Source organism: Brevundimonas aurifodinae, from assembly GCF_040195595.1.
Classification (GTDB): domain Bacteria; phylum Pseudomonadota; class Alphaproteobacteria; order Caulobacterales; family Caulobacteraceae; genus Brevundimonas; species Brevundimonas aurifodinae.
Genome location: NZ_JBEGDD010000004.1, coordinates 165354 through 220934 on the forward strand (window position 1 = coordinate 165354; position 55581 = coordinate 220934).

58 protein-coding genes (2 of these 58 running past the window's edge) are annotated in these 55581 nt (G+C 68.8%); 39 read left to right on the top strand and 19 right to left on the bottom strand.

What is annotated here, in order from left to right; translation table 11 throughout:
* The 6 genes in view from ABN401_RS06500 to ABN401_RS06525 are tightly spaced (at most 8 nt apart) and all read left to right on the top strand, a layout consistent with a single transcriptional unit that may run on beyond the window.
* Positions 1-105 carry the end of a TRAP transporter small permease gene (locus ABN401_RS06500; RefSeq protein WP_349684017.1) on the top strand. The gene continues 396 nt to the left of window position 1, outside the view, so only the last 105 of its 501 coding nucleotides appear in the window; its start codon lies beyond the left edge, outside the window; it ends in the stop codon at positions 103-105.
* Positions 96-1376, top strand: a complete 1281-nt coding sequence (locus tag ABN401_RS06505) for a TRAP transporter large permease (RefSeq protein WP_349684018.1) — start codon at positions 96-98, stop codon at positions 1374-1376. Before ABN401_RS06500 ends, ABN401_RS06505 begins: the two co-directional genes overlap by 10 nt.
* On the top strand, positions 1376-2848 hold the full coding sequence (locus ABN401_RS06510; protein WP_349684019.1) for a mannitol dehydrogenase family protein: 1473 nt from the start codon (positions 1376-1378) through the stop codon (positions 2846-2848). The genes ABN401_RS06505 and ABN401_RS06510 overlap by 1 nt, the downstream gene beginning before the upstream one ends.
* Positions 2845-4335, top strand: coding sequence for a UxaA family hydrolase (locus tag ABN401_RS06515; protein ID WP_349684020.1), 1491 nt, complete (start codon positions 2845-2847; stop codon positions 4333-4335). The genes ABN401_RS06510 and ABN401_RS06515 overlap by 4 nt, the downstream gene beginning before the upstream one ends.
* Before the next feature lie 8 nt (positions 4336-4343).
* Positions 4344-5591, top strand: a complete 1248-nt coding sequence (locus ABN401_RS06520; protein WP_349684021.1) for a hypothetical protein — start codon at positions 4344-4346, stop codon at positions 5589-5591.
* A complete protein-coding gene (locus tag ABN401_RS06525) occupies positions 5588-7444 on the top strand; it encodes a glycoside hydrolase family 2 protein (RefSeq protein ID WP_349684022.1) in 1857 nt (618 codons plus the stop codon). The genes ABN401_RS06520 and ABN401_RS06525 overlap by 4 nt, the downstream gene beginning before the upstream one ends.
* A gap of 19 nt (positions 7445-7463) precedes the next feature.
* On the opposite strand, the gene ABN401_RS06530 is transcribed toward ABN401_RS06525, so the two are convergent.
* From ABN401_RS06530 to ABN401_RS06540, 3 genes are all read right to left on the bottom strand, one after another.
* Positions 7464-8024, bottom strand: coding sequence for an HNH endonuclease (locus ABN401_RS06530; RefSeq protein ID WP_349684023.1), 561 nt, complete (start codon positions 8022-8024; stop codon positions 7464-7466).
* A gap of 448 nt (positions 8025-8472) precedes the next feature.
* Positions 8473-9138, bottom strand: a complete 666-nt coding sequence (locus tag ABN401_RS06535) for a trimeric intracellular cation channel family protein (RefSeq protein ID WP_349684024.1) — start codon at positions 9136-9138, stop codon at positions 8473-8475.
* Complete coding sequence (locus ABN401_RS06540) at positions 9135-9674, bottom strand: DNA-3-methyladenine glycosylase family protein (RefSeq protein ID WP_349684025.1); 540 nt, start codon at positions 9672-9674, stop codon at positions 9135-9137. Before ABN401_RS06540 ends, ABN401_RS06535 begins: the two co-directional genes overlap by 4 nt.
* 392 nt (positions 9675-10066) lie before the next feature.
* Here ABN401_RS06540 and gluQRS point away from each other — a divergent pair, with 392 nt between their 5' ends.
* Entirely contained in the window at positions 10067-10912 is an 846-nt protein-coding gene (gene gluQRS, locus ABN401_RS06545; protein WP_349684026.1) for a tRNA glutamyl-Q(34) synthetase GluQRS, read from the top strand.
* Between the two features lie 145 nt (positions 10913-11057).
* Entirely contained in the window at positions 11058-11960 is a 903-nt protein-coding gene (locus ABN401_RS06550) for a DMT family transporter (protein ID WP_349684027.1), read from the top strand.
* Between the two features lie 28 nt (positions 11961-11988).
* Here ABN401_RS06550 and ABN401_RS06555 read toward each other — a convergent pair whose 3' ends face one another.
* Both ABN401_RS06555 and ABN401_RS06560 read right to left on the bottom strand, forming a co-directional pair.
* Complete coding sequence (locus tag ABN401_RS06555) at positions 11989-12192, bottom strand: cold-shock protein (protein ID WP_077356590.1); 204 nt, start codon at positions 12190-12192, stop codon at positions 11989-11991.
* A gap of 203 nt (positions 12193-12395) precedes the next feature.
* Positions 12396-13157, bottom strand: coding sequence for an extensin-like domain-containing protein (locus tag ABN401_RS06560; RefSeq protein ID WP_349684028.1), 762 nt, complete (start codon positions 13155-13157; stop codon positions 12396-12398).
* Positions 13158-13340: 183 nt separating this feature from the next.
* Here ABN401_RS06560 and ppk2 point away from each other — a divergent pair, with 183 nt between their 5' ends.
* The 3 genes from ppk2 to ABN401_RS06575 are packed head-to-tail and all read left to right on the top strand — an operon-like array spanning position 13341 to position 14660.
* Positions 13341-14087, top strand: coding sequence for a polyphosphate kinase 2 (gene ppk2 / locus ABN401_RS06565; RefSeq protein WP_349684029.1), 747 nt, complete (start codon positions 13341-13343; stop codon positions 14085-14087).
* A gap of 28 nt (positions 14088-14115) precedes the next feature.
* Positions 14116-14385 carry a BrnT family toxin gene (locus ABN401_RS06570; protein WP_349684030.1) on the top strand — a complete coding sequence of 90 codons (270 nt, stop codon included), beginning with the start codon at positions 14116-14118 and terminating at the stop codon, positions 14383-14385.
* Positions 14382-14660, top strand: a complete 279-nt coding sequence (locus tag ABN401_RS06575; protein ID WP_349684031.1) for a BrnA antitoxin family protein — start codon at positions 14382-14384, stop codon at positions 14658-14660. The genes ABN401_RS06570 and ABN401_RS06575 overlap by 4 nt, the downstream gene beginning before the upstream one ends.
* Positions 14661-14678: 18 nt before the next feature.
* On the opposite strand, the gene ABN401_RS06580 is transcribed toward ABN401_RS06575, so the two are convergent.
* On the bottom strand, positions 14679-16772 hold the full coding sequence (locus tag ABN401_RS06580; RefSeq protein WP_349684032.1) for a S46 family peptidase: 2094 nt from the start codon (positions 16770-16772) through the stop codon (positions 14679-14681).
* Positions 16773-16936: 164 nt separating this feature from the next.
* Here ABN401_RS06580 and ABN401_RS06585 point away from each other — a divergent pair, with 164 nt between their 5' ends.
* The 6 genes from ABN401_RS06585 (at position 16937) to ABN401_RS06610 (ending at position 21870) form a co-directional block, all read left to right on the top strand.
* On the top strand, positions 16937-18109 hold the full coding sequence (locus tag ABN401_RS06585) for an ABC transporter permease (protein WP_349684033.1): 1173 nt from the start codon (positions 16937-16939) through the stop codon (positions 18107-18109).
* Entirely contained in the window at positions 18109-18861 is a 753-nt protein-coding gene (locus ABN401_RS06590) for an ABC transporter ATP-binding protein (RefSeq protein ID WP_349684114.1), read from the top strand. Before ABN401_RS06585 ends, ABN401_RS06590 begins: the two co-directional genes overlap by 1 nt.
* Positions 18862-18885: 24 nt before the next feature.
* Positions 18886-19902, top strand: coding sequence for an HlyD family secretion protein (locus ABN401_RS06595; RefSeq protein ID WP_349684034.1), 1017 nt, complete (start codon positions 18886-18888; stop codon positions 19900-19902).
* A gap of 122 nt (positions 19903-20024) precedes the next feature.
* Positions 20025-21428 (top strand): adenosylhomocysteinase, encoded by a 1404-nt coding sequence (gene ahcY / locus ABN401_RS06600; RefSeq protein ID WP_349684035.1) that lies wholly within the window; start codon positions 20025-20027, stop codon positions 21426-21428.
* A 35-nt stretch (positions 21429-21463) separates the two neighbouring features.
* Positions 21464-21664: a type II toxin-antitoxin system HicB family antitoxin gene (locus ABN401_RS06605; protein ID WP_349684036.1), complete on the top strand. Its 201-nt coding sequence runs from the start codon at positions 21464-21466 to the stop codon at positions 21662-21664.
* Entirely contained in the window at positions 21661-21870 is a 210-nt protein-coding gene (locus tag ABN401_RS06610; protein ID WP_349684037.1) for a type II toxin-antitoxin system HicA family toxin, read from the top strand. The genes ABN401_RS06605 and ABN401_RS06610 overlap by 4 nt, the downstream gene beginning before the upstream one ends.
* 3 nt (positions 21871-21873) lie before the next feature.
* On the opposite strand, the gene ABN401_RS06615 is transcribed toward ABN401_RS06610, so the two are convergent.
* Positions 21874-22998 (bottom strand): hypothetical protein, encoded by a 1125-nt coding sequence (locus ABN401_RS06615; RefSeq protein WP_349684038.1) that lies wholly within the window; start codon positions 22996-22998, stop codon positions 21874-21876.
* A gap of 131 nt (positions 22999-23129) precedes the next feature.
* On the opposite strand from ABN401_RS06615, the gene ABN401_RS06620 reads away from it, so the two are divergent.
* The 3 genes from ABN401_RS06620 (at position 23130) to ABN401_RS06630 (ending at position 25490) form a co-directional block, all read left to right on the top strand.
* Complete coding sequence (locus tag ABN401_RS06620) at positions 23130-23336, top strand: twin transmembrane helix small protein (protein WP_349684039.1); 207 nt, start codon at positions 23130-23132, stop codon at positions 23334-23336.
* A gap of 4 nt (positions 23337-23340) precedes the next feature.
* Complete coding sequence (locus ABN401_RS06625) at positions 23341-23913, top strand: cob(I)yrinic acid a,c-diamide adenosyltransferase (protein WP_349684040.1); 573 nt, start codon at positions 23341-23343, stop codon at positions 23911-23913.
* A 74-nt stretch (positions 23914-23987) separates the two neighbouring features.
* A complete protein-coding gene (locus ABN401_RS06630) occupies positions 23988-25490 on the top strand; it encodes a CoA-acylating methylmalonate-semialdehyde dehydrogenase (RefSeq protein WP_349683539.1) in 1503 nt (500 codons plus the stop codon).
* Here ABN401_RS06630 and ABN401_RS06635 read toward each other — a convergent pair.
* On the bottom strand, positions 25487-26359 hold the full coding sequence (locus ABN401_RS06635) for a hypothetical protein (RefSeq protein ID WP_349684041.1): 873 nt from the start codon (positions 26357-26359) through the stop codon (positions 25487-25489). The two genes, ABN401_RS06630 and ABN401_RS06635, sit on opposite strands and share 4 nt — an antisense overlap.
* 55 nt (positions 26360-26414) lie before the next feature.
* On the opposite strand from ABN401_RS06635, the gene ABN401_RS06640 reads away from it, so the two are divergent.
* Complete coding sequence (locus ABN401_RS06640; RefSeq protein ID WP_349684042.1) at positions 26415-26768, top strand: DUF1491 family protein; 354 nt, start codon at positions 26415-26417, stop codon at positions 26766-26768.
* Positions 26769-26854: 86 nt separating this feature from the next.
* On the top strand, positions 26855-27235 hold the full coding sequence (locus ABN401_RS06645; RefSeq protein ID WP_349684043.1) for a hypothetical protein: 381 nt from the start codon (positions 26855-26857) through the stop codon (positions 27233-27235).
* 23 nt (positions 27236-27258) lie between these two features.
* Here ABN401_RS06645 and ABN401_RS06650 read toward each other — a convergent pair whose 3' ends face one another.
* A complete protein-coding gene (locus tag ABN401_RS06650; protein ID WP_349684044.1) occupies positions 27259-27432 on the bottom strand; it encodes a hypothetical protein in 174 nt (57 codons plus the stop codon).
* Positions 27433-27625: 193 nt separating this feature from the next.
* Between ABN401_RS06650 and ABN401_RS06655 the strand changes: the two genes are divergently transcribed.
* On the top strand, positions 27626-29308 hold the full coding sequence (locus tag ABN401_RS06655) for a peptide chain release factor 3 (protein ID WP_349684045.1): 1683 nt from the start codon (positions 27626-27628) through the stop codon (positions 29306-29308).
* 77 nt (positions 29309-29385) lie between these two features.
* Positions 29386-30066, top strand: a complete 681-nt coding sequence (locus ABN401_RS06660; protein ID WP_349684046.1) for a hypothetical protein — start codon at positions 29386-29388, stop codon at positions 30064-30066.
* A gap of 184 nt (positions 30067-30250) precedes the next feature.
* On the opposite strand, the gene ABN401_RS06665 is transcribed toward ABN401_RS06660, so the two are convergent.
* The gene (locus tag ABN401_RS06665; RefSeq protein ID WP_349684047.1) at positions 30251-31351 is read right to left on the bottom strand and encodes an alkene reductase; all 1101 of its coding nucleotides are present in this window, start codon (positions 31349-31351) and stop codon (positions 30251-30253) included.
* A gap of 152 nt (positions 31352-31503) precedes the next feature.
* Between ABN401_RS06665 and ABN401_RS06670 the strand changes: the two genes are divergently transcribed.
* The gene (locus ABN401_RS06670) at positions 31504-32766 is read left to right on the top strand and encodes a hypothetical protein (RefSeq protein WP_349684048.1); all 1263 of its coding nucleotides are present in this window, start codon (positions 31504-31506) and stop codon (positions 32764-32766) included.
* A gap of 316 nt (positions 32767-33082) precedes the next feature.
* Positions 33083-36424: a beta strand repeat-containing protein gene (locus tag ABN401_RS06675; RefSeq protein ID WP_349684049.1), complete on the top strand. Its 3342-nt coding sequence runs from the start codon at positions 33083-33085 to the stop codon at positions 36422-36424.
* 61 nt (positions 36425-36485) lie between these two features.
* Here the strand turns inward: ABN401_RS06675 and cysQ are convergent, their stop codons facing one another.
* Positions 36486-37280 (bottom strand): 3'(2'),5'-bisphosphate nucleotidase CysQ, encoded by a 795-nt coding sequence (cysQ, locus tag ABN401_RS06680; protein ID WP_349684050.1) that lies wholly within the window; start codon positions 37278-37280, stop codon positions 36486-36488.
* Positions 37281-37343: 63 nt separating this feature from the next.
* On the opposite strand from cysQ, the gene chpT reads away from it, so the two are divergent.
* The 3 genes from chpT (at position 37344) to ABN401_RS06695 (ending at position 39338) form a co-directional block, all read left to right on the top strand.
* Positions 37344-38012 carry a histidine phosphotransferase ChpT gene (gene chpT, locus ABN401_RS06685; protein WP_349684051.1) on the top strand — a complete coding sequence of 223 codons (669 nt, stop codon included), beginning with the start codon at positions 37344-37346 and terminating at the stop codon, positions 38010-38012.
* Positions 38013-38103: 91 nt separating this feature from the next.
* Positions 38104-38475, top strand: coding sequence for a response regulator (locus ABN401_RS06690; RefSeq protein WP_349684052.1), 372 nt, complete (start codon positions 38104-38106; stop codon positions 38473-38475).
* A 47-nt stretch (positions 38476-38522) separates the two neighbouring features.
* On the top strand, positions 38523-39338 hold the full coding sequence (locus ABN401_RS06695) for a CheR family methyltransferase (RefSeq protein ID WP_349684053.1): 816 nt from the start codon (positions 38523-38525) through the stop codon (positions 39336-39338).
* 4 nt (positions 39339-39342) lie between these two features.
* Here ABN401_RS06695 and ABN401_RS06700 read toward each other — a convergent pair whose 3' ends face one another.
* Positions 39343-39726 carry a GIY-YIG nuclease family protein gene (locus tag ABN401_RS06700; RefSeq protein WP_349684054.1) on the bottom strand — a complete coding sequence of 128 codons (384 nt, stop codon included), beginning with the start codon at positions 39724-39726 and terminating at the stop codon, positions 39343-39345.
* A 70-nt stretch (positions 39727-39796) separates the two neighbouring features.
* Between ABN401_RS06700 and ABN401_RS06705 the strand changes: the two genes are divergently transcribed.
* The 5 genes from ABN401_RS06705 (at position 39797) to recA (ending at position 45457) form a co-directional block, all read left to right on the top strand.
* On the top strand, positions 39797-41683 hold the full coding sequence (locus ABN401_RS06705) for a M20/M25/M40 family metallo-hydrolase (protein ID WP_349684055.1): 1887 nt from the start codon (positions 39797-39799) through the stop codon (positions 41681-41683).
* A gap of 60 nt (positions 41684-41743) precedes the next feature.
* Positions 41744-42436 carry a methyltransferase domain-containing protein gene (locus ABN401_RS06710; protein WP_349684056.1) on the top strand — a complete coding sequence of 231 codons (693 nt, stop codon included), beginning with the start codon at positions 41744-41746 and terminating at the stop codon, positions 42434-42436.
* Positions 42437-42514: 78 nt separating this feature from the next.
* Positions 42515-43291 (top strand): DUF1223 domain-containing protein, encoded by a 777-nt coding sequence (locus ABN401_RS06715; protein WP_349684057.1) that lies wholly within the window; start codon positions 42515-42517, stop codon positions 43289-43291.
* Positions 43292-43379: 88 nt separating this feature from the next.
* Positions 43380-44186 (top strand): DUF4344 domain-containing metallopeptidase, encoded by an 807-nt coding sequence (locus ABN401_RS06720; RefSeq protein WP_349684058.1) that lies wholly within the window; start codon positions 43380-43382, stop codon positions 44184-44186.
* Between the two features lie 188 nt (positions 44187-44374).
* Positions 44375-45457 carry a recombinase RecA gene (gene recA, locus ABN401_RS06725; RefSeq protein WP_349684059.1) on the top strand — a complete coding sequence of 361 codons (1083 nt, stop codon included), beginning with the start codon at positions 44375-44377 and terminating at the stop codon, positions 45455-45457.
* A 164-nt stretch (positions 45458-45621) separates the two neighbouring features.
* Here the strand turns inward: recA and ABN401_RS06730 are convergent, their stop codons facing one another.
* The gene (locus tag ABN401_RS06730; RefSeq protein WP_349684060.1) at positions 45622-45975 is read right to left on the bottom strand and encodes a thiol-disulfide oxidoreductase DCC family protein; all 354 of its coding nucleotides are present in this window, start codon (positions 45973-45975) and stop codon (positions 45622-45624) included.
* 154 nt (positions 45976-46129) lie between these two features.
* On the opposite strand from ABN401_RS06730, the gene alaS reads away from it, so the two are divergent.
* Together alaS and ABN401_RS06740 are read left to right on the top strand one after the other, a co-directional pair.
* A complete protein-coding gene (gene alaS / locus ABN401_RS06735; RefSeq protein ID WP_349684061.1) occupies positions 46130-48775 on the top strand; it encodes an alanine--tRNA ligase in 2646 nt (881 codons plus the stop codon).
* A 232-nt stretch (positions 48776-49007) separates the two neighbouring features.
* Positions 49008-50786 carry a DUF885 domain-containing protein gene (locus ABN401_RS06740; RefSeq protein ID WP_349684062.1) on the top strand — a complete coding sequence of 593 codons (1779 nt, stop codon included), beginning with the start codon at positions 49008-49010 and terminating at the stop codon, positions 50784-50786.
* A 129-nt stretch (positions 50787-50915) separates the two neighbouring features.
* Here the strand turns inward: ABN401_RS06740 and ABN401_RS06745 are convergent, their stop codons facing one another.
* From ABN401_RS06745 to ABN401_RS06765, 5 genes are all read right to left on the bottom strand, one after another.
* Positions 50916-51470, bottom strand: a complete 555-nt coding sequence (locus tag ABN401_RS06745; RefSeq protein WP_349684063.1) for a DUF2939 domain-containing protein — start codon at positions 51468-51470, stop codon at positions 50916-50918.
* Positions 51467-52054, bottom strand: coding sequence for a DUF2939 domain-containing protein (locus tag ABN401_RS06750; protein ID WP_349684064.1), 588 nt, complete (start codon positions 52052-52054; stop codon positions 51467-51469). Before ABN401_RS06750 ends, ABN401_RS06745 begins: the two co-directional genes overlap by 4 nt.
* A gap of 82 nt (positions 52055-52136) precedes the next feature.
* Positions 52137-52529: a type II toxin-antitoxin system VapC family toxin gene (locus ABN401_RS06755; RefSeq protein ID WP_349684065.1), complete on the bottom strand. Its 393-nt coding sequence runs from the start codon at positions 52527-52529 to the stop codon at positions 52137-52139.
* Positions 52526-52786 (bottom strand): type II toxin-antitoxin system Phd/YefM family antitoxin, encoded by a 261-nt coding sequence (locus ABN401_RS06760; RefSeq protein WP_349684066.1) that lies wholly within the window; start codon positions 52784-52786, stop codon positions 52526-52528. The genes ABN401_RS06755 and ABN401_RS06760 overlap by 4 nt, the downstream gene beginning before the upstream one ends.
* Before the next feature lie 67 nt (positions 52787-52853).
* Entirely contained in the window at positions 52854-54074 is a 1221-nt protein-coding gene (locus ABN401_RS06765) for an NADP-dependent isocitrate dehydrogenase (protein WP_349684067.1), read from the bottom strand.
* A 189-nt stretch (positions 54075-54263) separates the two neighbouring features.
* On the opposite strand from ABN401_RS06765, the gene ABN401_RS06770 reads away from it, so the two are divergent.
* The 3 genes from ABN401_RS06770 to ABN401_RS06780 are packed head-to-tail and all read left to right on the top strand — an operon-like array spanning position 54264 to position 55509.
* On the top strand, positions 54264-54398 hold the full coding sequence (locus ABN401_RS06770) for a hypothetical protein (RefSeq protein ID WP_349684068.1): 135 nt from the start codon (positions 54264-54266) through the stop codon (positions 54396-54398).
* Positions 54395-54607: a hypervirulence associated TUDOR domain-containing protein gene (locus ABN401_RS06775; RefSeq protein WP_349684069.1), complete on the top strand. Its 213-nt coding sequence runs from the start codon at positions 54395-54397 to the stop codon at positions 54605-54607. Before ABN401_RS06770 ends, ABN401_RS06775 begins: the two co-directional genes overlap by 4 nt.
* Positions 54604-55509: an NAD(P)/FAD-dependent oxidoreductase gene (locus ABN401_RS06780; protein ID WP_349684070.1), complete on the top strand. Its 906-nt coding sequence runs from the start codon at positions 54604-54606 to the stop codon at positions 55507-55509. Before ABN401_RS06775 ends, ABN401_RS06780 begins: the two co-directional genes overlap by 4 nt.
* Before the next feature lie 10 nt (positions 55510-55519).
* On the opposite strand, the gene ABN401_RS06785 is transcribed toward ABN401_RS06780, so the two are convergent.
* Positions 55520-55581, bottom strand: partial view of a M61 family metallopeptidase gene (locus tag ABN401_RS06785; protein ID WP_349684071.1) — the end only. It continues 1783 nt past the right edge of the window; the window shows 62 of its 1845 coding nt (coding positions 1784-1845); the start codon falls outside the window, past its right edge; the stop codon is at positions 55520-55522.

Here is a 55581-nt window from a genome sequence, read left to right on the forward strand (position 1 = left end):
GCCTATCTGCCCCTGCCCATCGCCGGCTGGCTGAGTGTCCTGTTCGCGGTCGAACACCTGATCACCGAGGCCCGGGGCCGGAAAGTGGAGCCGTTGTGGAGCTGATCCTTCTGCTGGGGCTTCTGGCCCTGTTGCTGATCCTCGGCGTGCCGGTGGCGTTCGCGCTGGGGCTCGCGTCGCTGGCGACCTTCATCTTCATGGACATCGCGCCTGTGGTGGCGTTCCAGCGGATCGCGACGGGGGTGAACGTCTTCGCCCTGATGGCCATTCCCTTCTTCGTCTTCGCCGGCGACCTGATGCAGCAGGCGGGCATCGCCGAGCGGTTGGTGAGGGTGGCCGACGCGGCGATGGGCCGGATGCGCGGCGGCCTGGGCGTCGTCGACGTCGGCGCTTCGATGATGTTCGGCGGCGTGTCCGGCTCGGCCGTCGCCTCGGTCTCCGCGCTCGGTTCGACCCTGATCCCGATGATGAAATCCAAGGGCTATGACGCCGACTACGCGGTCAACGTGACGTCGACCTCGGCGATCCTGGGCATCCTGATCCCGCCGTCGCACAACATGATCATCTATGCGGCGGCGGCCGGCGTGTCGGTGTCGGTGGCGGACCTGTTCCTGGCGGGCGTCGTGCCCGGCATCGTGACCGGCATCCTGCTGGCGGCCGTCGCCTGGTTCATCGCGGTGCGACGCGGCTATCCCAAGGGAGAGTTCCCCGGCTGGCCCGCCTTCGCCCGCGCCTTCGCCGCCGCCATCCCCGGCCTGCTGACCGCCGTGATCATCTTCGGCGGCGTGCTGGGCGGGGTCTTCACCCCGACCGAAAGCTCGGCCGTGGCAGTGATCTACACCCTGGTGATCGCCTTGATCGTCTACCGCACCCTGGGCTTCCGAGGCTTCACCACGGCGGCGCAGAACGCGGTCAAGACCACGGCCATGGTCATGCTGATCATCGGCTCGGCCGCCGCCTTCGGCTGGCTGCTGGCCCTGCTGGAGGCCCCCGAGCAGCTGGCGACCCTGCTTCAGACCCTGACGGACAATCCGATCCTGATCCTGTTGATGATCAACATCATCCTGCTGGTGCTCGGCACCTTCATGGACATGGCGCCCCTGATCGTCATCACCAGCCCGATCTTCCTGCCCGTCGCCATGGCCACGGGCATGGACCCGGTCCAGTTCGGCATCATGCTGATGCTGAACCTCGGCATCGGCCTGGTCACGCCGCCGGTGGGATCGGTGCTGTTCGTCGGCTGCGCGGTCGGCAAGATCAAGGTCGAGCAAGCGGTGAGAACGATCTGGCCCTTCTACCTGGCTCTGTTCGCGGCGCTCATGGCCATCACCTTCGTGCCGGCGCTCAGCCTGACCCTGCCGGGCCTGCTGGGCTGATGCGGCTGTCGGCCACCACGCTCGACGGGCTGCCCGCCGACGTGATCCGGCCCGCCTACGACCGCGCAAGCGTCAGGACCGGCGTCGTCCACCTGGGCATCGGCGCCTTCCATCGCGCGCACCAGGCCGACGTCTTCGACCGGGCCCTGGCCGGCGGCGATCCTCGCTGGGGCGTGCGCGGCGTGTCCCTGCGCTCGCCCGGCGTGCGCGATCAGCTCGCCACCCAAGGGGGTCTCTACAGTCTGGTCGTGAGGGACGGCGAGCGTGTGGAGACGCGCGTCGTCGGCGCGGTCGCCGAGGTCCTGGTCGCGCCGGAGAACCCCGCCGCCGTGGTCGAGGCCCTGGCCGATCCCCAGACCCACCTGGTCACCCTGACGGTCACCGAGAAGGGCTACCGCCTGGACCCGGCCTCGGGCACCCTGATCGAGAGCGATCCGGAAGTCGCCTCCGACCTGGCCTCGCTGGTCGCGCCTCGCACCGCGCCGGGATTCCTGGCGGCGGGGCTGGCCGAACGTCACGCGCGCGGGCTTGGGCCTTTGACGGTCATCAGCTGCGACAACCTCCCCCACAACGGGGCGCGCGTGAAGGACGCCGTCCTGGCCATCGCCCGGCGCCATGATCCTGCGCTGGCGGACTGGATCGAGGGCGGCTGCGCCTTCCCCCAGACCATGATCGACCGCATCGTGCCGGCCACCACGCCGGAGGATCGTCGCGAGCTCGCGGCGCGGCTCGGCGTCGACGACCACGGCATGGTCAAGACCGAGCCCTTCACCCAGTGGGTGATCGAGGACCGCTTCGCCGGTCCGCGTCCGGACTTCGAGGCGCTAGGCGTCCAGATCACCTCGGCCGTCGGCCCCTATGAGGACGCCAAGCTGCGGCTGCTGAACGGGGCGCATTCGGCCATGGCCTATCTGGGCGGGCTGGCCGGGCTTCGGTTCGTGCACCAGGTCATCGCCGAGCCGGTCTTCGCGGCCTTCGTCGAGCGGTTGTGGGATGAAGCGGCCTCGACCCTGGACCCGCCCGCAGGACTGGATCTGTCCGCCTATCGCCGGGCGCTCAAGGCGCGTTTCGCCAATGCCGCCCTGGAGCACCGCACCCACCAGATCGCCATGGACGGATCACAAAAGCTGCCGCAGCGGCTGCTGGCGGGGGCGGCGATCCGGCTGGATCGGGGCCAGCCGATCGAGGCCGTGGCGCTGGCCGTCGCCGCCTGGATGCGCTGGCAGGACGGCCTGGACGAGACGGGAGCGGCCCATGTGGTGGACGATCCGTTCGCGGTGGAAATGGCGCGGCTGGTCGCCCGCACGCCAGATCCCCTGGAGCGCGCCGCCACCCTGCTCTCGCTCGAGGCGGTCTTTCCGCGGCGGCTGGCTATGGACCCACGCTTCACCGCGCCGGTGATCGCCGCCTATGTCCGCCTGTCCCAGAGCGGGGCCCGCGCCGCAGCCTCGCTCGTCGGAGGCCGGGCATGAGCCTGCTCCGTCTCCACCCCGACGACGACGTGGCCGTGGTCCTGACCGACCTGGCGGCCGGAGCCTCGGTGGACGGTCTGACGCTGCGCGACGCCGTCGCCGCCGGGCACAAGGTCGCCGTCCGGGCCGTCGCCCCGGGCGCGCCCGTGCGCCGCTACGGCCAGGTCATCGGCGTCGCCGCCGCCGACATCGGGCCGGGCGACTGGGTCCACACCCACAATCTGACCATGAGCGAGGCCGACCGCGCTGCGGAGGTCGGCATGGATCGCCGGCCCCTGCCCGCCCCCGTCCACCCCGCGACCTGGTCCGGCTATCGGCGCGCGGACGGCCGCTGGGGCACCCGCAACACCCTCGCCGTCCTGACCAGCGTCAACTGCTCGGCCACGGTCGCGCGCCGCATCGCCGACGCCTTCCCGGTCGACGCCCTGCCCGAGGGCGTCGACGACGTGGTCGCCTATACCCACACCGGAGGCTGCGGCGGGGCCTCGGACGGCGACGACATCCGGCTGCTGCAGCGGACGCTGGCGGGCTATGCAAGGCACCCCAACGTCGCGGGCGTCCTGATCGTCGGCCTGGGCTGCGAGGCCAATCAGATTCCGGACTGGCTGGCCAGGGAAGGCCTGACGCCGGGGCCGGCGCTGCGCACCCTGTCGATCCAGGAGGCCGGAGGGACGCTGAAGGCCATCGAGGCCGGCAAGTCGATCGTCCGTGACCTGATCGCGGTCGCCGCCAAGGCCCGGCGCGAGCCCGCGCCGGTCTCGGGTCTGGCGGTCGGGCTCCAGTGCGGCGGTTCGGACGGATGGTCGGGCGTGACGGCCAATCCGGCGCTGGGTCGGGCGGTGGACCGGCTGATCGCCCACGGCGGCTCGGCGATGCTGTCCGAGACGCCCGAGATCTGGGGAGCCGAACACCTGCTGCTGCGCCGCGCCGATCCGGACACGGCCCGGCGCCTGATGGACCGGCTGGCCTGGTGGCGCGATCACGCCGAGGCGAACGGCATGGCGCTGAACAACAATCCCTCTCCCGGCAATCTGAAGGGCGGCCTGACGACCATTCTGGAGAAGTCGCTCGGCGCCGTCGCCAAGGCCGGTTCGGCGCCGCTGGAGGACGTCATCGGCTATGCCCAGCCCCTCAGGAAACCCGGCCTGACCTTCATGGACAGCCCCGGCTACGACCCCTGTTCGGCCACCGGCCAGATCGCGTCGGGCGCCAATCTGATCGCCTTCACCACGGGCCGGGGCTCCGTCTTCGGCTCCAAGCCCGCGCCCTGCCTCAAGATCGCGTCCAACGCCCGGCTGGCGGGCTGGATGGCCGAGGACGTCGACGTCGATGCCTCTCCGGTACTCGACGGCGAGAGCCTGGACGCGATGGGAGCGCGCATCTTCGACCGGCTGCTGTTGCTGGCGTCCGGACAGCCCTCGGCCTCCGAAGCCCTTGGCATCGGCGACGCCGAGTTCGTGCCTTGGCAGAGGGGTGCCTATCTGTGATCCGGGCCGTGATCGTCGCCGTCGCCCTCCTCATGTCGCCCGCCCCTGTGGCGGCCACGCCGACCCGGCTGGCGGAGATCGAGGCGGCCATCCGCGACGTCGGAACCCACGCCGCCCGCGTCCTGATCGACGAGACCGGCAAGGGCCGCGCCGACTACGACCTTCTCGCCGGCGAATGGGTCGAGTACGAACCGCACTGGCACACCGGCCAGACGGCGCTGGGTCTGATCGAGGCCTGGCGGGTCACCGGCGAGCACGAGTTCCTGTCCGCCGCGCGCCACGCCGGGGACTGGTGGATCTCCACCGAGTTCCAGCCGCCCCATCCCCTGGCGGGTCTGGTCAACGCCGCCCATGGCGACCGGCTGGGCCCACTGATCAACTTCACCACCGTGTCCGACGGCACGCCCGGCCTGTTCGCCCTCAGCCGTGCCACGGGCGATCCGAAATACGCCGACACAGCCGCCCGCTCCGGCCGCTGGCTGTTTCAGAACACCGCCGTACCGGGCCATCCGGGCCTGTTCTACAACATCATCGAGCCCGACACCGGCGCGCTCTGGACCGACCGCTCGCCGCATCATCCCGACGCCAACCCGGCCTCTGTCAACCAGGTCGCACGGCCGAACATCGAGGGATATCTGGCCCGCGACATGTGCCGCCATACCGGTGAGCAGACGTGGTGCGACCGGTTCCTGGCCCACGCCCGCACCGTCGTCGACCGCCAGGACGACAATGGCCTGTGGATGGCGTTCGAGCCCAACGATCCCGACACCGGCCGCGTCCATCCGCGCTTCAACGTCTGGAACGCCGAGGCCCTGCTGGAGGCCTATGCGCTGAGCCGCGACCCGGTCTTCCTGGAGGCGGCGCTCAAGACCGGCCGGGCGATGGCGCGGTATCAGGATCGCTGGGGCGGTTTCGCCTATGATCTGAACGTCGACGGCAGTTCGCGGCCGGGCTCCATCACCGGATCGGCCACGGCGTTTTCCGGCATCCTGTGGCTGAGGCTGCGGGACTATGGTGTGGGCGAGGAGTTCGACGCCAACATCGAGCGGTCCCTCGACTGGCTGCTGGCCAATCGGTTCGCCGCCGACCATCCCGACTCCAACCTGGCCGGGGCCATTCTGGAGACCCGTGCCCGTACCATCGACGGCCGCGTGCGGCTGGTGGTGCGCGACATCGCCGGGGCCTTCGGCCTGCGGTTCCTGGCGATGGCCTGGCGCGACCTTCAGGGCCAGGACGTCAACGAGACCCTGCCATGACGATGATCGACCGCCGCCGCCTGATCTCGGCCGGTGCCCTGACCGGTATGGCCGCCGCGACCGCGCCCCTGGCCCGCGCCCAGACCATCGGGGCGAACCCCGCTCCGACCCTGATCGGAGGCCTGCCGAACCGGGCGCGCCGTTCGCTGGATGGCCAATGGAAGCTGATCCTCGACCCGTTCGACGTCTCGGGCCGAAAGCCCGGGGTGCGCCGGAACTTCTGGGAGGATCGCCCGACCACCGACGACGGCCCCCTGGTCGAATACGAGTGGGAGACCAGCGACGAGATCGCCGTCCCCGGCGACTGGAACACACAGTCCCCGGAACTTTTCCACTACGAAGGCCCGGCCTACTATCGCCGCGACATCGACGGACCGCCCGCCGACGGCCGCCGCCGGTTCCTGGTGTTCGAGGCCGTCAACTATCGCAGCCGCGTCTGGCTGAACGGCGAACCGATCGCCGAGCACGAAGGGGGCTTCACCCCGTTCGAGATCGAGGTCACCGATCGCCTGCGTCCCGGCTCGAACAGCCTGGTCGTGCGCGCCGACAGCCGCCCCGGCCCCGAGACCCTGCCGGCGCTGGATTTCGACTGGAAGAACCACGGCGGCATCACCCGGTCCGTCTGGCTGGTCGACACGCCCGCGACCTTCGTCCGCGACGCCTTCGTCCGGCTGGAGGGCGGTCGGATCGTCGCCGACGTGGAGTTGGACGGACCGGGGGCGGCCGGCTCGATGGTTCGCCTCGCCGTCCCCGAACTGGGCCTGCGGCTGGACGGTGTCGCGAGCCGCGAGGGCCGCGTCCGGCTGTCCGCATCGCCGCCGCGCCGGTTGCGGCTGTGGTCGCCCGAAGCGCCGCGCCTCTACGACATCACCGCCGAGATCGACGGCGACCGCTGGTCCGACCGCGTCGGCTTCCGAACGCTCCAGACGCGCGGGCGCGAGATCCTGCTGAACGGCCGGCCTCGCTTCCTCAAGGGCATCGCCATGCATGAGGAGCGGCTGGGCGCAGACGGCGGCCGCATCCGCACCGAGGCCGAGGCCCGCGCCCTGCTGACCGAGGTCAAGGCGCTGGGCTGCGACTTCGTCCGCCTGGCCCACTATCCCCATGGAGAGGCCACGCTGCGGCTGGCCGACGAGATGGGCCTGATCGTCTGGTCCGAGATCCCGGTCTATTGGGAGGACGTCGCCTACGCCGCGCCCGCCACCCTAGCGCTCGGACGCCAGATGATGGCGGAGATGATCGTCAGGGACCGCAACCGCTGCTCGATCGCATTCTGGTCGGTGGCCAACGAGACGCCGCAGACGCCGGAACGCCTGGGCTTTCTGAGGACCATCATCGACGACGTCCGGCGGCTGGATCCGACCCGACTGGTCACCGCCGCTCTGAACAAGAACGTCGATGTCGGCGGGGTGCGCGATGGCGAGGCGCGGCTGGTGGTGGCCGATGAACTGGGGCGCGACCTCGATGTCGTGGCCATGAACCAGTACGAGGGCTGGCACGGCCAGCGCACCCCCGCCGAGATCGATCAGGTCACCTTCGGCACGACCTGGGACAAGCCCTTGCTGATGTCCGAATTCGGGGCCGACGCCCTGCACGGCCATCGCGGCCCGCGCGAAAGCCGCTGGACCGAGGAGCACCAGGCCTGGCTCTACGAGGAGACGCTGAAGGCGATCGCGGCGTCCGGAGCCTTCGCCGGGGTCACGCCCTGGCTGCTCAAGGACTTCCGATCTCCCCGGCGCTGGCACGGCCGGTTTCAACGCGGCTGGAACCGGAAGGGCGTGATCGACGAGCACGGCCGCCGCAAGCTGGCGTTCGACACCCTGAAGGCATTCTACGCCCGGGTCGCCGCCTGACGCCTGGCGAAGCCTGGCCTTACGGCTCCAGCTCGATGTCCCAGTATAGGTAGTCCAGCCAGCTCTGGTGCAGGTAGTTGGGCGGAAAGCGGCGGCCGGCGTCCTGGAGCTGATAGGCGTTGGGCCGGTGCGGGGCGCGGCGGATCGGCATGTGCGCCTGCTGGGGCGTGCGGCCGCCCTTCCTGAGATTGCAGGGCGAGCAGGCGGCGACGATGTTCTCCCACGTCGTGCGTCCGCCGCGGCTGCGCGGGATGACGTGGTCGAAGGTCAGTTCGGCGGTGTCGCCGCAGTACTGGCAGGTGAAGCCGTCGCGCAGGAAGACGTTGAAGCGGGTGAAGGCGGGGCTGCGGTTCTGGTCGACGTAGCTCTTCAGCGCGATCACGCTGGGGATCTGCATCTCCATCGACGGGCTGCGCACGACCCGATCATAGGTCGAGACCACGTCCACGCGGTCCTGATAGACCGCCTTGACCGCCTCCTCCCACGGCCAGAGTGACAGGGGGTAGTAGGACAAAGGCCTGAAGTCGGCGTTCAGCACGAGGGCCGGAAAGCCGGACGGCGGCTTGTGGGAGACCTGCATCAGGCCCTCCCGCTCATGCCGGGATGGATCGAGGAAATCGGACTGAAGACGTCGCTCCTTCTCTCTGGTGGATCGACCCTAACCTCGATTCGTCGCCGCCGCCATGACGGCTTGGCGTCGGTTCCGTGAAGACTGGGCTGTGGAGAGCCGTGGGATACTGGCAGTCGACCGTGTTGGTGGACGGTCGAGGTTCTTCACAACGGACACGACGAAGGAAAGCCACAAAGGACACGACGGGACCGAGCGATTGTCCGAGATAGCCGGTTCCTCTCGCAGATAGGGGAAACAGGGGCGGCTTCGCCGCCGACAGCGTGTGACGCAGCGCTTGCCGGGAACAATCGGTGACCGATCCACCAGCTCGGACACGTCGTGCCCTTAGTGCCTTCGTTGTGCTCGTTGTGATGAACCTCTTGGCTCACGCCTCCGGCCTGCACCGAACCCCTCAGGCCTACCGCCGGACCAGGCCGCCCGGAAAGGCCGGCAGGCTCCACCCCCAGACCAGGGCCCCGGCGCGCAGGATGAAGCCGGCGGGCGCGGCGATGAGGGCGGCCGGCCAGGGATCGAGGCCCAGGGCCCTGGCGGTGACGAAGACGGTGGCGGCCAGAAGCGCGGCCGAGACGGTGATCTCTCGCCGCAGCAGGATGGAGGGCTGGCCCGCCAGCAGGTCGCGCACGATCCCGCCGAAACAGGCCGTCAGCGCCCCCATGACGATGCAGATCAGGGGGGCCACGCCGAAGGCCTCGGCCTTGGCCGCGCCCAGCACGCCATAGGCACCGAGGCCCAGGGCATCCAGCCACAGCAACGCCCGGAACCGCCACGGCCCCGCCCCCACCAGCCACACCGTCATGGCTCCCGCCAGGCAGACGGCGATGTAGCGCCAGTCCTCGACCCAGAAGACCGGCGCTCCGATCAGCAGATCGCGCAGGGTGCCGCCCCCAACGCCGGTCACGGCGGCGAAGAAGCCGAACGTGACCAGGTCGTGTTTCTCGCGCGCGGCGGCCAGGGCCCCCGTGGCGGCGAAGACGGCGACGCCCGCGAAATCGAGCGCGCCAAGCACATCGGTCTGTCGCGCCAGCTCGGCGGCCAGAACGGCGGGATCAGCCAGGCCTGTCATGGAGCGGCCTCAAGCACGATCTCGCCCTTCTTCACCCCGGTGTACCAGGCCCACAACAGGTGGCAGGCGACGCCGCGATACGGCCGCCAGATCTCGGCGCGGACATAGGCCCCCCTGGTGTCGGGGCGGACCTCGGCCCCGTCCGCCCACTTGATCGCTTCCTGCAGGGCCACGTCCCCGCCGGGAAAGACGTCGGTGCGCCCCTCGCACAGCAGCAGATAGGCCTCGGCCGTCCACAACCCGACACCCTTCAGCGCGGTCAGGGCCTCGATGGCTTCGGCATCGTCCAGCGTCGACAGATGCTCCAGGTCGATGGTGCCCTCGATCTGGGCGCGGGCCATGCCCTGGCCATAGGTCGCCTTCTGCCGCGACAGACCCATGCCGCGCAGACTGTCGTGGTCATGAGCCAGCAGGTTCTCTGGCGTGATCCCGCCCAGTCCCGCCTCCAGCCGCGCCCAGACCGAGGCCGCCGAGGCGACCGACACCTGCTGCTCCACGATCATGCGGAACAGGCCGACGAACCCCGCCTCGCGCACCCGCCATTCGAACGGCGGGGTCCGGGCGTGGGCGCGGGCCAGGGCCGGATCGCGGTCGGCGAGCGCCCGGCGGGCGGCGGCGAGGTCTCTTGGCGTGATGGTCGTCGTCCTTGTGATCGGCCCGGGCGGGGCGCTAGCGTCGGGCGATGTTCAGTCTGGACGAAGTCTCGCGCCCGATCACCCCTTTCGCGGGTGGCGAGGCGGATAGCGTCCGATTCCCGCCAACGCCGGCAACAGGCGCCTCCACCTCTCCGCTCATCCCCGCGAAAGCGGGGACCCAGTTCTTTCGCGGAACTCGGCGGGTCGATCCAACGGACGAAGGCGATCCGAAATGCTCGGACTCCCAAAGGACTGGGTCCCCGCTTTCGCGGGGATGAGCGGCAAGGTTCGGTATGCATTTCACCACCCGCTTCGCCCCCTCGCCCACCGGCCTGCTGCACCGGGGCCACGCCTTCTCGGCCCTGACCGCCTGGACCGCGGCGCGCGAAGCGCGCGGACGCTTCCTGCTGCGGATCGAGGATACCGACTTCACCCGCTGCCGGCCCGAGTACGAGATCGCCCTGATCGAGGACCTGACCTGGCTGGGGCTGGACTGGGACGGGCCGGTGGTGCGCCAGTCCGAGCGACGCGCAGCCTATGACGCGGCGCTGGAGCGGCTGCGGGACATGGGGGTGCTGTACCGCTGTTTCCGGACCCGAAAGGAGCTGATGGCCCTGGCGGGCGGGGCGCCGCACGGCGATGATCCGGTCGATGCGCGCGCCTTCACCGGCGGACCGCTGTCGGCGGACGAGGAGGCCGCGCTGTTGGCTCAAGGCAAGGCCTTCGCCTGGAGGCTGTCGCTGGCGGCGGCGCTTGGCCGGCTGGGCGGGTTCGACGCCCTGACCTGGGTCGAAGAGACGGCCGATCCGGGGGCGAAGACCGCGCGGCCCGAGACACTTGGGGACATGGTCGTGGGGCGCAAGGACATCGGCGCGGGATACGTCATCGCCTCGGTCGTCGACGATGCGGCCCAGGGCGTGACCCATGTGATCCGGGGCGAGGACCTGATCGAGACGACCTCGATCCAGCGGGTGCTCCAGGCCCTGCTGGACCTGCCCACGCCGGCCTATCGCCACCACCGCCTGCTGCTGGGCCCGGACGGCAAACGCTATGCGAAACGCGACGGGTCGGTGACCCTGATGGCGCTGAGGGAGGCGGGCGTGACGGCGGAGGAGCTGAGGGCGGAGCTGGGCTTCTGATGGCTTTCTCCCTCCCCTTCATGGGGAGGGACGGCGGAGCGGAGCGAAGCCCGGGTGGGGCCGTGTCGTCCGTGCGCTCGCTCTGAACGCCCCCACCCGCGCTCGACTGGCGCCTCGCGGTCCCTCCCCATAAAGGGGAGGGAGAATGACCACCGCCCCCTCCCGCCTGATTCCCCTGCTGGTCGTGCTGGCCTCGGCGTCGATCCTGGGGCTGGCACCGATCCTGGTGAGGCTGACCGAGACGGGGCCGGCGGCGGCGGGGTTCTGGCGGTTCGTGTTCGCCATGCCGCTGCTGTTCCTCCTGGTCGCGCGACCGGGCGGTGAGGGCATCGGCCGGCCGTCGAAATGGATGCTGCTGGCGGGGCTGTTCTTCGCGCTGGACCTGAGCTTCTGGCACTACGGCATCGTCATGACCTCGGTCGCCAACGCCACGGTGCTGTGCAACCTGACGCCGGTGGTCGTGACCTTGATCGGCTGGCTGTTCTTCAAGGAAAAGCCGGCGCGGCTGTTCCTTCTGGCGCTGGGTTTCGCCATGGCGGGGGCCTGGGCCATGGCAGCCGGCAAGGCGGGGGGACAGGGGACCAACCCGCCGCTGGGCGACGCCCTCTCGCTGCTCGTGTCGGTCTGGTACGCGGGCTATTTCCTGATGGTGAAGTTCGCCCGGACCACGGCGGGCGCGCTGAAGGTCACCTTCTGGGCGACGCTGGCCGGCCTGCCCCTGATGGGCGGCGTGGCCCTGATGCTGGGCGAGGACATGATCCCGGCCACCGCCGCAGGGTGGGCCGCCTGCGCCGGCATGGGGCTGATGCATGTGGCGGGCCAGGGCGGCGTGGCCTGGGCGCTGGGGCGACTGCCCGCCTCGATCACGGCGGTGACCATCCTGATCCAGCCGATCGTCGCGGGCGTTCTGGGCTGGCTGGTGTTCGGCGAGGTCCTGGCCCCGGTCCAGGCCCTGGGCGGGGCGCTCGTTCTGGCCGCCATCGTCCTGGCGCAGGTGTCGTCCCGAACGAAAACGGGCGCGGCCCCCGTAGGAACCGCGCCCGCCTGATCGCTTCAGCGACCCTGATCGAAGTCGATCAGAGCAGCTTGAGGTCGACGGCCGAGGTCTTGCCGCGCTGGGATTCCAGCTCGTAGGACACCTTGGCGTTTTCATCGAGGCCCGTCAGGCCAGCCTTCTGCACGGCGGTGATGTGAACGAACACATCCGCGCCGCCGCTTTCGGGCTGGATGAAGCCGAAGCCTTTCGTGGGGTTGAACCACTTGACCGTACCGGTCGCCATTGTTGCGTCTCCATAAACGCGCTCTTCCAGGCGAGCACCCTTTCAGGGGGCCCGACAATCCATCTGGACAGGCTCGTTCATAGAAGGAGCGACGCGGGTTTGGACCCCACGCGAAATCCGGATTGCGCGAATGTTGTCTCCCAGCCGTCAATCCCGGTCAACCCTGAACGATTCGCCCGTCGGGCGATCGAGGTTAAGCGAAATCAGGCGCAGAGGCCGCGCGGCGCCCCATCCAGGTGCAGGTGGTCGCGGTGCGCCTCGTTGTAGTCGGGCGTCAGCACCGTCGCGAACACCCGGCAGGCCCCGTTCCGCAGGGCCCTGAGGAAGCCCGAGCCCTCGGTCCCTTGCGGCCCCTGTCCGCTCCAGTCGGCCTCGACGGAAACGGTCCGCCCGTCGGCCAGGGTGACCGAGGCGACGTCCAGGGCATTGGCCCGCGCATGCTCGCTGGGACGATCGCTCTCATCGGTCGAGCCATAGATGCGGCGGCAGGAATAGGTGCCGAAGTTGTTCACCGAGGCCGGGGCCGAGCCGTAGATGGACTGGGCCGCCGGACGCAGCACCTGTCGGTCCCACAGGACGTAGCGCACCGCCAGGGGGCACTGCATGGTCAGGCCGCCGGGCCGCAGCGGCGTGATCTCGCCGCCGGTGATGACCACGGCGTTGCGAACCTGGCAGAAGCCGCCGCCGTCGATGTCCTCGGCGCGGCGGACCTCGACGCCCGCGTCCCTCAGGGTCTGGATACAGGCGGTGGTGACGGCCTCGACCTCCTCGCGCGGGGCGGAGAAGGCGACGGCGAAGTCCGACACCTTGGCGGCCGTGGCCTGGCCGATCGGCCGGTTCAGGTCCAGCGGCTTCCACGGCAGGTCCTGCGGAGGGGCGAAGACGTTCAGCAAGGCGAAGGCGGCGCAGACCCCAAGCAACGCCTCCCACAACAGATTCCAGAAATCGGCGAAGTCGCGTTTCATGTGGGCGTACAATGACCGGCCTGCATGAAGGTCACAATCGCCAAACCCTCACTCCGTCACCCTCGGACTTGATCCGAGGGTCGGACGCGCGTCCACTGAAGCGCTAACGGCTTCGCACGAGCTGTTGAACATCCGATCCTCCGATCAGGTCGGAGGATGACGGAAAGGGTTGGAGAAGCGATCATGGGCAAGAAGGACGACTACGAGGCCGAGCTGGAGGCGCTGCAGATCGAACTGGTCGAGACCCAGCACTGGTCGATCGAACAGGGGCAGAAGGTGCTGATCGTCTTCGAAGGCCGCGACAGCGCCGGCAAGGACGGGGCCATCAAGCGCATCACCGAATACGCCTCTCCGCGCCAGACCCGCGTCGTCGCCCTGCCCAAGCCGACCGAGCGCGAGACCACCCAGTGGTACTTCCAGCGTTATGTCCCCCACCTGCCGGCGGCGGGCGAATGGGTGATCTTCAACCGATCCTGGTACAATCGCGCCGGGGTCGAGCCGGTCATGGGCTTCTGTACCCCCGAGCAGCATGAGCAGTTCCTCAAGGACGTGCCGCATTTCGAGACCCTGCTGCGCGGGTCGGGCATCCAGCTGATCAAGATCTGGCTGGACATCTCCAAGGCCGAACAGGCCAAACGCCTGGCCGAGCGCGTCGACGACCCCCTGAAGCGGTTCAAGGTCTCGTCGCTGGACGCCGAGGCGCAGAAGCGGTGGGACGGCTATTCCGCCGCGCGGAACCGCATGCTGTCGGACTGCCATACCAGGCAAGGCCCGTGGACGGTGGTGGCCACCGACGACAAGAAGACCGCCCGCATCAACGTCATCTGCCACATCCTGACCGAGCTGAAACGGCCGGGCTCCAAGGTGAAACGCCCGGACCGCGACGTCGTCTTCGCCGCCGACGACCACCAGGGGCGGCTGAATCCTTGACTTGAGACTAAATGTGATACATTAAATCATGTCTGACTTCGATCCCGCCAAGGACAAGGCCAACATCGCCAAGCATGGCGTGTCCCTGGCTCTGGCCTTTGAGATGGACGCGGACTTGATGATCACATTCGAGGACAGACGCTTCGCCTATGCAGAGGATCGATGGATTTCTATCGGTCCGATCGGAGACGATCTGTTCGTCGTGGCACACACCTATCGGGAAGACCGCATCCGTCCGATCAGCTTGCGGCGAGCGGAAAAGCACGAGCGAAAGCTCTACCGGGAGAATTGGACATGAGCTTGGACCCAGAGGACGACGTGCCCCCGTTGACAGCGGATGATTTCGCCCGCGCCCGTCCGGCACGGTCGGTGTTCTCCGACGCGGCTTTTTCGCAGTTTCGCCCACGGCGCGGCCGACCCAGCGTCGATGAGCCCAAGGTGCAGGTATCGATCCGCATCGAGCCCAAGGTTCTCGCCGCTTTCAAGGCGACGGGAGCCGGGTGGCAGACGCGGATCAACGAGGTCCTGAAGTCGGCGGCCGACGAACTCCCGAAGGTCGCCCGTCGGTCCTGACCGGTTGTCGGCCGAGCCTCAGTCCGCGCGCAACTCCGCGACCAGCCGATCCATTCCGTACACGTCGCGGAGCGCCGTGGTGACCGCGCCGGTCGTGACGATCACGCTGCGGTTGACGTCGCGGTCGTAGCCGTAGGCGTTCCTCTGCGTCAGGACGGTGGAGTCGAAGTTGGCTCCGACGATCTCGCCCGCCTCATTGACGACCGGAGAGCCGGACGAGCCGCCGATAGTGTCGGACGACACCGTCATGTTCAGCACCGTGTCGCCGTCGATCGCCTCGCGCGCGGCCAGCAGCTTGGGCGCCACGTCGAAGGGCGGCGCGCCGGTCGCACGGTCCCACAGGCCGTCGAAGGTGGTGAAGCCGTCGAACCTCTGACCCGGGACGTTCGAGCCTTCGATCAGGCCATAGGTCAGGCGAAGGGTGCCGGTGGCGTCGGGGTAGACCGTGTCGCCATAGGCGGCGAAGCGGGCGGCGGCGAGGCGTTCGGACGCCTGTTCGGTCGGGGCCTGGACGCGGGTCTCCCAATCCGAGCGAACGCCGCGGGTCACGTCCTGGATCGACAGCATCCACTGGATCAGAGGGTCGTCGGACGCCTGGATGGCCTCAAGCCCGCCGTCCCAAAGCGCGCGGCGCACGGCCGGATCGGCGAGCGTCGAGCCTTCGACCAGTCGCGCCGAGAGGGCCTCGGGCGACTCCCGGCCAAGCAGGGTGCGCACGCGGGGATCGTCGACCGTCAGCCACTCGCGGGTCTTGGACATCCACCATTCCATCCGCACCTGCTCCAGCTCCGGATAGACCGGCCGGGGGGCCATCAGGGCGTTCTCGACCGCCCCCAGACGGGCGTCGCCGTATTCCGGCAGGCGCTCGGCCGAGGGCTTGGCGCGTTCCTGGGCCGCGCGAACGAGCGTGCGGGCATAGTTGAACAGGACCGAGCCGCCGCCGGGCGAGGTCGTGCCGATGCCGGTGCCGCCCTCCAGCAGGGCCATGGGCACATAGAGTTCGCGCACCGCCGGCTGAACCTCGGCCAAGGCATCCCAGGGGTCGGCGGCGGCCTCGGCCATCGCGGCGTCGGCGGCGACGCGGGCGCGGAAGTCGGCCTCGGCATCGGCCCGGCGGCCCATGAAGCCCTGATCGGTCATGGCGCGCATGCGGCCAAGCCCACGCTTGTAGGTGTTCTCCAGACCCACGATCGGGTCCATCGCCATGAACGCGTTCGCCTCGCTCTCGGCGGCGAAGCGGATCAGGCGGCCCCGCAGTTCGGACGCGATCAGCTGGTCCATCGGCAGGACGACGTCGCGGATGGAGGCCAGCTGGTCCTGGGTCAGCAGGCGCTGGGTCGATCCGGGGCTGCCGGAGACGAACACGGGCGTGCCGGTCACCGGCTGGTCGTCGTTCCAGACGAAATGGGTCGGCGTCGCGACCGGCCGGCCGTTCTCATACAGGCGGATGAAGGCCGCATCGATGGCGAAGCGCGGGAAGCTGAAATTGTCGAGGTCGCCGCCGAAGGTCGCGGCCCGGTCCTCGGGCGCCCAGGCCAGGCGCACGTCGGTATAGCGCTTGTAGGTATAGAGCTTGAACTGGCCACCCCGGTACAGGCTGACCACCTGACAGCGACGGTCGGCGGGGGTGGTGCCGTCATCGCCGGCGCACAGTTCCTGTTCGATGCGGCCGATCTCGGCGTCGCGCGCGCGGGTGAAAGCCTGGCCGGTCAACCCGGCGCCCGCCGCCCGGACGCGGTCGGTCACGTCGGTGATGTCGGTCAGGATCTCGGCCGTGCCGCCCGGACAACGAAGCTCCTCCTCGCGGGTCCGGGGGGTGAACCCGGTGGCGGCATAGTTCACGGCCTGGGTCGACAGATTGGCCACGCAGCTGGCGACGCAGTGATTGTTGGTCAGCACCAGTCCGGCGTCCGAGACCACGCCGGCCGAACACCCCCCAAACCGCACCGAACTCAGCCGCACCCGGTCCAGCCAGGCCTGATCGATGCTGGTGCCCAGCGTCTGGTTCGCCCGCGCGATGGGGAAGTTGTCGAAGGTCCACATCCCCTCTTCGGCCGAGGCGGCCGTGGCGGACAGGGCAAGAGCGGTGGTGGCCAGAAGGATCAGACGCATGCGGCGGGACTCCATGTTCGGCCGGGAATGGAGGGGATCGGGCGGAGCGGGTCAAGCGGTGCCGCCAAGACCTGTCGATGACAAGCGTCCTTACCCCGATTTAACTTGGTGGGAAGGCTGAAGGGCGTCAGATACCGCCGTCAGTCAGGGATACTCCGCACCCCATGTCGCTCGCTCTTTCCACGCTGCTCTACGAGTGGCGCCGCTATATGGCCGCCGTCATGGCGCTGGCCCTGTCCGGCCTGCTGGTGCTCGGCATGGCCGGTGTGTTCATCGGCATCGGCAAGGGCTTCACCGCCACGATCGAGCGGTCCAGCGCCGACATCATCATCATGCAGCCTGGGGCCAAGTCGCTGATCGGCGGGCCGGCGGGCGTGCCGCGACGGTTCATCCCCCTGGCCTACAATCATCCCGAGGTGGTCGAGGTCCAGCCTCTGGACGGGGCGGGCGGCAGCTTCCAGTCGGTCAGGAACGTCGACCCGACCAAATCCGTCGCCGAACGCGCCCGCGCGGGCGCCCCCAAGCAGAACTTCGTGCAGACCTCGATCATCGACACTCGCCCCGGCTCGGTGACCATCCCCACGGACTATTCGCCCGAACTGGTGGAGGCGCTCCGACAGCCCTACACCGTCGCCATCGACGAGACGGCGATGCGGTCGCTGGGCGTGAAGCTGGGCGACAAGGCCCTATACAACGGTCAGACGGTCACGGTCGCGGCGATCCTGAGGGGCTATCCCAACATGATGCAGCAGTCGATCGTCATGTCGCGCGACACCCTGCGCATGGTCGGCCAGGCCGACACCGGTCCGCGCGTCGGACCGCTGATGGTCAAGCTGAGCGATCCGACGCGCGCCGAGGTCGTGGCCGAACAACTGAACCAGCAGGGCGACGGCCAGTGGAAGGCCTGGACGCGACAGGACCTGGCAGACGCCAACCAGAGCGCCATGTTCGAACAGGGCCCCCTGATCATCATCCTGGGCGGGGTGACCGTGGTCGGCATCATCATCGGCGTCGCCATCACCTGGCAGACCCTGCGCGGGGCCATCATGGCCAACATCAAGGAGTTCGCCTCGCTGCGGGCACTGGGCGTCGGCATGGCCAGTCTGCGGCGCATCGTGGTCGAGCTGAGCTTCTGGGTCGGCGTGGTCGGGGTCGCCGCCGCGATCGGCCTGACCTGGCTGGTGGCGGTGTTCGCGGGAACCCAGGGCGTCCTGATCGCCCTTCAGCCCCAGGCCCTGATCGCCGTCGGAGGCGGGCTGATCTCCATCGCCATGATCTCGGGCCTGCTGTCGCTCGGCGTCCTCAAGAACAGCCAGCCGGCGGACCTGCTGCGATGATGACGACCAAATCGCACGGCAAGCACGGCGACTTCGCCATCGAGGCCAAGGGCCTGGTCAAGCGGTTCAAGTCCGGCAAGGCCTATGTCGAGGTCCTCAAGAAGGTCGACTTCGACGCCCGCCACGGCGACCTGACCATGGTCATGGGACCGTCCGGCTCGGGCAAGTCGACGCTGATCGCCGCCCTGTCCGGCCTGCTCCGCCCCGAGGAAGGCCGCGTCGACACCCTGGACGTCGACGACCTGTGGAAGCTGTCCAGCGGCAAGATCGACAAGTTCCGCCTGGATCACTGCGGCTTCATCTTCCAGGGCTTCAACCTGTTCCCGGCCCTGACGGCGCTGCAGCAGGTCGAGACGGTGCTGAAGTTCCAGGGCCTGACGCCCGCCGCCGCCAAGAAGCGGGCCACCCTCGCGCTCGAGGAAGTGGGCCTGAAGCCGCGCCTGCATCAGCGGCCCTCGGCCCTGTCGGGGGGCGAGAAGCAGCGTGTGGCCATCGCCCGCGCCCTGGCCAAGGACCCGCAGATCCTGTTCGCCGACGAACCGACCTCGGCGCTGGACGGCGAAAACGGCCAGATCGTCATCCGCCTGCTGCGTCGCGCAGCATCGGAGCACGGCGCCGCCGTCATCTGCGTGACCCACGATCCGCGCCTGGAAGAATGGGCCGACCGGGTCATCAAGATCGAGGACGGCATCATCATCGACGACCAACGCCGCACGCCCAATCCGAACGCCACCCTGGCGTCTCATCACTAAGACCGCTCCTAGGACACTGAACGCATGCCCGGCTTCCTGAAGAACAAATGGGTCTGGATCGGCGTGCTGCTGATCCTCGTCATCGTCGCCGGCTTCCTGTTCATGCAGGGTCAGGGCGCGGCCAGGAAGGCCGATGCGGAAAAGGCCGCGGCCGAGCAGGTCGAGAGCCCCTATGCCGCCATCGCCAACGGCCGCGTCGATATCGAGGGCGGCCTGATCCAGGTGGCGGCCCGTCGGGGCGGCGTCGTCCGCGAAGTGCTGGTCCAGGAGGGCGACACCGTCACCGCCGGCCAGATCCTGGCTCGCCAGGAGGACGACGAGCCGCGCCTGGCACTTCAGACCGCGTCGGCCGACCTCGCCGCCGCCGAGGCCCAGTTGCGCCTGATCCAGGTCGATATCCGGACGGCCCAGCGTGAGTATGACCGGCTGGAGCGGCTGGTCGCCACCAACTTCGTCGCCGGCCAGCGGCTGGACCAGGCGCGCGACCAGATCGCCTCGGCCCAGGCGCGTCTGGCGGCCCAGCAGGCGGCGGTCCAGACCGCCCGCGCCCGCCGCGACCAGGCCGCCTACAACGTCGAACTGACCGTCATCCGCGCGCCGTCGGACGGCCGGATCGTGCGCCGCTATGCCAACCCGGGTTCGGGCGCCTCGACCCTGAACGTCTCGACCCTGTTCGATCTGGAGCCCAACGCGCCGCGCATCGCCCGGGCCGAGATCGTCGAGAGCGACATCCCCAACGTCTCGACCGGTCAGGCCGTCGAGATCACGCCCGAGGGCGACCCCTCGACCGTCTATGTCGGCTCGGTCCTGCGCCGCGCCGCCGTGTTCGGTGCGCGCAAACTGGCCTCGGACGATCCGTCCCAGCGGTCGGACGAGCGGGTGGTCGAGGTGGTCGTGACCGCCGGCGACGCGCCCCTGCTGATCGGACAGCGGGTGCTGGTCAAGTTCATGAAGCCGGGCGAGACCGCCGGCGCCGCGCGCGAACCCAGCATCGGCGTCCCGGCCACCCGCTCCATGCAGGCCCCGGCCCCGCGAGCTTGATGGCGTCGGCGCGCGAAAGCCGCCGCGACATATAAGGACATCCTTATACGTTTCTTGCCCTCGCCCCGGGCAGAGGCTATAGGCGCGCGCAACCGACGCCCGCGCTCAAGGAGCCGCACCCCATGACGAACCCTGCGACCGACTACATCGTCCGCGACATCTCCCTCGCCGGCTTCGGCAACAAGGAAATCGCCATCGCCGAGACCGAGATGCCCGGCCTGATGGCGCTGCGCGACGAGTTCGGCACGGCCAAGCCGCTGAAGGGCGCGCGGATCGCCGGTTCGCTGCACATGACGATCCAGACCGCGGTCCTGATCCAGACGCTGGAAGCCCTGGGCGCCGACGTGCGCTGGGCGTCGTGCAACATCTTCTCGACCCAGGACCACGCCGCGGCCGCCATCGCCGCCGCCGGCACGCCAGTGTTCGCCACCAAGGGCGAGACGCTGGAAGAATACTGGGACTATGCCCACAAGATCTTCGAATGGGCGGACGGCGGCTATCCCAACCTGATCCTCGACGACGGCGGCGACGCCACCCTGCTTTGCGTGCTCGGGCCCAAGGCCGAGAAGGACGCCTCGGTCCTGAACGACCCGCAGAACGAAGAGGAAGAAGCCCTCTACAAGGTCATGAAGCGCTATCTGGCCGAGAAGCCGGGCTTCTACTCGGCCATCCGCGACGCCATCGGCGGCGTGTCGGAAGAGACGACCACGGGCGTGCACCGCCTGTATCAGATGGCCGAGCGCGGCGACCTGCCCTTCCCCGCCATCAACGTCAACGACAGCGTCACCAAGTCCAAGTTCGACAACCTTTACGGCTGCCGCGAGAGCCTGGTCGACGCCATCCGTCGCGGCACCGACGTCATGCTGTCGGGCAAGGTCGCGGTGGTCTGCGGCTACGGCGACGTGGGCAAGGGCTCGGCCGCCTCGCTGCGCCAGGGCGGCGCCCGCGTGGTCGTGACCGAGATCGACCCGATCTGCGCCCTGCAGGCCGCCATGGAAGGCTATGAGGTCCAGACCCTGGAAGACGTCCAGGACAAGGCCGACATCTTCGTCACCGCCACCGGCAACAAGGACGTCATCACCGTCGACCACATGCGGGCGATGAAGAACAACGCCATCGTCTGCAACATCGGCCACTTCGATTCCGAGATTCAGGTCGCGGGCCTGAAGAACTTCAAGTGGGACGAGATCAAGCCCCAGGTTCACCACATCGAGTTCCCGGACGGCAAGAAGATCATCCTGCTGTCGGAAGGCCGCCTGGTGAACCTGGGCAACGCCACGGGCCACCCCTCGTTCGTGATGTCGGCCTCCTTCACCAACCAGGTGCTGGCCCAGATCGAGCTTTGGACCAACAAGTCCAAGTACGAGAACCAGGTCTATGTCCTGCCCAAGCATCTCGACGAGAAGGTCGCCATGCTGCACCTCGGCAAGCTGGGGGCCAGGCTGACCACCCTGTCCAAGGAACAGTCGGACTATATTTCGGTGCCGGCCCAGGGGCCGTTCAAGCCGGATCATTACCGGTATTGATTGGCGTTCAGGCCGCCGGGCGCTATCCTGGCGGCATGAACATCCGGATTGTCGTTCACGAAGCCGAGGAGGGCGGGTTCTGGGCCGAGGCCCCCGCCCTCCCCGGCTGCGCGACCCAAGCCGAGACCCTAGACGAACTGATGGCCAACATGCGCGAGGCCATCGTCGGCTGGCTGGGCGCGGACGTGCCTGATGATGCGGTCGATGGCGGCCGGGTATACGACATCGCCGTATGAAGGCAATCTCGGGTCGGCATTTCGCGCGCTTACTCGAACGTCATGGCTGGATGCTTCTTCGTATCAACGGCAGCCATCACATCTATGGCAAGGCCGGATCAGCGGCACGAGTGTCCGTACCGATCCATGCGAACGCATCGCTCAAGCTCGGACTTCAGCGCGCATTGATGAAGGCGGCCGGGCTCAGCGAGACCGATCTCGGCTGATCTCTACGCCGCCAGCGCCACCACGTCGGGCCGTTCGCGCCCCGACAGGCTGGTCTCGAAATCCGACAGCAGATCGATCAGTTCTTCGGCCGTCAGCCGCGGCTTGCCGGCCGCCATCCGGTAGGACCAGAAGCTGACGATGTGCTGGACCGCGCCCAGCCGCTCGCCGAGCCGGGCGAACAGGATCGGGGCGTCGCGCAGGAAGTCCCGGAAAGCCGACGGGTCGCCGCGCTGGGTGAGGCCGGTGAAGGCGTCGTCATAGACGCGCAGCATGTCGGCGGCCGCCTCGCACGTCAGGATGATGCGGCGACGCACCTGCTCGCGAGCCCGGTCGATAGCGATGTGCTGGTCGGCGTCCACGCGGCCCGCGGCGCGGACACGGCGAACCCCCTCGATGACCCCGCCGACGTCGCCGATGATCGTCTGCAGCGACCATTTGTAATAGAGGAAGCCCTTCCAGCAGAAGACGCCCTCCTCATACTCCTGCGGCTCCAGCTGCAGGGTGGCGCCGAGCGCGCTCATGTCCTCGCCGGGGGTGAAGGACATGATCTTGGCGGTCAGGCGCGCCACCGGGTTCTCGGCCGCCAGATCGGTGTCGGGTCCCAGGCTGAGATCGACCAACGGCCGGATCTCGCTGGCCACGAACTCGCCCATCCGTCCCAGGTCCGCCGGCGACAGGTTGAAATAGCAGGCGTCGGGGGCCAGGCCGTTTCGACGCAGCTGTTCGCGCAGAAGGAAGGGGTCGAGCCCCGGCAGCTCGTCCATGAGGGCCAGCAGCTTGCGGTCCGGGTGCGACGGACCGATGCCGAACGTCTCCTCCAGGGTGCGGTCGAAGCCGATCTGGTCGACGAACAGATAGCGGCCACCGACCCGCAGATCGCCCTGATCGATGGGCAGGATCACCTTGGTGGCGACGTGGCGGCGGACGCGGAACCGATCGATCTCGTCGCGGCGCAGCCGATGCTTGAGGATCAGCGAGCGGTTCAGCGTCGGATTCTGGAACATGGGCCCCGACTTCCAGCCCTCGGAGCCGCCGTGTTCGTGCCAGACCTGCAGCAGGTTCAGCACCCGCGCGGTCGAGGCCGACACCCTGAGGTTGGCGAGGTTGCGGACAGCGCGGTCGGTCAAATCGGGGCTCCTGCTCCGAGGACCCTGAACGGCAAAGGTTTAGATCGCGCCGAAGAGCAGGGTTAGCCGGGCGTCAACGTCGCAGGGCGTGTCGCTGGCGTCGCTCACGCCGTCGGCCTAGATAGTCGCCCATGACCGTGTTCGACATCCTGATCCTGGCCGCCATCGGAGCCGTGGCGGTCACCCTGGGCTTCGGCGTCTATTCCCTGTTCCGGGGCGGCGACTATGCGCGGTCGAACTCCAACAAGCTGATGCGGCTGAGGGTCGGACTGCAGGCCGTCGCCGTCCTTCTGCTGGTGCTCGGCATGTGGTGGAAATCCACTCAGGGCGGAGGCTGAGCGCGTGGTCGTCCTGAACAAGATCTACACCCGCACCGGCGATGCGGGCGACACCGGCCTGGCGTCCGGCGTGCGGGTGTCCAAGAGCGATCCGCGCGTCGAGGCCTATGGCACCGTCGATGAACTCAACGCCGTGATCGGCGTGGCCCGCCTGCATTCGGGCCAGAACGACCGCATCGACGCCATGCTGGGCCGCATCCAGAACGAGCTGTTCGACCTGGGCGCCGACCTGGCCACACCCCACGACCCGGCCCCGAAATGGGAGGCCCTGCGCATCGTCGCCTCCCAGGTCGAGCGGCTGGAGGCCGAAATCGACTGGATGAACGAGAGCCTGAAGGCGCTGGACAGCTTCATCCTGCCGGGCGGCTCGTCGCTGTCGGCGCATCTGCACCTGGCGCGCACGGTCGCGCGTCGGGCCGAGCGCGAGACCATCCGGCTGGTCGAGACCGGCGTGGCGGTGACGCCCGAGGCCCTGCGCTATCTGAACCGCCTGTCCGACCACCTGTTCGTCGCGGCCCGCCGCGCCAACGCCAACGGCGCGGCCGACGTGAAATGGGTGGCGGGCGGGACGCGGTGACGCTGGCGCGGACGCTGCGCGGCGGCTAAACCGCCCGCCAAACAAGAACAGTCCGCTTTCAGGGAAACGCTCGCATGCGCGACATCCACCATTTCATCGACGGCGCGTCCTTCACCGGATCGTCGGGGCGTTTCGGCGACGTGTTCAACCCGAACACCGGCGAGGTCCAGGCCCGCGTGCAACTGGCCACCGAGGCCGAGATGGATCGCGCGGTCCAGGCCGCCCAGAACGCGTTCGAGGGCTGGTCCTCGACCAACCCCCAGCGCCGCGCGCGGGTAATGTTCGAGTTCAAGCGCCTGGTCGAGGCCAACATGACCGAGCTGGCCGAGCTGCTGAGCGCCGAGCACGGCAAGGTCGTCGCGGACTCCAGGGGCGACATCCAGCGCGGCCTGGAGGTCATCGAGTTCGCCTGCGGCATCCCCCATGCGCTGAAGGGCGAATACACCTGGGGCGCGGGTCCCGGCATCGACGTCTACTCGATGCGCCAGCCGCTGGGCGTGGTGTCGGGCATCACGCCGTTCAACTTCCCCGCAATGATCCCGATGTGGATGTTCGGCGTGGCGATCGCGACCGGTAACACCTTCATCCTGAAGCCCTCGGAGCGCGATCCGTCGGTGCCGGTGCGTCTGGCCGAGCTGATGATGGAGGCGGGCGCTCCCGCCGGCGTCCTCAACGTCGTGCACGGTGACAAGGCGGCGGTCGACGCCATCCTGATCCACCCGCTGATCCACGCCGTCAGCTTCGTCGGGTCATCGGACATCGCCAGCTACGTCTACCAGACCGGCGCGGCGCACGGGAAACGGGTCCAGGCCATGGGGGGCGCCAAGAACCACGGCATCGTCCTGCCCGACGCCGACATGGACCAGGTCATCAAGGACCTGTCGGGCGCGGCCTATGGCTCGGCCGGCGAACGCTGCATGGCCCTGCCGGTCGTGGTGCCGGTCGGCAAGCAAACAGCTGACATTCTGCGCGAGCGGATGGTGGCGGAGATCCCGTCGATGCGGGTCGGCGTCTCGACCGACGCGGGGGCCCACTACGGCCCGGTCGTGACCGCCCAGCACAAGGCCCGCGTCGAGGGCTGGATCGATCAGGGGGTCAAGGACGGCGCCGAACTGGTCGTTGACGGGCGGGGCTTCAGCCTGCAGGGCCACGAGAAGGGCTATTTCATCGGCCCGTCGCTGTTCGACCACGTCACGCCCGAGATGGAGTCCTACAAGGAGGAGATCTTCGGCCCGGTGCTGCAGATCGTTCGCGCGGCCAGCTTCGAGGAGGCGCTGAGCCTGCCGTCCAAGCACCAGTACGGCAACGGCGTCGCCATCTTCACCCAGAACGGCCGCGCGGCGCGGGACTTCGCCGCCCGGGTCAATGTCGGCATGGTGGGGATCAATGTGCCGATCCCGGTGCCGGTCGCCTATCACACCTTCGGCGGTTGGAAGCGCTCGGCCTTCGGCGACACCAACCAGCACGGCATGGAGGGCGTGAAGTTCTGGACCAAGGCCAAGACCGTCACCGCCCGCTGGCCTGACTCCGACCTGGAACACGCCGACAGCAGCTTCGTCATTCCGACGATGCGCTAGATCGTCCCCAGGGCAACGAAGGCGCGCGCCGCCGCGAAATCCCCGGCCTCGAACCGGGCGGTGGCGATGCTGCCGTCGCGGAACAGGAACTGGATCAGGAAGGGCTCGCGCGGGTCCAGCGCGGCCAGCCGCTCGGCCCCCGCGTCGGGAAACCGCCAGGCCTCGCCTTGACGGCGTCCCTCGGTGAGCAGCGTCGGGGCGGCCATGTCGGTGCCGGCCGACCAGACCGTCCGACGCTGGCTTTCGGGCGGCAAGACACCGATCCCCGCCGCCGTCAGCCAGGGACGCGGCGACAGGGCCGGATCGCGCATGACGATGCGCGCCGCATAGGGACGGGGTTGTCCAACGAAGGACACCACCGCCGACAGAGCCTGAACGCCCTCCGGATCGGCGGCGAGACCGAAGGTGACCGGCGAGGCCCCGGTGACCGAGGCCTGCATCAACCGCCAGCCCGGCTCATCGCTTCCCATCCGGTCGGCGGCCCAGGCGGCGCGACTGCCGGGGAAGGTCATGCGCGGGGTGCGCGCCCAACCGTCGAAGGCATGGGCGACGCGGTCACGGACCACCCCCAGCTCCGGGTTGGCGCAGGACACGGACGCGGCGCGGGCGCGGGCTCGCGCCGCCGTCTCTCGCAGGGCGGTCTCGGCGGTGCCAGCCCTCAGAGCCGCGCCGTGGGCCTGAAGCGTCGCGGCCGACAGGGCCCCGGCGACGGGCGCGGCGAACAGGCGGCATTTCCGGTCAGCCGCCAGAACGAAGGCGCGGTCATAGTAGGTGCCGGTGCCCTCGGCCGTCGCCACGGCCGGCGACAGCGCCACCCCCGCCACAAGGGCGAGCGTGCTGGCGAAACGGGGAAATAGGCCTATCCTCATGCCCCGACCCTAGCGCCACGACGTTCCGGTCCCGTTTCCGATCAGGGTTAGCGATTTGCTTCTGAACTCAGACCTCTGGGTCTCCGCCCTGATCCGCCGCGCCGAGATCGCCGGGGCCAACGCCACCGTCGTGCGCCGGGGCGATGGCCGGGCCGGGACGGTGATCGTCAAGGCCTATGACACCTCCACGCGCGAGGCGCGGCTGTTCACCGAGGCCTTCGGACAGGACGGCGACCGGCTCTGGATCCAGCCCGTCACCGGCACCGAGAGCGAACTGGACACCTATATCGACCGCCAGCGCGGCTACGACCCCGACATCTGGGTGGTCGAAGTCGAGGACCGGCAGGGGCGACACTTCATCACGGAGAAGGTCGAGGGCGAGGGCGGCGGATCGGTCGCAAATCCTTAAGGACGTTCGGGAACGGAACCGAAAACCACCTCGGCCTAGGGTCAGCGGTGTCGGCGAGAAGCGTCGGCGTCAGGCGAGTGCCCCGCATGCTGTTTCTCATGAACGACGTCGTGTTCGATCTGGACGAGGCCTGCCCGGTCACGGCCGCCGACGCGCGCCGGTTCGAGAAGCTGGGTTTCGACTATCTGATGGAACTGGGCTGCGAGTTGTTCGCCGAGGACCCGATGCTGCACCGGAACGACCCGGTCCGCGCCCGTCGCCTGGCCTGGCTGATCCACGACCGCAGCCCGGACGTGAACGCCGCCCTGTTCGCCGCCCCCGAGACCGACTGCGACCCGGCTCTGGTCGAGCCCCAGTTCTGCGCCCTGCCGGTCACCGTCCTGCGCCAGCTGATGACGCGCGCCAAAAAGGGCCTGCTGGACGCCGTCAGCGCCGACCGCGCCGTCTGGGGTCGCATGGCGGCCTGAGTCTTTGGTGGCCGGACAGCCGCCTAGAAGATCACCCGAAAGATCAGGTGCACCGCCACACCGACGGCGGCGATGAAGCCGAAGCCGGTGAAGACGCAGATGGAGGGGTGGATCTCGCCCTTCGGCGCGGCCCGGTCCCCACGATCGACAAGGGGCCTGACGCTCGAAACGCGGTCCGCCGGATGCAGCGAAGCCATGGTCGTTTCCTTTTTCCCTGCGGCGTCCGGCGCGTGTCCGGAACGTCTCACCGGGCCAGTGTGACTCCAAAGACCCCGCTTGGCGAGGGGTTTTCGCCGCTTTATCGACGAACCGTCGATAGTGGATCCCGTGCCCCCGGCGCGTGACTTTCCGGCCCCCTCGCGCTAGGTCCGCGCGCCCACCGGAAAGACCATGTCGAAACTGACCCTCGCCGAGGAGGCCCTGCGTCGCAGGACCTTCGCCATCATCGCCCACCCCGATGCGGGCAAGACCACCCTGACCGAGCACATCCTGCTGTCCGGCGGGGCCATCCGCGCGGCCGGGGCGGTGCGGGCGCGGGGCGAGAACCGGCGCACGCGCTCGGACTGGATGAAGATCGAGAAGGAGCGCGGCATCTCCGTCTCTGCCTCGGTCATGACGTTCGAGCACGACGGCAAGATGTTCAACCTGCTCGACACCCCGGGGCACGAGGACTTTTCCGAAGACACCTATCGCACCCTGACGGCCGCCGACTGCGCCATCATGGTGCTGGACGCCGCCAAGGGCATCGAACCCCAGACGCTGAAGCTGTTCGAGGTGTGCCGCCTGCGCGACATCCCGATCATCACCTTCATCAACAAGCTGGACCGCGAGGCCCAGGACCCGATGACGCTGCTGGACGACATCGCCAGCCGCCTGCAACTGGACCCCGCCCCGATCTGGTGGCCGGCCGAGAGCGGCAACCGCCTGCGCGGCATGGTCGAACTCGGCACCGGCCGGTTCCAGCCCTATGCGAGGAAGGTTCCCGGCGCGGCCGAGGACGCCGGCCATCCCGACGCCCTGCCCCTGGCGGATGCCGGTCAGTATTTCGAGGCGGGCGAGCAGCAGGCCCTGACCGAGGCGCTGGAACTGGTCGAGGGCGGCTATCCGGCGTTCGACCGCCAGTCCTTCCTGGAGGGGCATCTGACGCCGGTGCTGTGGGGATCGGCGCTGCGCCACTTCGGCATCGACCAACTGCTGGCCGCGATCGGCGACTGGGCCCCCGCGCCGAAGAGCCTTCCGGCTCTTAGGGTCGAGGGTCGAGGGTCGAGGGGTGAGAAAGCAAGCGGCGGGGGCAAGGAAGACCTTTCGACCCTCGACCCTCGACCCTCGACCCTCGTCGATCCCGCCTCCCCCGAGGTCACCGGCTTCGTCTTCAAGGTCCAGGCCAATATGGACCCCAACCACCGCGACCGCATCGCCATGTTCCGCATGGCCAGCGGATCGTTCAGGCGCGGCATGAAGCTGAAGGTCCAGAACACCGGCAAATCCCTGTCGGTGAACGCGCCCATCATGTTCTTCGCCTCCGATCGCGAACTGGCCGAAGACGCCTATGCCGGCGACGTCATCGGCATTCCGAACCACGGCGTGCTGCGCGTCGGCGACAGTCTGTCGGAGAGCGGCCTGATCCGCTTCGCCGGCCTGCCCAACTTTGCGCCGGAGATCCTGCAGCGCGTGCGGGTCAAGGATCCGCTGAAGGCCAAGCATCTGAAGAAGGCGCTGGACGGCCTGGCCGAGGAGGGCGTGACCCAGCTGTTCCGCCCCGAGATCGGCGCGGACTTCATCGTCGGCGCGGTGGGCCAGCTGCAGTTCGAGGTCATGGCCGACCGGCTGGGCGAGGAATACGGGCTGGAGGTCATCTTCGAACCCAGCCCCTATGCCGAGGCGCGCTGGATCATGCCGGTAGAGGGGGGCGACAAGGCCGACGTCGAGGACTTCATGTCGAAGTATCGCGGCCAGATGGCGCGCGACCTCGACCAGGCCCCGGTCTTCCTGGCCAAGTCCAGCTGGGAGACCGGCTATGTGATGGAACGTTTCCCCAAGGTCGCCTTCACCAAGACGCGCGAGCGGGGCTGAACCCAAGAGTCGGGTCGGCCCGCGAACCTTCGCCGTCCGCCATCGTTCTGTCGCCAAGCCATGGTGGAACCGAACGCATGACCGACCGATCTCACCGGACCCTGCTCGTTCTCACGGCCTCGGCGGCGGCCCTGCTGCTGACGGCGGGGGCCTCGGCGCAGGAGACGCCCGCCCAGGCCCGCGCCCGCGCCGCCACCCAGTCGCTGAACGGCGGGCCCTCGGAAACGACCCTGGGACTGCCGCCCGCCGCGCCTCCGGCGCCTTCCGTCCAGGCCCCCCGGCCGACGCAGACCCGCGATCTGGATCGGACGCTGGAAGACCTGCTCGGCGCCTTCGCCGACGAGGCTGAACCCGAAGATGCTGCCACGCCCGCCGTTACCCTGGCCGAGGGCGAGACCGAGCCCGCGCCGATCCCGGTGGCGCTGGGCTACTACGTTCGGGGCGACAAGGATTGCGACCAGGTCTGGCCCGGCGAAGGCGACCTGGCGTTCATGACGCCCACCACCTTCACCATCGACTTCGGCGGCTGCGCGCCCGGCCAGTTCCTGCAGACCGGGCCCAACAGCTGGCGCGAGGAACAGAGCTGCCGCACCGAACTGGGCGGCGACGCCGGGTCCTATGTCGTCGACTACGAGATGGTCGAGACCGGCACCCTGCGCCGCACCGCCCGTCTGGAGATCGACAGCAGCGTCGAACAGGACACCTGGCGCTTCTGCGAGATCGCCGATGTGCCCGAGAACGCGCGGTTTGGGTCGTAGCGCGGCGATCCATATTATCCAAACCGGATAATATGGATCGCTTCAGCAGCTTGTATTGTCTGATCGGATAGCAAGCGCATGCCCTAGGGCGCGTTTTTCTTGGCTAGATCCACTCCGTCATCCTCGGACTTGATCCGAGGATGACGGAGTGGGTTGAGCCGATCTTACCTAAACTAAAGAGACCCTACGCCTGAACCGTCTCGAGAAACGGATAGTCGGTGTAGCCCTTGGCGCCGCCGCCGTAGAAGGTGGCCTTGTCCGGTGCGTTCAGGGGGGCGTTGGTCTTCCACCGCTCGACCAGATCGGGGTTGGACAGCACCGGCACCCCGACGCTGACCAGGTCGGCGCGACCCTCGGTCATGGCCTTTTCCGCCGTCGCGCGGCTCAGGCCGCCGTTCAGCATGACCGGACCGCCGAAGGCGTCGCGAATGTCCGAGGCCAGTTGCGGGGCGTCGCCCTTGATCGACATGGGCGTGCCGGGCTCGCCCTCGATCAGGTGCAGGAAGGCCAGGCCGAAGGGCTTCAGCGCGGCGGCGGCCGGCACGAAGACCGCGGCGGGGTCGCTGTCCATCGTGCTGTTGGCCCCGTTCGACGGCGACAGGCGGATGCCGACGCGGTCGGCACCCCAGACGGCGACGACGGCCGAGACGACCTCCAGCATGAAGCGCAGCCGGTTCTCGACAGAACCGCCGTAGCGGTCATCGCGCTTGTTGGAGCCGTCCTTCAGGAATTGGTCGATCAGATAGCCGTTGGCGGCATGGATCTCGACCCCGTCGAAGCCGGCCTTCCTGGCCATCTCGGCGGCGTGGACATAGTCGGCGATGATGGCCTCGATCTGGGGAATCGTCAGGGCGCGCGGCGTCTGGAACGGGGCCATGGTGAAGTCGGGCTTCATCGTCTGGCCTTCGGCGGCGACGGCCGAGGGCGCGAAGCCCGGCAGACCATCGGGCTGATAGTCCGACAGCGAGACGCGGCCGACGTGCCACAGCTGGGCGACGATCAGGCCGCCCCTGGCGTGGACGGCGTCGGTCACGGCCTTCCAGCCCTGAACCTGTGCCTCGGTGAAGATGCCCGGCGTGTTGGGATAGCCCTGGGCCGAGCGGCTGATCTGGGTCGCCTCCGATACGATCAGTCCCACCGACGCCCGCTGGGCATAGTATTCCGCCGCCAGCGGGTTGGGCACCTCGCCCTCGACCGCCCGGCTGCGGGTCAGCGGCGCCATCGCGATCCGGTTCTTCAGCTTGAGCGCGCCGAGGTCGATGGGGTCGAAGAGCGAGGACGTCATAGGAAACACCTTCTGTTGCGGTCAGGACCAGATGGGTGTCCCGGCAGCGGCGTTCAACCCCGGGGAACCCGGCAGCGGCGTCAGGCTTGCTAGACTGTGATCCGAGACAGTGACACGGTCCCGATGCGGGACGCGGAGCGTTTGACGGGACGATGTTCGAGTTTGGCAAAGACCTGAGAAAGCTGTTCGGCGAGGCGCGCGACAGCGACGACCTGGGCTGGCTGGAGCTGATCGGGGCCGACCTGCTGGCGGTCGAGGCCCGGGCCCTGACCACCGACGGCGGCCGCGTGTCGTGCCGGACGCCGTCGCGCACCTGGACCCGCGCCTCGGCCCTGTGGCGAGAGCATGCGCGACGCACCGGCATGCGCCCCAGTCTGGACAAGGCCCTGGCCACCGCCGCCGACGCCCTGAAGTCCGCGACCCACCCGGAGGACGCCGCCCGCGCCGGGCTGGCCGCCTCCCTGGCCTGGCTGACCGCCTTCGACCTGTACGGCGACCGCTCGGCCCTGGACGAGGCGACCCATGCCGCCCGCGAGACCGAGCCCAGGCGGCTGGCCACCCTGGCGCTCAGCGCCTCGGTCCACGCCCGCATCCGCACGCGTCAGGCCCGACTGAGCGGCCAGACCACCGACCGGCTGGACGCCGCCGCCCTGATGGACGCGGCCCTGCACGCCCTGGTCAAGCACAGCCCGACCGAGGCGGACGACCTGCGTCTGGACGGCGCGGCCCTGGCGCTGGAGGGCGGCATCCTGCAGCGCGACGCCCGGCTGCTGGACCAGGCCGGACGCGATCTTCAGGCCCTGGTCGCGGCCTGCGACCCGGACACCCGGCCCCTGACCCGCGCGCGCGCCCTGGCCCTGTGCGGCGCGGGTCTGTCGGCCCTGGCGGCCATGGCGGGCGACGCGGCGGCCACCGCGACCGGCCACGCCCTGTTCGACGCGGCGGCGGATCAGTTCTTCCCCGAGCACAGTCCGATGGACTGGGCCGCCGTCCAGGTCGCCCGCGCCGTCGATCCCGCGACGCCCATCGAGGCCCTGATGCAGGCGGAAGGCCTGACCGGCGGTCACGGAACGGTACTGGGGGCGCTGGCCCTGGACCTGCTGATCCAGCGCGAGATCGCCACGGCCGCGGCCAACGGCGACCTGATGGCCCTGACCCGCATCGAGACCCGCGTCCGCCGCCGTCTGGCAGAGCGCGTCGGCGTGACTGGAGCGGTCGACTGGGCCGTCGACCAGATCGCCATGGCGCGACTGATGATCGCACGCGCCGACCTGATGGGGACCGAACCGGATCAGGCGGCCTTCGTCCTGTCGGAGGCGGCGGAGGCGGCGACCGACCACGGCGTGCCGGTGCTGGCGGATCGGGCGAAGGGATTGATGGTGGGGCTGGGATCGCCGGTCCGGCAACGCCCCTGACTGCGGCCGGACGCCAGCCGTCGGGCAATGCAGTGCTGAACGGTGCCGTCTCGTCAGCCCGGCCCACGACCGCTTCGGTTTGGCCGTCTGTGGACCACGCAACGCGGGATCGATCTCAGGACCAGGCGCATGCGTCACAGTGACGCCGGAACACGACGACCACTGCTTTTCGAGAAGACGAACCCGCGAACTCGGCCTTCAGCCACCCGCTGAAACTTGACTACCCGGGAGGGCTCGCAAATAGAAATTCCCGTGCGGCTGCGCGTTGCGGTTGCTGTCTGGCGGCTTGAGGAGCCGCATGGGGGAGTAAGGCACAATGGCTGCACCTACGGTCAACATCACGCTCTCGGACACCGCGCTGAGGGTCGGCGAAACCTCAACGGTCACCTTCACCTTCTCCGAGGCTGTGCTCGGGTTCGCGCTCGACGACCTGACCGTCGCGAATGGCACAGTCTCTGGCCTGAGCACCGGAGACGGAGGGATCACCTGGACGGCAACCCTCACGCCGGACGCATCGATCGAGGACACCACGAACGTCATCACCCTCGATCTCACCGGCGTCACAGACGGCGGGGCCATTCCGGGGGTTGGAACGGCGAACTCGCCGAACTATTCCGTCGATACGCAGAGGCCGACGGCGGCGATCGTGGTCGCCACGACGACGCTGGGCGTTGGCCAGACCTCGACGGTGACGTTCACGTTTACAGAGGCCGTCGCCGGCTTCTCCACCGGTGACCTGACCGTCGAGAACGGGTTTGTTTCCGGGTTGTCGTCGGCTGACGGCGGGGTGACCTGGACAGGCACTCTGAACCCGACGGCCGCCATCTCCGACACAAGCAACGTCATCACGCTCGACAACCTTGGCGTCATCGATGCCGCCGGCAATGCGGGCCTGGGGTCCACTGCATCCAACAACTATGCCGTGGCGACGCTGGCGGCGCTGCCCTCACTCGGGAACCTGAACTTCCGCGCTGCCACCCAAGCCCAGGCGACCGCCTATGTCGGCGACGCGGCGGGTACAGACATCATCTTCTTCTCGAACGGGTCCGCGACCGGCACCGTCATCACCGTGATCCCGGCGCTGGGCGCCGATCCGGAAGTGATCCGCATCGCCAACGCGTCGGCTTCGGGCACCCAGTCGCTGGACTTCACGCGCGCGGCCATCACAGGCGTGAACAGCTTCCAGTTCGCCGACAGCACGGTGCTGATCTATGGCGCGCCCGGGTCGGAGGCCCTGGACGGCGATGCCTTCGCCGACCTGCTGTACGGCAACGACGGCGACGACACGATCACCGGCAACAACGGCGACGACCAGATCTTCGGTGGCAACGGCGCGGACTCGCTGCTGGGCGGCGAGGGTGCGGACCTGCTGCAAGGCAACACGGGTAACGACACCCAGTTCGGCGGCAACGGCAACGACTTCATCTTCGGCGGCCAGGGTGCCGACACGCTACGCGGAGAGAACGGCGACGACTTCATCCAGGGAAACATCGGGGCCGACACAATCTTTGGCGACAACGGGTCCGACACCCTGATCGGTGGCCAGGGCAACGATTCCATCATCGCCGGTAACGACAACGACCTTCTCCTTGGCGACCTTGGCGACGACGCCCTCAACGGCGGTAACGGCGACGATACGATCCACGGTGGCCAAGGGAACGACGTAGTCTCAGCCCTCGATGGTAATGATTTGATCCTCGGTGGCGATGGTGCCGACACAGTTGCCGGGGGCCAAGGGTCTGATGCTGTCTACGGCGACGGCGGTGCCGACTCCCTTTGGGGTGGTGACGGCAATGATGCGGTCAACGGCGGGGACGGCGACGACATCCTGGGCGACGCCGCATTCGCTAACTTCGAAAATGGCGACGACGTCATCGACGGCGGCAACGGCAACGACACGCTCGGCGGCGGGAATGGCGCGGACACCCTCTTGGGCGGCAACGGCAATGACCTGATCCGGGGTGACGACGGTAACGACGGCCTGCTGCAGGGCGGTCAGGGCAACGACACGGTCAACGGCGGCAACGGCGACGACTTCCTGTTCGGCGGCCAGGGCAACGACAGCCTGAACGCGGACGGCGGTAACGACTTCGCTCAGGGCAACCTTGGCAACGACTCCGTCAACGGCGGTGCCGGCAACGACACGCTGCTGGGCGGCCAGGGCAATGACACGGTCTTCGGCGGTCTGGGCAACGATCAGGTGTTCGGTGACCTCGGCAACGACCTCGTGGCGGGTGAAGACGGCAACGACACCGTCAACGGCGGCGAGGGCAACGACACCCTGGAAGGGAATGCCGGCAACGACGTCATCCTGGGCGGCAACGGCAACGACACGATCCAGGGCCAGGACGGCAACGACGTCATCAACGGCGAGGCCGGCAATGACAGCATCTTTGGCCAGGACGGCAACGACCTGATCGGTGGCGATGACGGCAACGACACCATCGACGGGGGTCTCGGCAACAACACCGTCAACGGCGGTATCGGCAACGACTCGATCAGTACCAGCACGGGCAACAGCTTCATCGACGGTGGCGCCGGCGACGACACCATCGGGGCCGAGAACGGGATCACGACCATCTTTGGTGGTGCCGGCAACGACTCCATCAACGCCGGCGGCGGCGCCGGCGACAGCGTTGACGGCGGTGACGGCAATGACACCATCGACGCCTTCACCGGTGACAACACCTTCACCGGCGGTGCCGGCGCCGACAGCATCGTCGCTGGCTCTGGCGCAGACAGCATCCTGGGCGGTGACGGCAACGACACCATCTCGGCGGGCAGCGGCAACGACACCGTCTCGGGCGGCAGCGGCGATGACTCGATCAACGGCGGCGACGGGGCCAACACCATCAACGGCGACGCCGGCAACGACACGATCACGACCGGGTTCGGTCCCGGCAACGACGTCATCTCCGGCGGCGACGGCAACGACGTCATCTCCTCGGGCTTCGGCAACGACACCATCCAGGGCGGCGAAGGCAACAATACCGTCGACTCCGGCGACGATGCCGACAACATCACCACCGGCGGTGGGGCCGACTCCATCGTCTCGGGTACCGGCAACGACGCCATCTCCTCGGGTGCCGGCAACGACACCATCTCCGGCGGTGATGGGGCCGATTCCATCTCGGGCGGCGATGGCGCGGACTCCATTGACGGCGGATCGGAGAACGACGCCATCTCGGGCGGAACGGGCAACGACGCTATCCTGGGCGGCACGGGCAACGACAACATCTCGGGCGGCGACGGTGCCGACACCATCACCGGCGGCGTGGGTGCCGACACCCTCTCGGGCGGGGCCGGCAACGACGTGTTCATCATCGCCAACGGCGATACGGGCATCACGGCGGCCGCGGCCGACATCTACCAGGACTTCCAGGCCGGCGACGTGTTCGACCTGGGCTACATCACGACCCCGCTGACGGCCGTGAACTATGCCGAGACGACCGCCGTCGACTTCAACGCGGCACTGACCGCCGCGAACGGCACGTTCAGTCTGAACGGCTCGGTCTCGGTCGTGGTGGTGGCGCTGGAAAACGGTACAGGCGCCTGGGTGTTCTTCGAGAACACCGGCGGCGGCGGAGGCACATCAACGGAGGCGATCTTCGTCACTGGCGGCACGCTCGCCAACCTGGACTTCACCAACTTCGTCTGAGGCCGGACGGAGACTCCAAGGGAAAGCGGGTTGGGCGGCGACGCCCGACCCCCTTTTTCGTCTATCCCCCCATCGCCACGAACGGCCCGTTGAGGAAGCCCGGCTTGCCATAGGCCAGCGGCCGACCGTCCTCGGCCAGCACCCGTCCCCCGGCCGCCTCCAGCACCGCCTGCCCGGCCGCCGTGTCCCACTCGGACGTCGGCCCGGTGCGCGGATAGGCGTCGAAGCGGCCCTCGGCGATCAGGCAGAACTTCAGCGAGGAGTCCGTGCCCTGCCACCGGGTGCAGCCGTGGCGGGCGGCGAGGCGGGCGGCCTCCTCGTCGGTGACGCTGTGGCTGAGAAGGGCGATGCCGTCGTCCGGGCGATTGCGAACCTTGATCGCGCGCCAGCCTTCCGGGCCCGTCTCGCCATAGCGGCGCATCTCGGCCCCGCCGCCGGGCGCGGTGCGCCAGGTCGTCTCGTTCGCCGGGGCCGTGACCACGCCCGCCACGGGACGCCCCGCGTCGATCAGGGCGATGTTGACAGTGAAGCTCTCCTTGCCCGCCACGAAGCCCTTGGTGCCGTCCAGAGGGTCGATCAGCCAATAGCGGTCGGCCGCGACCTCGGGGCGACCCTGGGCCTCCGACTGTTCCTCGGCCACGGCGGGCACGTCGGGATACAGGGCCGCCAGCCGCGACAGGATCAGGGTCTCGGCCTCGCGGTCGGCCTGGGTCACCGGGCTGTCGTCGGCCTTGGCGAACACCTCGGTCCCCACCTTCCAGTAGGGCAGGATGACGCGCGCGGCGTCCTCGGCGATGGCGGCGAGATGGTCGTGGAGGGCGCCGGACTTCAGGTCGGCGTCGAGATCGGTCTTCATTTCGGCGGGGATAGACCATCCGGCCGGTTTCGCGAACGGGCAAATCACCTCAGCGTGGCAACCATGACAGACGCCGCCTTCGCCGCCCCGCTCGACACGCTTGCCATGGACGGGCCCGAGCTCGCCAGCCTGATCGCGGCCAAGCTGTGCCACGACTTCATCAGTCCGTCCGGCGCCATCATGTCGGGGCTGGACCTGCTGGCCGATCCGACCGCCCAGGACATGCGCGAGGACGCGATCGGCCTGATCACCGATTCGGCGCGCAAGATGGTCGCCCTGGTCCAGTTCTGCCGCGTCGCCTTCGGAGCGGCGACCACCGCCGAGCGGTTCACGGGCGACGAGTTGAAGGGGCTGGTCGACGGGGTCATCGCGGGCGGGCGGGCGACCCTGGACTGGCGGCTGGACGTCGCGGACTTCGGCAAGCCCCAGGCCCGCGCCCTGGTCAACCTGGCCTATCTGACCGCCGCCGCCCTGCCGATGGGCGGAGAGGCTGTGGTCTCGGCGCGGGTCCAGGGCGACCGCATGGTCCTGGAGGGCCGGGCCGAGGGCGCGCGGGCGCGTCTGAAGCAGGAAGCCTCCACCGGTCTGGCGGGCCGGCGCCTGACGGAGGGGCTGGCGGGACAGTGGGTCCAGCCCTACTGGCTGTGGCTGACGGTCGATCAGACCGGCGGCCGTCTGGACGTCGAAGCTGTGGAGGGACGGGTCGTCCTGACGGCTTCGATGCCGTCTTAACCCGACAAGCCAACGCCTCGTTAACCGCCGAGCGACGATATTGGGTGGTGAAGCGGCGCGTCGATTCCTGCCGCTGGGAGACGTCTCGCTCGTGGAAGTCCGCACCTGCCTCATCGTGGACGACAGCCGGATCATCCGGAAGGTCGCCCGTCGCATCGTCGAGGGTCTCGGCTTCGAGGTCGACGAGGCCGCCGACGGCGTGGAGGCCCTGACCCACTGTGGCGGGCTGATGCCCGACGTCATCCTGCTGGACTGGAACATGCCGGTGATGGACGGCATGGGCTTTCTGAAACGCCTGCGCGAACAGCCCGGCGGCGACCGGCCCAAGGTCCTGTTCTGCACCATCGAGACCGCGCCCGAACGCATCGCCGAGGCCCTGGGGGCCGGGGCGGACGACTATGTGATGAAGCCGTTCGACGGCGAGATCCTGCAGTCCAAACTGTCCGAAGTCGGAGCCGTCTGAAACCAGATCATGCCCATGCCCGCAGCTCAGACCCGAGAGGACTTGGCGTGACCCAGGACGATTTCGATCGCCTGCAGGGTCTGCTCGCGTCGCGGGCAGGCTTCCGGCTGGGACGCGACCGCATCCATCTGGCCGAGCACCGGCTGGCCCCGGTCGCGCGCCGCGAGGGCTTCGACAGCGTGGACGCCATGCTCCAGACCCTGTGGGTCAAGCCGGTCGCCTCGCTGGGCTGGGCGGTGATCGATGCCATGCTGAACCCCGAGACCTGGTTCCGCCGCGACCGGGCCGTGTTCGACACCTTCGCCGGGGAACTGCTGCCTGCCATCAGCCGGGTGCGTCCGGGCGGCCGGGTCCAGGTCTGGTCGGCCGGCTGTTCGACCGGACAGGAGGCCTACTCCCTGGCCATGGGGGCCCTGTCGGCGGGCGTCACCGCCGACATCGTCGCCACCGACCTGTCGCAGCGCGCGATCGACAAGGCCCGCAGCGGCCTGTTCAGCGCCTTCGAGATCCAGCGCGGCCTGTCGGCCCGCACCATGCTGGACTGGTTCGAGCCCGCCGAGGACGCCTGGTCCGCGGTGCCCCGGCTGAAGGACGCGGTTCGCTTCGCCCGCCACAACCTGCTGGACGCGCCCACCGACGGGGCCCGGTTCGACGTCATCCTGTGCCGCAACGTCCTGGCCGACGTGGACCCGGCCCAGCGCGGCCAGATCGTCGACCATCTGGAGCGCCGTCTGATGGACGACGGCGTCCTGATCCTGGGGGCCGAGGAACGCATCGAGGGCGACACCATGGCGTTCCGCGCCGTCGGCGGCCGGAAGGGCCTGTATGTGAAGGCCCCCTCGGCGTTGAGCCGGGCGGCGTAGAAGATCACTCCTCGATCTCGCCCCTTTTGATCCGGGCGAGAAATGCTTCCACACCCCCGTCATCCTCGGACTTGATCCGAGGATCGGAGGCCTGGCCAACAAGAAAGGGGTAAAGGTCGCACCAATCCGGATTGCGACGCTCGATCAGCTCCATCTTCCATGGCCGGTTCCAGCGCTCCAGCGGGCGCGACCGGTGAATGGCGGAAACCATCATCTCGAAGGGCTCGTACCAAACGAGCATCCCGCAGCGATGGCGCTTGGTGAAACCCTCGTAGAGCCCGTCCCGATGCTCTCGTCCTCGCCGGTACAGATCGTTCGTCGAGCCGATGTAGACGACGCCCATTGGACGGCTGGCTTCGATGTATGTAGCGATGAACGGCCGTTCCATCGGCCGAGCTTGCTGAACGTCCGATCCTCGGGTCAAGCCCGAGGATGACGGAAAGAATTGGGGAGAGCGAATGCGTTGGGGCCTGTTCCTGGGTTCACTGTTCCTCGCCCTCGCGATCGGCGTCTGGGCGCTCCAGGTGCCGTCTCCGCGCCCGACCACAGCCCCCGCCGTCGCCTTCTCGGCCGAGCGCGCCATGGTCGACGTGCGCGCGATCGGCGCGCGACCCCATCCGGTCGGCTCGGCCGACCACGCGCGGGTCCGGGACTATCTGTTCCAGCGGATGACCGCTCTGGGCCTGTCGCCCGCGTTTCAGGCCGGGGCCCTGTCGCCCGACGCGGTGGTCCGGCTGGAGCGATGGGGCGGCGATCCGGCGGCGGCGGGGAACCAGGCCGTCAACATCGTCGGCGTCCTGCCCGGTCGCGATCCGACGGCCGCCGCCGTGCTGATGATGGCCCACTATGACAGCGCCTGGGATTCGCCGGGCGCCGCCGACGACGGCGCGGGCGTCGCGGCCATCCTGGAAGCGGTGCGGGCGCTGCAGGCGCGAGGCACGTTCGACCGCAGCCTGGTGGTCCTGATCACCGACGCCGAGGAACTGAACCTGGACGGCGCGCGCATCTTCTTTTCCGAGCATCCCTTGCGCGACCGGATCGGCAGCGTGGTCAATCTGGAGGCCCGGGGCGGCGGCGGCCGGGCCATGATGTTCGAGACCGGGCGAGGCAATGCCGAGACCATCGACCTGTTCGCCCGCGTGGCGGCCCGCGCCGACGGCGGCGTCACCTCCAACGCCCTGTCGATCTTCGTCTACGAGACCATGCCCAACGGCACCGACTTCACCATCCCCAAGAACCGGGGCATCGGCGGTCTGAACTTCGCCTTCATCGGACGGCCGGCGCTGTATCACACGCCCGAGGCGACGCCGGACAATCTGGACCGCGGCGCGCTGCAGCACATCGGGTCCCAGGCGCTGGAGGCGACCGACGCGCTGCTGACCGCCGACGCCCTGCCGATCGCCGGCCGAAACGCCGTCTATGGCGACGTGCTGGGCCGGTTCCTGATCGTTCATGCGCCCGGCTTCGGCTGGAGCCTTCTGGCGCTCACGGCCGCCCTGGGAGCCTTCGCCGCCTGGGGCGCGCGGCACCGGACGGGGCTTCAGGCGATGGACGTCGGGCGGGGCATGCTGTCGGGTCTGTGGCTGATCGCCATGGGGGTGGTGGTCACCCAAGGAGTCCGCGTCCTGGCGGGTCCGACCGCGGGCCGGGCCGAGTCCGCCGAGGCCTACTACACCTTGCTGCGCCGCCTGCCGTGGATGGAGGCCGGGGCGGTGCTGGCGGTCGTCGCCGTCGCCCTCGCCGGCATCGCCGGACGCGCCGCCCTGGGGCCCCGGCTGCTGGCAGGGGTGGTGATCGCGGCGGTCGCGGCGGCGACCCTGCTGGGCGGCTTCGATCCGATCGTGATGGGCGCAGGCGGCGTGGCCATCGCCCTGTCGGCCTGGAGCCAGTCGGCCCCGCGCACCCCCTGGGGGGCGTGGCTGGGCCTGATCGCCCTGATCTTCCTGCTGGGCTGCATCGCGCAAGCGGCCGCGCCAGAGGCCGCCCTGGTCTTCGTCTGGCCCGGCCTGCTGGCGGCGCTGGCGGCGGCGGCCTCGGCCCTCATCGGGGCCAGCCTGAAGGACCCTCGCGCCCTGATCCCGGCCGCGATCGCGACGATCCTGGGCGGAGCCTGGGTGGTCACCCTGGCGCATCCGGTCTTCCTGGGGGTCGGCATGGACCTGCCGGCCGTCTTGATCCTGATGGCCCTGCTGGTCCTGCTGTTCGCGCGGCCGCTGGCGCCCGAACAGGCCCGCGCCACCCTGGCCGCCGGGGCCGCGGCCTGCCTGATCCTGGCGTGCGGCCTGTCGCTGACGGCTCGCTTCGCCGAGCCCATGCCGCCGCCCATCGAAGGTGGGCCGACGTAATCCTCCCCCGACGGGGGAGGACTTAACCCGGCTTCAAGCTCCCCGCCCTATCCTCCTGCCATGAACCTGATCCACGCCCTGCAGGACAACGCCAATCCCGACTCCCTCGTCTCGCGCTTTCGCCGCGCGCGGGCCCGCCGGGTGGTCGAACTCATCACCCGCATCCATGCCGAGAAGGGTTCCGTCCGCATCATCGATCTGGGCGGTGAGCCCAACTACTGGAGCCTGTTCGACCGCGCCTTCCTGGACGCGTCCAAGGTCCGCATCACCGTGGTCAATCCGGGCGGCGTCGATGAGCCCGCCGATCCGGCGCTGTTCGATGTCGTCGACGGCGACGCCTGCGCCCTGCCGCGATACGCCGACCACGCCTTCGACCTGGTCCATTCCAACAGCGTCATCGAACATGTCGGCGACTGGACGCGGATGGAGGCCTTCGCCGCCGAATGCCGCCGCCTGGCCCCGCGCTACTATGTCCAGACGCCCTATTTCTGGTTCCCGGTCGAGCCGCATTTCTCGGCCCCCTTCTTCCACTGGCGCTCGGAACAGAGCCGGGCCCGGTCGCTGCTGAAGCGCCGCCACGGCTTTTCGGAGCGGGCCCCGGACATGGGTCAGGCCATGCGCGACGTCCAGCACGCCCGCCTGCTGGACAAGGCCCAGTTCCGCTTCCTCTATCCCGACGCCGTCCACCACGACGAGGTCGTCGCCGGACTGACCAAGTCCCTGATCGCGGTGCGCGACCCCCCGTCCCACTGAGGGCCCCGACCCGACGGCGGTAACGTTTCGGCAAGGTTCGGCGAACCGGGCGGCATGTCCTCGCAACGGAGACGCCCCATGTCCCGCCCTTCTGCCGCCCGCGCCCTGTCCTTCGATCTTCGCCGCCGCCTGACGCTGTTCGGCTCGCTCGGGCTCATCGCCGCCGCCGTCGTCCTCGGCTACGCCACCGCCCAGCCCGCGAGCGCCCGCGCGCCCACCCCTCAGACCACCAGCGACCTGACCGTGGTCGAGCTGTTCACCAGCCAGGGCTGCAACTCCTGCCCGCCCGCCAACGCCAATCTGGTGCGGCTGTCGGAACGTCGCGATCTGCTGACCCTCAGCTTCAACGTCACCTACTGGGACGACCTCGGCTGGCCCGACACCTTCGCCAAACCGGAATACACCGCCCGCCAGCGCGACTATCAGCGCGGCCTCGGCACCGACAATGTCTGGACGCCCCAGGTGGTGGTCGACGGGCGCAGCCACACCGTCGGACGTCGGATGGAGCAGATCGAGGGCCTGATCGGACGCCACCGTCCCTCCACCGGTCCGGCCGTGGTGTTCCGGGGCGGGGGCGTGGGGCTGGCCGGGGGCCAGAACCCCGCCGCGCCCGCCGACGTCTGGCTGGTCCGCTACGAGCCCCGCCCGATCGCCGTGCCCGTGGCGCGCGGCGAGAACGCCGGGGTCACCCTGCCCCACGCCTCGGTCGTGCGCGACCTGGTCAAGCTGGGCCAATGGTCGGGCGGCGAGCCGCGCGGCTGGCGCCTGCCCGCCCCCGGCCGCGACGGCCTGCTGACGGCCGTCCTGGTCCAGGCCCCGAACGGCGGCCCGATCCTGGCGGCGGCCAAGGCCTGACGCGGCCTGACGTCGCGGGAGCCAAGCGTTGCCGTAACCGTGGTGACCTGGCTAGACTGGAATCGTCTTGGGGGGAGGTCACGGGGTCATGTCCGCCACATCGCGCGTCCTGCGCTCGTTCGCCTTCGCGGCCGTTTCGAGCGGCCTTTTCTTGTCAGCCTGCGGCGGCGAGGCCGCCTCGGCCGCCAGCGCCGAGGACGCGGGCGATTTCGTCGTCCGTCCGGCGCTGCTGGAGACCGACACCTATACGGAGCTGGCCCAGCAACTGTCCGAGGATCGCTGGCTGGAAGACGTCGCCGACACCCTGAACGCGAGCCTGAAGCTGCCGGCCGACATCGGCATCCGCTTCGCGGAATGCGGCCAGAGCAACGCCTTCTATCTCCCTGGCGAACGAGAGATTCAGATGTGCCTGGAGCTCTTCGACGGAGAGAGAGAGGTCTTCGCCGCCTACTTCGAGACGGAACAGGAGATCGAGGACGCCGTCGCCGGCTCCTTTCACTGGACCATCTTCCACGAGGTCGGCCATGCGCTCGTCGATGTGCTCGAAATCCCGGTCACGGGACGAGAGGAGGACACAGCCGACAGCCTCGCGGCCTGGTGGCTCATTGATGGGGAAGGCGGCGAGGCTTCGACCATCTCCGCGGCGCTCAGCTTCTACACCGACCCATCCCAGGCCGGCGAAATCGACGACAGCCAGTACGCCGGCTATCACTCCTTCGGTCAGCAACGATACTATACCCTCGCCTGTCTCGTGTACGGCTCGAACCCGGACGGTTACGCCTACCTCCTCGAAGAGGAATGGCTGACGGAAGAGCGCGCCCAGTACTGCCCGGCCGACTTCGAGCGCCTCAGCGCCAGCTGGTATGCGCTGCTGGCTCCGCACCTGAAGGAATAGACGGCCTCACCAAGGCCCTCCGTCAAAATCGGACGTACCGCCCGACCGAGACAAAAAGAACATATTGGCAACAGGAACAAACCATGCACATAGTCCGCCTCACAGGGAGCGGGTCACGGTTCAATCGGACCGAAGGCGGGCCTCTCCCCCGGACTGATACGGGAATCATGGCAAGGGAGAGTGGCAAGGTGGCATCGCAGGCGGCATTGAAATTGGTGGGCAAGGACGACGGCGACAAGCAGCGCGCGCTGGAGGCGGCGATCGCACAGATCGACCGCGCCTTCGGCAAGGGCTCGGTGATGAAGCTGGGCAAGAACGGCGTGACCGAGGCCATTCCCTCGGTCTCGACCGGGTCGCTCGGCCTCGACATGGCGCTGGGCATCGGCGGCCTGCCGCGCGGGCGGGTGATCGAGGTGTTCGGGCCGGAAAGCTCGGGCAAGACGACCCTGGCGCTGCACACGGTGGCCGAGATTCAGAAGGCGGGCGGCACCGCCGCCTTCGTCGACGCCGAGCACGCGCTGGACCCCGGCTATGCCCAGAAGCTGGGCGTCAATCTGGACGATTTGCTGGTCTCGCAGCCCGACACGGGCGAACAGGCGCTGGAGATCGTCGACACGCTCGTGCGCTCGGGGGCCGTGGACATCGTGGTGGTCGATTCCGTCGCCGCCCTGACGCCCCGCGCCGAGATCGAGGGCGAGATGGGCGACAGCCTTCCCGGCCTTCAGGCGCGCCTGATGTCGCAGGCCCTGAGGAAGCTCACCGCCTCGATCAACAAGAGCCAGTGCATCGTCCTGTTCATCAACCAGATCCGGCACAAGATCGGGGTGATGTACGGCTCGCCCGAGACGACCACGGGCGGCAATGCGCTGAAGTTCTACGCCTCGGTCCGCCTCGACATCCGCCGCACCGGCGCGATCAAGGACCGCGACGAGGTCGTGGGCAACACGACCCGGGTCAAGGTGGTCAAGAACAAGGTCGCCCCGCCGTTCCGCGAGGTCATCTTCGACATCATGTACGGCGAAGGCATCTCCAAGCTGGGCGAGATCATCGACCTGGGCGTCAAGGCCGGGATCATCGAGAAGTCGGGCAGTTGGTTCAGCTATGACTCGACCCGCATCGGTCAGGGCCGCGAGAACGTCCGCGCCTTCCTCAAGGCCAACCCGGACATGGCCGACGCCATCGAAAAGGCCGTGCGTGCCTCCACCTCCAAGATCGCCGAGGACCTGCTGGGCACGCCCGAGCCGGACGAGGGCCAGGACCTGGAGGGCTGATCTCCGGCAATCCTCCCCCGCAACGCGGGGGAGGATTGCCAACCGACACTCCGTCCGGCTGGTCCTCGCGACCCGCCGCCGACCCCCGCGGGGATCGGGCCGGACGGAGCGGGGCCGCCCGGGTTCGCCCGGGCGGCCTTCTTCTCTGTGGCTCGGCGCGGCCTTCATGGCCGTCGACGAAGGCTCCGCTGGATCACGGGCCGAACCTTCAGGAACGCCAGATACAGCCGCTCCAGAACCGAGAGCACCACCCGGTTCCGCGCCATCCGCCCGAACGGGGCCAGCATCGGGATCGCCCGCCACATGGCGGCGAAGGCCTCGGCCCCCGACACCAGCCGTCCGTCCTCGCGCGCATGGAACCGCGCCAGCAGCTCGTCCCGGTCGATCGGACAGGTCCCCGCGCCGGTCGCCACATCGTGGAACCGGATCGAGCCCTGCCGATCCAGCCGCCGCATCAAGGCGATCTCGCGCCGGCACAGCGGGCAGTCACCGTCGAACCACACCTCGACCTTGCTCATGGGCCTCTCATACGCCGCGCCGACCTTAACGACCCTGCGACGGAACGGCCCGCCGCGCGCCACGGAGCGGGGGTCTCAAGGTGATGCGTTCGGCTCAGAAACCCTATATGACGCGCGACTTCCCTCTCCCTCGCCCGCGCGTCAGACGAACCCCATGGCCAGCCTCAACGACATCCGCTCGACCTTCCTGAACTTCTTCGAGGCCGACGCTCACCAGAAGATTCACTCCGCGCCGCTGGTGCCGCAGAACGATCCGACTCTGATGTTCGTCAACGCCGGCATGGTTCCGTTCAAGGACTATTTCACCGGCGCGGCGACGCCGCCCTCCCCCCGCGCCACGACCTCGCAGAAGTGCGTCCGCGCCGGCGGCAAGCACAACGATCTGGACAATGTCGGCTACACGGCCCGGCACCTGACCTTCTTCGAGATGCTGGGCAACTTCAGCTTCGGCGACTATTTCAAGAACCACGCGATCGAGAGCGCCTGGACCCTGGTCACGCGCGACTTCGGCCTGGACCCGAAGCGCCTCCTGGTCACCGTCTACATCGACGACGACGAAGCCGCCGCCATCTGGAAGAAGGTCACCGGCTTCTCGGACGACAAGATCATCCGCATCGCCGGCTCCGACAACTTCTGGGCCATGGGCGACAGCGGCCCCTGCGGCCCCTGCACCGAGATCTTCTGGGACTACGGCGACCATGTCCCGGGCGGCCCTCCGGGGTCTCCGGACGAGGACGGCGACCGCTATGTGGAGATCTGGAACAACGTCTTCATGCAGTTCGAGAAGGAGAACGACGAGATCGTCCGCGACCTTCCCAAGCCCAGCGTCGACACCGGCATGGGGCTGGAGCGCATCGCGAGCGTGCTTCAGGGCAAGAACTCGGTGTTCGACACCGATCTGTTCCAGACCCTGATCGGCGCCTCGGCCGAGGCCACCTCGACCGACCCGCACGGCGACATGGCCCCCAGCCACCGCGTCATCGCCGACCACCTGCGCTCGTCCGCCTTCCTGATCGCCGACGGGGTCACGCCGTCGAACGAGGGCCGGGGCTATGTCCTGCGCCGGATCATGCGCCGCGCCATGCGTCACGCCCACCTGCTCGGCGCCGCCGATCCGTTGATGCACCGGCTGGTGCCCACGCTCGTCGCCGAGATGGGCCAAGCCTATCCGGAACTGAAGCGTGCTCAGGCCAGCGTCGAAGATACCATGAAGCAGGAGGAGATCCGCTTCCGCACCACCCTGGGCCGCGGCATGGGCCTCTTGGAAGACGCCACGCGCGATCTGGCGCCCGGCGACGTCATCCCCGGCCGCACGGCCTTCAGCCTGTATGACACCTACGGCTTCCCACTGGACCTGACCCAGGACGAGGCCCGCCGTCGCGGCTTCACCGTCGACACCGACGCCTTCGACGCGGCGATGGAAGAGCAGAAGACCCGGGGCAAGGCCAACTGGAAGGGCTCGGGCCAGATCGCCTCGACCGGCGAATGGCTGGCGCTCAAGGACCGTCTGGGGCCGACCGTGTTCAACGGCTATGACGCCGTCGACGGCTCCGGCGAAGTCCTGGCCATCCTCAAGGACGGCGCCGCCGCCGACAGCGTCCAGGCGGGCGAGACCGCAGAGGTCCTGTTCGACCAGACCCCCTTCTACGGCGAGGGCGGCGGTCAGGCGGGGGATCGGGGCGAGGTCGAATGGCCGGGCGGTCGCGGCCGCGTCCACGATGTGCAGAAACCCACCGGCGACCTCTACGCCCACACGATCGAGGTCCTCGAAGGCAGCCTGTCCATCGGCGACCGCGCCAGCCTGCACGTCGACGCCGACGCGCGCCTGACCACCCGCGCCAACCACTCCGCCGCCCATCTGGTCCACGCCGCGCTGAAGAACGTGCTGGGCCCCCACGTCGCCCAGAAGGGCCAGCTGGTCGACGCCGAGCGCATGCGCTTCGACTTCAGCCACAACGCCCCCGTCACCGAGGACGAACTGGCCCGCATCGAGGCCGAGGTGAACGCCGTCATCCGCCAGAACATTCCGGCCGAGACCAAGCTGATGGCCCCGCAGGAGGCCATCGAGGCCGGCGCCGTCGCCCTGTTCGGCGAGAAATACGGCGACGAGGTCCGCGTCCTGACGCTGGGCAAGAGCCTGGTCGACGACAAGGCCTATTCGGTCGAGCTGTGCGGCGGCACCCATGTGGCCCGCACCGGCGACATCGCCCTGTTCAAGATCGTGTCGGAGACCGGCATCGCCGCCGGCGTCCGCCGCGTCGAGGCCCTGACCGGAGAAGCCGCGCGGCTTTATCTGGAAGGCCAGGCCGGCGTCGCCCGCCGCCTCGCCCAGGGCTTCAAGGTTCAACCCGCCGACGTCCCCGCACGCGTCGATGCCCTGTCCTCATCCGTCCGTAGCCTGGAGAAACAGGTCGCCGATCTGAAGAAGCAGCTGGCGCTCGGCGGCGGCTCCGGCGGCAACGCGGCACCGGAGGAGATCAACGGCGTCAAGCTGATCGCCCGCGTTCTGGACGGCGTCGACGGCAAGGGCCTGCGCGGCGTGGCCGAGGACTTCAGGAAGCAGGTCGGCTCGGGCGTCGTCGCCCTGATCGGCGTGACCGAGGGGAAGGCGGCGGTCACCGTGGCCGTGACCTCGGACATGACCGGCACCGTCAACGCCGCCGACCTGGCCCGCGCTGCGGTGCTGGCCATGGGCGGTCAGGGCGCGGGCGGCAAGCCCGACTTCGCCCAGGGCGGTGCCCCGGACGGATCGAAGGCCGAGGACGGTCTTCAGGCCATCCGGGACGTCTTGGCAGGATAGGCCACTTCCTTCTCCCCTTGCGGGAGAAGGTGGCCCGGAGGGCCGGATGAGGGGTGAAACTCCGTAGCCGGAGTGAGGGACTTAAGCCGTGCCCCGGCGGGACCATCGCCTTTCACCCCTCATCCGACCTCGCTGCGCTCGGCCACCTTCTCCCGCAAGGAGAGAAGGGACGCGTGGGCATTGACCTTCAACCCCCGTTCAGTCCCCATGCGGCCTCGCTTCGGGGACCGCCATGAACCATCTCGCCGCCGCCGGTTTCGCCGCCCTGCTGCTGTCCACGGCAGCTGCGACCGCGACAGCCCAGACCGCGACCGAGGCCGCCCAGCCCGCCGCCAACACCGACCTCGCGTCGCTGCTCAGCGACTACGAGGCCTTCCTCAAGGCCAACGATCCGATCAGCGCCGGCCAGGAGGGCGACCAGGCCGCCAAGTCCCGCCTGCCCGACACCTCACGCGCCGCCGAAGTGGCTCGGCAGGCCCCGCTGGAAGCGTTTCGCGCCCGGGCCCAGGCCATCGCGACCGGCGGCCTGTCCGGAGACGACGCCCTGAACCGCGACTTCCTGATCCGGGTGTTGGACCGGTCGATCGAGGCGATCCGCTACGATTCCGAGCGCCTCGCCTTCGATTCCGAAGGCGGGCCCGGCCAGACGGCCAACTATCTCGCCTCCACCACCCGCATCACCACGGCGGCCGACGCCGAGGCCTGGCTGTCGCGGCTGGCGGCTCTGCCCAAACTCTATGACGACGAACTGGACAACACCCTGCGGGGGCTGGAGACCGGCTTCACCCAGCCGACCTCGGTGGTGGAGAGCTTCCTCGTCTCGCTGAGAAACGAAGCCGCCTTCACGCCCGAAACCGATCCCCTGCTGCGCCCCCTGGCCACCCTGCCCGCCTCGATCCCGGCGGACGCGCAGCAAGCCTATCGCGATCGCGCGGCCGCCCTCGTGGCCGAGGCCATTGTGCCGCGCCGCCAGAGGTGGCTGACCTTCATCGAGACCCAGTATCTGCCCGCCGCAACACCAGAGGTCGGCATCGGCTCGCGCCCCGGCGGGCGCGATTTCTACGCCTTCGAGGCGCGGCGCTACACCACCACCGACCTGACGCCGGACCAGATCCATCGGATCGGCCTGGACGAGGTCGCCCGCATCCGCGCCCGCATGGAGACCGAGATGCGCGCCGCCGGCTGGACAGGCGATTTCGCGGGCTTCCTGAACCACCTGCGGACCGAACCCCGCTTCTACGCCACCTCGCGCGAGGACCTGCTGGAGAAGGCGTCGGAGATGTCCAAGCGCGCGGACGGCGGCCTGCCGGCCCTGTTCCGCACCCTGCCGCGCCTGACCTACAACGTCCGTCCCGTGCCGCTGGACATCGAGGCGACCTACACCACCGGCCGCTACAATGGCGGTTCGTTGGCCGACGGGGTGCCGGGCGGCTACATCGTCAACACCGGGCGGCTGGACCAGCGGCCGCTGTACGAACTGCCGGCCCTGACCCTGCACGAGGCCGTGCCCGGTCACCATCTGCAGATCGCCCTGCAGCAGGAGGCCGCCCAGGGCCCCTATTTCCGCCGGAACGTCGACGTCACCGCCTTCTCCGAGGGCTGGGGCCTGTATGCTGAATATCTGGGCGAGGAGATGGGCTTCTATCGCACGCCGGAAGAGAGGTTCGGCCGCCTGTCCTACGAGATGTGGCGCGCCTGTCGCCTCGTGGCCGACACCGGCATGCACTGGATGGGCTGGACGATCGACGAGGCCCGGCGCTGCTTCACCGAGAACTCGGCGTTGGCACCCCACAACATCGAGACGGAGCTTCAGCGCTACATCGGCTGGCCCGGCCAGGCCCTGGCCTACAAGATCGGCGAGATCCGGCTACGCGCCATCCGCACCCGCGCCGAACAGGCGCTGGGCGACCGCTTCAACGTCCGCGACTTCCACGACGCGCTTCTGGTGGACGGGCCCCTGCCGCTGGACCTGCTGGACCAGCGCATGGACGCGTGGGTGGCCGCTCAATAATCCTCACCCGCATAGCGGGGGAGGGGGACCGCGAAGCGGTGGAGGGGGCGACCTCAGGCACGGTGCGTGGTTCCGCCCCCTCCACCACGACGCAAGCGCGTCGCGGTCCCCCTCCCCCGTTCCGCTGCGCTACTCGGGGGAGGATTTATCAGGCAACTCCACCGCCGCCAGCTTCCAGCCGAACAGGCCGTCGCGCTTCAGCAGCAGCTTCAGCGGTTCCTCCGGCCGGTCCGGATCGGTCAGGCCGACGACGAAGGTGTTCAGGTCGCGGTAAGCGTAGGATTTGCGGATATCGCCGTCTTCGGCCTCAGGCTCCGAGGGCGTGACCGCATCGGACGGCTCCGGGGCCTCGGCGGTCTCGACCATGGCCGCGATGGCTTGAGGCGTGACCAGAACGTCGACCGCCCCGTCGACCAGCATCGGGCCGAACAGCATGCCCAGTCCGGCGAGCGCGCTGTCGTCGGCGCGGGGGTCCTCGCGCATCCCGGCCATGAGCCGGGCGGTCAGCTGTTCCTTCAGGCTCTCGCGAAAGGCGGGGAAGTCGACCAGCCGCTCAAGCGCCGCCTCGTCGCCCGTCTCGGCGGCGCGGACCAGGGCCCGTACCGTCAGGATCGGCATGGCCAGATAGGCGGCGGCGACGGCGACGACGGCGAGCGCCAGCAGGCCCTTGACCCAACCCTTCATCGCTTGGCCGCTCCGCCTTGTTGGGGTTGCGCGGGGCGCACCGGCGTCGGGCCGTCCGGCAGGCCGATATGGACCAGCTTCCACTCGAACGGACCCTTGCGCTCGAAGGTGAAGACCGTGCGCGACCCGCCCTCGTCGGTGACCGCGAACCGTGCCAGGTTGATCCCCCAGTAGGTGGGACTGGGCCAGGGTGCGGGCTCGATATCCTGCGGCATGGTCGCCGTGGACGAGACGGCGGCATAGCGCCCCTGGCCGCGCAGCAGACGGTCGATGGCGTCCGGCGTCAGGAAGGCGTCGGGATCGGGACCGGCCGGGGCGGCGGCCACCTCGAACTGGCGGCGCACCGCTCCGATGGGATCGTCCATGAACGACGGGGCCGGCGTCAGGGCCTCGGCTCGCCCCGACAGCTGGAGCCGAAGCGAGGCGCGCACGGCGTTGAAGTCGATCAGCCGCGCCAGTCCCGCGACATCGTCCGACTGCGCCGCCGAGCGGATGCCGAAGAAGGCCACGGCCGGGGCCAGAAAGAAGCTGACGACCGCCGCCACCAGGGCGAACAGCAGCAGATTGCCGATGATCCGTTTCACGCGGTGGTCTCCCCTCCTCCGGTGCGAACCGCATCAATGCATGGGCCGGGCCGAGGGTCCACGAAAGAAGCGCGCGAAGAGCCTAAACCAGGATGACCGTGTCGCTGTAGGCGGCGATCTGGCGATCATGGGTCACCAAGCGCATGGGCTCGCTCAGCGCCTGGGCGACCAGCAGGCGGTCGAAGGGGTCGCGGTGGAGCGGAGGCAGGCCCGCCAGGGTGAAGAGATGCTGATCGTCGAGCGCCAGCCACTCGGCGCCGGCGAGTGTCAGCTCCTCGCGAACTCTTTCCGGAGTGAATGGAAAATCGGCCGCGTATCGCTTCAGCGCCCTTTTGACGGCTGTTTCCCACAGCACGACCTGACTGGCGACGACGGTGTTCTCGGGGTCGGCAATCATCGCGCGGGCACGCTGAGACAGGCGCGGATCGTCGACGAGGGACCAAAGCAGCAGGTGAGTATCAACCAGTAGCCTCACTCAAGCTCTCGCCATTCGGCTTCCGCCTCGTCCATGCCTTTCAGCACTTCGGCGTCCAAAGCGTCGAAATCCTCGGGAATCTGGAGCCTGCCCTTCGCCAGGCCGATCTTGAAGGCTTCACGCGGCACTTGATCGACAGGCACCAGACGAGCGCTCGGCTTTCCGTTGCGGGCGATGACGACGTCCACACCGTTCTCGACGGCGTCCAGCAGCTTGGACAGCTGCGTCTTGGCTTCCAGCACGTTGTAAGTCGGCATCACGGCCTCCTTGACCAGACTTGGTCAAGGTAGGCCGATCAGGCACCGATTTCAACGCGCCCTGCCGTCATCCGACGTCGGGCAATTCGGCCTTCAGGTTCTCGGCGACCTTGTCGAGGAAGCCCTCGGTGGTCAGCCAGGACTGCTGGTCGCCGACCAGCAGGGCCAGGTCCTTGGTCATGTAGCCGGCCTCGACGGTCTCGACCACGACCCGCTCCAGCGTCTCGGCGAAGGTCATCAGTTCGGCGTTGCCGTCCAGCTTGGCCCGATGCTTGAAGCCCGAGGTCCAGGCGAAGATCGAGGCGATCGAATTGGTCGAGGTGGCCTCGCCCTTCTGGTGCTGGCGATAGTGGCGGGTCACGGTGCCGTGGGCGGCCTCGGTCTCCATCACCTTGCCGTCCGGCGTCATCAGGACCGAGGTCATCAGGCCCAGAGAGCCGAAGCCCTGCGCCACCACGTCGGACTGGACGTCGCCGTCGTAGTTCTTGCACGCCCAGACGAAGCCGCCCGACCACTTGATGGCCGCGGCCACCATGTCGTCGATCAGCCGGTGCTCATAGGTCAGGCCGGCGGCCTTGAACCGCTCAGCGTATTCGGCGTCGAACACCTCCTGGAAGATGTCCTTGAAGCGGCCGTCATAGGCTTTCAGGATGGTGTTCTTGGTCGACAGATAGACCGGGTAGCCGCGGTTCAGGCCATAGCTGAACGAGGCGTGGGCGAAGTCGCGGATCGAATCGTCCAGATTGTACATGCCCATGGCGACGCCGGCGCCGGGGGCCTTGTAGACCTCGTGCTCGATCACCGCGCCGTCCTCGCCGACGAACTTGATCGACAGGGTGCCCTTGCCCGGGAACAGGAAGTCGGTGGCCTTGTACTGGTCGCCGAAGGCGTGACGGCCGACGACGATCGGCTGGGTCCAGCCGGGCACCAGGCGCGGAACGTTGCGGCAGATGATCGGCTCGCGGAAGACGACCCCGCCCAGGATGTTGCGGATCGTGCCGTTCGGCGACTTCCACATCTTCTTGAGGCCGAACTCGGCGACCCGCGCCTCGTCGGGGGTGATGGTGGCGCACTTCACGCCGACGCCGTGCTTCTGGATGGCGTGGGCGGCGTCGATCGTGACCTGGTCGTCGGTCGCGTCGCGGTGCTCCATGCCCAGGTCGTAGTAGTCCAGCTCGACGTCCAGGAACGGAAAGACCAGCTTGTCCTTGATCCACTGCCAGATGATGCGGGTCATCTCGTCGCCGTCGATGTCCACGATGGGATTGGCGACCTTGATCTTGGCCATGCGGCACTCGTCCTGTTCAGCGGTTTCTCGGGGGTGGCGGGGGTATAGCGAGCGCGGCGGCGAGAGGCAAAGGGTCGCGGGCGGCGCGTTCACCCTGCCCGAAAAAAGCCGCCTGCGGCCAAGCTGAACCCCGACGCGGCCGACGGGTTCAGCGACCCGGAAGGGCTGCCGCCCAAGAGACTGAGCCGAATGACTGACGATACCGACGCGCTGGTCCGCCGCTGGATCCTGCGTTTCTGCGAGATGCCCATCCTGATCGATCCGGAACTGATGCGCCGCGTGCTCGCTGATGCGGAGGCCCAACCCCCGGAGACAGGCGGATGACGGACAAGACCTTCAAGGCCGGCGACACGGTCAAATGGGACCACAGCCAGGGCACGACCACCGGCAAGGTGGTCAGGAAGCTGACCCGCCCGACGACGACCAAAAGCCACAAGGTCGCTGCGTCCAGGGACAATCCGGAGTATCTGGTCGAGAGCGGCAAGACCGGGGCGCGGGCCGCGCACAAGCCGTCGGAGCTGAAGAAGGCGTGACCACCGTCGATGCGCTGATCGTCGGAGCGGGCCCTGCGGGCCTGGCGGCCGCCACCTATCTGGCCCGCTTCCGCCGGTCGGTCCTGGTCGCCGACGCCGGCGCGCCGCGCGCGAGCTGGATCCCCGTCAGCCACAATATGCCGGGCTTTCCGGAAGGCATCACCGGCGATCACATCCTGAGCCGCATGCGTGAACAGGCGCTGGAATATGGCGCGACGATCCGGCCCGGCGCGGTCCAGGCGCTGGCCAGACACGGCGAGGGCTTCACCGCCACCCTCGCCGACGGAGGAACGGTCACCGCCCGGGCCGTCCTCCTGGCCACCGGCGTCGTCGACCATCACCCGAACCTGCCGGGCGTGGAACGCGCCGTGGAGCGGGCGCTGGTCCGCATCTGCCCGATCTGCGACGGCTACGAGGCCACCGACAAGGCTGTCGCCGTCATCGGCCATTCCGACAAGGGGGCGCACGAAGCGGCCTTCCTGCGGACCTATTCCGACCGGGTCACCCTGATCCACGTCGGCCCGCCGGGCGACCTGACCGAGCGCGCGGCCCTGGCCGAGCTGGGCATCGACGTGGTCGAGACCCCGATCCAGACGGTCCACATCGAGAACGACCGCGTCATAGCCCTGTGCTGGAATGGCGAGGACCGCGCCTTCGACCTCGTCTACTCCGCGCTCGGCACCTCGCCCAACGCCGAGTTGGCCCAGGCGCTGGACGCCCGTCTGGCCGACGACGGCCGGCTGCAGGTCGACCTGCACCAGCGAACCAGCGTGCCGGGCCTGTGGGCCGCGGGCGACGTGGTGCGCGGCCTGAACCAGATCGCCGTGGCGACGGCCGAATCCGCAGTCGCCGCCACCGACATGCACAACGCCCTAAGGCGCGCGGACGGCCTGACGCTCTAGGTCTGCCCCCTTAGCTCGCCGGCCCCAGCCACGCCTCGCGGAACGCCGACTGGGCCTCGGTCACCGAGCCCC

Bases quoted from the DNA above. Each gene is read 5' to 3' on its own strand.
- ABN401_RS06510 (WP_349684019.1), top strand. From the start codon at position 1,376: ATGCGGCTGTCGGCCACCACGCTCGACGGGCTGCCCGCCGACGTGATC.
- ABN401_RS06515 (WP_349684020.1), top strand. From the start codon at position 2,845: ATGAGCCTGCTCCGTCTCCACCCCGACGACGACGTGGCCGTGGTCCTG.
- ABN401_RS06525 (WP_349684022.1), top strand. From the start codon at position 5,588: ATGACGATGATCGACCGCCGCCGCCTGATCTCGGCCGGTGCCCTGACC.
- ABN401_RS06530 (WP_349684023.1), bottom strand. From the start codon at position 8,024: ATGCAGGTCTCCCACAAGCCGCCGTCCGGCTTTCCGGCCCTCGTGCTG.
- ABN401_RS06535 (WP_349684024.1), bottom strand. From the start codon at position 9,138: ATGACAGGCCTGGCTGATCCCGCCGTTCTGGCCGCCGAGCTGGCGCGA.
- gluQRS (WP_349684026.1), top strand. From the start codon at position 10,067: ATGCATTTCACCACCCGCTTCGCCCCCTCGCCCACCGGCCTGCTGCAC.
- ABN401_RS06550 (WP_349684027.1), top strand. From the start codon at position 11,058: ATGACCACCGCCCCCTCCCGCCTGATTCCCCTGCTGGTCGTGCTGGCC.
- ABN401_RS06555 (WP_077356590.1), bottom strand. From the start codon at position 12,192: ATGGCGACCGGTACGGTCAAGTGGTTCAACCCCACGAAAGGCTTCGGC.
- ABN401_RS06560 (WP_349684028.1), bottom strand. From the start codon at position 13,157: ATGAAACGCGACTTCGCCGATTTCTGGAATCTGTTGTGGGAGGCGTTG.
- ppk2 (WP_349684029.1), top strand. From the start codon at position 13,341: ATGGGCAAGAAGGACGACTACGAGGCCGAGCTGGAGGCGCTGCAGATC.
- ABN401_RS06570 (WP_349684030.1), top strand. From the start codon at position 14,116: ATGTCTGACTTCGATCCCGCCAAGGACAAGGCCAACATCGCCAAGCAT.
- ABN401_RS06575 (WP_349684031.1), top strand. From the start codon at position 14,382: ATGAGCTTGGACCCAGAGGACGACGTGCCCCCGTTGACAGCGGATGAT.
- ABN401_RS06580 (WP_349684032.1), bottom strand. From the start codon at position 16,772: ATGCGTCTGATCCTTCTGGCCACCACCGCTCTTGCCCTGTCCGCCACG.
- ABN401_RS06585 (WP_349684033.1), top strand. From the start codon at position 16,937: ATGTCGCTCGCTCTTTCCACGCTGCTCTACGAGTGGCGCCGCTATATG.
- ABN401_RS06590 (WP_349684114.1), top strand. From the start codon at position 18,109: ATGACGACCAAATCGCACGGCAAGCACGGCGACTTCGCCATCGAGGCC.
- ABN401_RS06595 (WP_349684034.1), top strand. From the start codon at position 18,886: ATGCCCGGCTTCCTGAAGAACAAATGGGTCTGGATCGGCGTGCTGCTG.
- ahcY (WP_349684035.1), top strand. From the start codon at position 20,025: ATGACGAACCCTGCGACCGACTACATCGTCCGCGACATCTCCCTCGCC.
- ABN401_RS06605 (WP_349684036.1), top strand. From the start codon at position 21,464: ATGAACATCCGGATTGTCGTTCACGAAGCCGAGGAGGGCGGGTTCTGG.
- ABN401_RS06610 (WP_349684037.1), top strand. From the start codon at position 21,661: ATGAAGGCAATCTCGGGTCGGCATTTCGCGCGCTTACTCGAACGTCAT.
- ABN401_RS06620 (WP_349684039.1), top strand. From the start codon at position 23,130: ATGACCGTGTTCGACATCCTGATCCTGGCCGCCATCGGAGCCGTGGCG.
- ABN401_RS06630 (WP_349683539.1), top strand. From the start codon at position 23,988: ATGCGCGACATCCACCATTTCATCGACGGCGCGTCCTTCACCGGATCG.
- ABN401_RS06635 (WP_349684041.1), bottom strand. From the start codon at position 26,359: ATGAGGATAGGCCTATTTCCCCGTTTCGCCAGCACGCTCGCCCTTGTG.
- ABN401_RS06645 (WP_349684043.1), top strand. From the start codon at position 26,855: ATGCTGTTTCTCATGAACGACGTCGTGTTCGATCTGGACGAGGCCTGC.
- ABN401_RS06650 (WP_349684044.1), bottom strand. From the start codon at position 27,432: ATGGCTTCGCTGCATCCGGCGGACCGCGTTTCGAGCGTCAGGCCCCTT.
- ABN401_RS06655 (WP_349684045.1), top strand. From the start codon at position 27,626: ATGTCGAAACTGACCCTCGCCGAGGAGGCCCTGCGTCGCAGGACCTTC.
- ABN401_RS06660 (WP_349684046.1), top strand. From the start codon at position 29,386: ATGACCGACCGATCTCACCGGACCCTGCTCGTTCTCACGGCCTCGGCG.
- ABN401_RS06665 (WP_349684047.1), bottom strand. From the start codon at position 31,351: ATGACGTCCTCGCTCTTCGACCCCATCGACCTCGGCGCGCTCAAGCTG.
- ABN401_RS06670 (WP_349684048.1), top strand. From the start codon at position 31,504: ATGTTCGAGTTTGGCAAAGACCTGAGAAAGCTGTTCGGCGAGGCGCGC.
- ABN401_RS06675 (WP_349684049.1), top strand. From the start codon at position 33,083: ATGGCTGCACCTACGGTCAACATCACGCTCTCGGACACCGCGCTGAGG.
- cysQ (WP_349684050.1), bottom strand. From the start codon at position 37,280: ATGAAGACCGATCTCGACGCCGACCTGAAGTCCGGCGCCCTCCACGAC.
- chpT (WP_349684051.1), top strand. From the start codon at position 37,344: ATGACAGACGCCGCCTTCGCCGCCCCGCTCGACACGCTTGCCATGGAC.
- ABN401_RS06700 (WP_349684054.1), bottom strand. From the start codon at position 39,726: ATGGAACGGCCGTTCATCGCTACATACATCGAAGCCAGCCGTCCAATG.
- ABN401_RS06705 (WP_349684055.1), top strand. From the start codon at position 39,797: ATGCGTTGGGGCCTGTTCCTGGGTTCACTGTTCCTCGCCCTCGCGATC.
- ABN401_RS06710 (WP_349684056.1), top strand. From the start codon at position 41,744: ATGAACCTGATCCACGCCCTGCAGGACAACGCCAATCCCGACTCCCTC.
- ABN401_RS06715 (WP_349684057.1), top strand. From the start codon at position 42,515: ATGTCCCGCCCTTCTGCCGCCCGCGCCCTGTCCTTCGATCTTCGCCGC.
- ABN401_RS06720 (WP_349684058.1), top strand. From the start codon at position 43,380: ATGTCCGCCACATCGCGCGTCCTGCGCTCGTTCGCCTTCGCGGCCGTT.
- ABN401_RS06730 (WP_349684060.1), bottom strand. From the start codon at position 45,975: ATGAGCAAGGTCGAGGTGTGGTTCGACGGTGACTGCCCGCTGTGCCGG.
- alaS (WP_349684061.1), top strand. From the start codon at position 46,130: ATGGCCAGCCTCAACGACATCCGCTCGACCTTCCTGAACTTCTTCGAG.
- ABN401_RS06740 (WP_349684062.1), top strand. From the start codon at position 49,008: ATGAACCATCTCGCCGCCGCCGGTTTCGCCGCCCTGCTGCTGTCCACG.
- ABN401_RS06745 (WP_349684063.1), bottom strand. From the start codon at position 51,470: ATGAAGGGTTGGGTCAAGGGCCTGCTGGCGCTCGCCGTCGTCGCCGTC.
- ABN401_RS06760 (WP_349684066.1), bottom strand. From the start codon at position 52,786: ATGCCGACTTACAACGTGCTGGAAGCCAAGACGCAGCTGTCCAAGCTG.
- ABN401_RS06765 (WP_349684067.1), bottom strand. From the start codon at position 54,074: ATGGCCAAGATCAAGGTCGCCAATCCCATCGTGGACATCGACGGCGAC.
- ABN401_RS06770 (WP_349684068.1), top strand. From the start codon at position 54,264: ATGACTGACGATACCGACGCGCTGGTCCGCCGCTGGATCCTGCGTTTC.
- ABN401_RS06775 (WP_349684069.1), top strand. From the start codon at position 54,395: ATGACGGACAAGACCTTCAAGGCCGGCGACACGGTCAAATGGGACCAC.